The 46,771-nt window shown below is 43.8% G+C and carries 47 protein-coding genes (1 of these 47 cut by a window edge); 3 read left to right on the forward strand and 44 right to left on the reverse strand.

The genetic code is table 11. The features are described 5' to 3' along the window. The 16 genes from H7T97_RS00625 to H7T97_RS00700 all read right to left on the reverse strand — a co-directional run. On the reverse strand, positions 1 to 722 hold the 5' portion of the coding sequence (locus H7T97_RS00625) for a response regulator transcription factor (RefSeq protein WP_049515783.1). It extends 13 nt beyond the left edge of the window; 722 of the gene's 735 nt are visible here — the first part of the coding sequence; the start codon lies at positions 720 to 722; its stop codon lies off the left edge, out of view. Between the two features lie 629 nt (positions 723 to 1,351). After that, positions 1,352 to 2,977 carry a chaperonin GroEL gene (gene groL, locus H7T97_RS00630; RefSeq protein ID WP_003004647.1) on the reverse strand — a complete coding sequence of 542 codons (1,626 nt, stop codon included), beginning with the start codon at positions 2,975 to 2,977 and terminating at the stop codon, positions 1,352 to 1,354. Positions 2,978 to 2,998: 21 nt separating this feature from the next. Beyond that, positions 2,999 to 3,280, reverse strand: a complete 282-nt coding sequence (groES, locus tag H7T97_RS00635; RefSeq protein ID WP_201088965.1) for a co-chaperone GroES — start codon at positions 3,278 to 3,280, stop codon at positions 2,999 to 3,001. 129 nt (positions 3,281 to 3,409) lie between these two features. Then, positions 3,410 to 3,703 carry a hypothetical protein gene (locus H7T97_RS00640; RefSeq protein WP_003004348.1) on the reverse strand — a complete coding sequence of 98 codons (294 nt, stop codon included), beginning with the start codon at positions 3,701 to 3,703 and terminating at the stop codon, positions 3,410 to 3,412. Positions 3,704 to 3,804: 101 nt separating this feature from the next. After that, entirely contained in the window at positions 3,805 to 4,659 is an 855-nt protein-coding gene (locus H7T97_RS00645) for a PTS system mannose/fructose/sorbose family transporter subunit IID (RefSeq protein ID WP_037585172.1), read from the reverse strand. Further along, on the reverse strand, positions 4,643 to 5,485 hold the full coding sequence (locus H7T97_RS00650) for a PTS mannose/fructose/sorbose/N-acetylgalactosamine transporter subunit IIC (protein WP_014712796.1): 843 nt from the start codon (positions 5,483 to 5,485) through the stop codon (positions 4,643 to 4,645). The genes H7T97_RS00645 and H7T97_RS00650 overlap by 17 nt, the downstream gene beginning before the upstream one ends. 56 nt (positions 5,486 to 5,541) lie before the next feature. Further along, entirely contained in the window at positions 5,542 to 6,036 is a 495-nt protein-coding gene (locus H7T97_RS00655) for a PTS sugar transporter subunit IIB (protein WP_000261775.1), read from the reverse strand. Positions 6,037 to 6,050: 14 nt separating this feature from the next. Continuing rightward, positions 6,051 to 6,488 carry a PTS sugar transporter subunit IIA gene (locus H7T97_RS00660; protein WP_031572670.1) on the reverse strand — a complete coding sequence of 146 codons (438 nt, stop codon included), beginning with the start codon at positions 6,486 to 6,488 and terminating at the stop codon, positions 6,051 to 6,053. 140 nt (positions 6,489 to 6,628) lie between these two features. After that, on the reverse strand, positions 6,629 to 7,927 hold the full coding sequence (locus tag H7T97_RS00665) for an ABC transporter substrate-binding protein (protein ID WP_049472856.1): 1,299 nt from the start codon (positions 7,925 to 7,927) through the stop codon (positions 6,629 to 6,631). Then, positions 7,924 to 8,607, reverse strand: a complete 684-nt coding sequence (locus H7T97_RS00670; protein ID WP_037614177.1) for a response regulator transcription factor — start codon at positions 8,605 to 8,607, stop codon at positions 7,924 to 7,926. The genes H7T97_RS00665 and H7T97_RS00670 overlap by 4 nt, the downstream gene beginning before the upstream one ends. A gap of 5 nt (positions 8,608 to 8,612) precedes the next feature. Continuing rightward, positions 8,613 to 9,929, reverse strand: coding sequence for a sensor histidine kinase (locus H7T97_RS00675; RefSeq protein ID WP_201088967.1), 1,317 nt, complete (start codon positions 9,927 to 9,929; stop codon positions 8,613 to 8,615). Continuing rightward, entirely contained in the window at positions 9,929 to 10,912 is a 984-nt protein-coding gene (locus tag H7T97_RS00680; RefSeq protein ID WP_023919635.1) for a substrate-binding domain-containing protein, read from the reverse strand. The genes H7T97_RS00675 and H7T97_RS00680 overlap by 1 nt, the downstream gene beginning before the upstream one ends. Positions 10,913 to 11,102: 190 nt before the next feature. Beyond that, complete coding sequence (locus H7T97_RS00685; protein WP_021154298.1) at positions 11,103 to 11,498, reverse strand: single-stranded DNA-binding protein; 396 nt, start codon at positions 11,496 to 11,498, stop codon at positions 11,103 to 11,105. A gap of 101 nt (positions 11,499 to 11,599) precedes the next feature. Beyond that, on the reverse strand, positions 11,600 to 12,226 hold the full coding sequence (gene ytpR, locus H7T97_RS00690) for a YtpR family tRNA-binding protein (RefSeq protein ID WP_023919637.1): 627 nt from the start codon (positions 12,224 to 12,226) through the stop codon (positions 11,600 to 11,602). Between the two features lie 9 nt (positions 12,227 to 12,235). Next, the gene (locus H7T97_RS00695) at positions 12,236 to 12,553 is read right to left on the reverse strand and encodes a thioredoxin family protein (RefSeq protein WP_021154296.1); all 318 of its coding nucleotides are present in this window, start codon (positions 12,551 to 12,553) and stop codon (positions 12,236 to 12,238) included. Then, positions 12,550 to 12,840, reverse strand: coding sequence for a DUF4651 domain-containing protein (locus tag H7T97_RS00700; protein WP_003004245.1), 291 nt, complete (start codon positions 12,838 to 12,840; stop codon positions 12,550 to 12,552). Before H7T97_RS00700 ends, H7T97_RS00695 begins: the two co-directional genes overlap by 4 nt. A gap of 142 nt (positions 12,841 to 12,982) precedes the next feature. Here H7T97_RS00700 and pepA point away from each other — a divergent pair, with 142 nt between their 5' ends. Together pepA and H7T97_RS00710 are read left to right on the forward strand one after the other, a co-directional pair. Further along, complete coding sequence (gene pepA, locus H7T97_RS00705; RefSeq protein WP_014712788.1) at positions 12,983 to 14,047, forward strand: glutamyl aminopeptidase; 1,065 nt, start codon at positions 12,983 to 12,985, stop codon at positions 14,045 to 14,047. A gap of 244 nt (positions 14,048 to 14,291) precedes the next feature. Then, positions 14,292 to 15,776 carry a DUF1846 domain-containing protein gene (locus tag H7T97_RS00710; protein WP_003009791.1) on the forward strand — a complete coding sequence of 495 codons (1,485 nt, stop codon included), beginning with the start codon at positions 14,292 to 14,294 and terminating at the stop codon, positions 15,774 to 15,776. 64 nt (positions 15,777 to 15,840) lie between these two features. On the opposite strand, the gene folK is transcribed toward H7T97_RS00710, so the two are convergent. From folK to pbp1b, 23 genes are all read right to left on the reverse strand, one after another. Continuing rightward, a complete protein-coding gene (gene folK / locus H7T97_RS00715) occupies positions 15,841 to 16,650 on the reverse strand; it encodes a 2-amino-4-hydroxy-6-hydroxymethyldihydropteridine diphosphokinase (protein ID WP_023919641.1) in 810 nt (269 codons plus the stop codon). 25 nt (positions 16,651 to 16,675) lie between these two features. Next, positions 16,676 to 17,230, reverse strand: a complete 555-nt coding sequence (gene folE / locus H7T97_RS00720) for a GTP cyclohydrolase I FolE (protein ID WP_003019101.1) — start codon at positions 17,228 to 17,230, stop codon at positions 16,676 to 16,678. Between the two features lie 8 nt (positions 17,231 to 17,238). Next, positions 17,239 to 18,549: a bifunctional folylpolyglutamate synthase/dihydrofolate synthase gene (locus tag H7T97_RS00725; RefSeq protein ID WP_201088969.1), complete on the reverse strand. Its 1,311-nt coding sequence runs from the start codon at positions 18,547 to 18,549 to the stop codon at positions 17,239 to 17,241. Further along, a complete protein-coding gene (folP, locus tag H7T97_RS00730; RefSeq protein ID WP_201088970.1) occupies positions 18,550 to 19,500 on the reverse strand; it encodes a dihydropteroate synthase in 951 nt (316 codons plus the stop codon). A gap of 152 nt (positions 19,501 to 19,652) precedes the next feature. Then, complete coding sequence (locus H7T97_RS00735) at positions 19,653 to 20,384, reverse strand: CPBP family intramembrane glutamic endopeptidase (protein ID WP_201088972.1); 732 nt, start codon at positions 20,382 to 20,384, stop codon at positions 19,653 to 19,655. Positions 20,385 to 20,456: 72 nt separating this feature from the next. Further along, complete coding sequence (locus tag H7T97_RS00740) at positions 20,457 to 21,650, reverse strand: acetate kinase (protein WP_201088974.1); 1,194 nt, start codon at positions 21,648 to 21,650, stop codon at positions 20,457 to 20,459. 51 nt (positions 21,651 to 21,701) lie between these two features. Continuing rightward, entirely contained in the window at positions 21,702 to 22,655 is a 954-nt protein-coding gene (locus H7T97_RS00745; protein WP_129299635.1) for a class I SAM-dependent methyltransferase, read from the reverse strand. A 30-nt stretch (positions 22,656 to 22,685) separates the two neighbouring features. After that, entirely contained in the window at positions 22,686 to 23,144 is a 459-nt protein-coding gene (comGG, locus tag H7T97_RS00750) for a competence type IV pilus minor pilin ComGG (protein WP_003004595.1), read from the reverse strand. After that, complete coding sequence (gene comGF, locus H7T97_RS00755; RefSeq protein ID WP_003004681.1) at positions 23,110 to 23,562, reverse strand: competence type IV pilus minor pilin ComGF; 453 nt, start codon at positions 23,560 to 23,562, stop codon at positions 23,110 to 23,112. The genes comGG and comGF overlap by 35 nt, the downstream gene beginning before the upstream one ends. Beyond that, entirely contained in the window at positions 23,552 to 23,839 is a 288-nt protein-coding gene (gene comGE / locus H7T97_RS00760; protein ID WP_201088976.1) for a competence type IV pilus minor pilin ComGE, read from the reverse strand. The genes comGF and comGE overlap by 11 nt, the downstream gene beginning before the upstream one ends. After that, positions 23,805 to 24,209, reverse strand: a complete 405-nt coding sequence (comGD, locus tag H7T97_RS00765) for a competence type IV pilus minor pilin ComGD (protein ID WP_003004513.1) — start codon at positions 24,207 to 24,209, stop codon at positions 23,805 to 23,807. The genes comGE and comGD overlap by 35 nt, the downstream gene beginning before the upstream one ends. Then, positions 24,199 to 24,516: a competence type IV pilus major pilin ComGC gene (gene comGC, locus H7T97_RS00770; RefSeq protein ID WP_003004178.1), complete on the reverse strand. Its 318-nt coding sequence runs from the start codon at positions 24,514 to 24,516 to the stop codon at positions 24,199 to 24,201. Before comGC ends, comGD begins: the two co-directional genes overlap by 11 nt. Continuing rightward, positions 24,513 to 25,544: a competence type IV pilus assembly protein ComGB gene (gene comGB / locus H7T97_RS00775; RefSeq protein WP_176745544.1), complete on the reverse strand. Its 1,032-nt coding sequence runs from the start codon at positions 25,542 to 25,544 to the stop codon at positions 24,513 to 24,515. The genes comGC and comGB overlap by 4 nt, the downstream gene beginning before the upstream one ends. After that, positions 25,477 to 26,418, reverse strand: a complete 942-nt coding sequence (comGA, locus tag H7T97_RS00780; protein WP_201088984.1) for a competence type IV pilus ATPase ComGA — start codon at positions 26,416 to 26,418, stop codon at positions 25,477 to 25,479. Before comGA ends, comGB begins: the two co-directional genes overlap by 68 nt. A gap of 87 nt (positions 26,419 to 26,505) precedes the next feature. Further along, a complete protein-coding gene (locus H7T97_RS00785; RefSeq protein ID WP_031572596.1) occupies positions 26,506 to 26,895 on the reverse strand; it encodes a DUF1033 family protein in 390 nt (129 codons plus the stop codon). A gap of 223 nt (positions 26,896 to 27,118) precedes the next feature. Then, the gene (locus H7T97_RS00790) at positions 27,119 to 28,222 is read right to left on the reverse strand and encodes a glycosyl hydrolase family 8 (RefSeq protein ID WP_201088986.1); all 1,104 of its coding nucleotides are present in this window, start codon (positions 28,220 to 28,222) and stop codon (positions 27,119 to 27,121) included. 8 nt (positions 28,223 to 28,230) lie between these two features. Further along, on the reverse strand, positions 28,231 to 29,541 hold the full coding sequence (locus H7T97_RS00795; RefSeq protein WP_023919655.1) for a glycosyltransferase family 2 protein: 1,311 nt from the start codon (positions 29,539 to 29,541) through the stop codon (positions 28,231 to 28,233). Beyond that, positions 29,534 to 29,674, reverse strand: coding sequence for a hypothetical protein (locus H7T97_RS00800; RefSeq protein ID WP_003004308.1), 141 nt, complete (start codon positions 29,672 to 29,674; stop codon positions 29,534 to 29,536). The genes H7T97_RS00795 and H7T97_RS00800 overlap by 8 nt, the downstream gene beginning before the upstream one ends. 9 nt (positions 29,675 to 29,683) lie before the next feature. Beyond that, the gene (locus H7T97_RS00805; RefSeq protein WP_201088988.1) at positions 29,684 to 30,472 is read right to left on the reverse strand and encodes an MMPL family transporter; all 789 of its coding nucleotides are present in this window, start codon (positions 30,470 to 30,472) and stop codon (positions 29,684 to 29,686) included. Beyond that, the gene (wecB, locus tag H7T97_RS00810) at positions 30,473 to 31,627 is read right to left on the reverse strand and encodes a non-hydrolyzing UDP-N-acetylglucosamine 2-epimerase (RefSeq protein WP_049492133.1); all 1,155 of its coding nucleotides are present in this window, start codon (positions 31,625 to 31,627) and stop codon (positions 30,473 to 30,475) included. A 321-nt stretch (positions 31,628 to 31,948) separates the two neighbouring features. After that, positions 31,949 to 35,602, reverse strand: coding sequence for a DNA-directed RNA polymerase subunit beta' (rpoC, locus tag H7T97_RS00815; protein ID WP_118397201.1), 3,654 nt, complete (start codon positions 35,600 to 35,602; stop codon positions 31,949 to 31,951). Between the two features lie 159 nt (positions 35,603 to 35,761). After that, positions 35,762 to 39,331: a DNA-directed RNA polymerase subunit beta gene (rpoB, locus tag H7T97_RS00820; protein WP_049513841.1), complete on the reverse strand. Its 3,570-nt coding sequence runs from the start codon at positions 39,329 to 39,331 to the stop codon at positions 35,762 to 35,764. 351 nt (positions 39,332 to 39,682) lie between these two features. Continuing rightward, positions 39,683 to 42,139, reverse strand: a complete 2,457-nt coding sequence (gene pbp1b, locus H7T97_RS00825) for a penicillin-binding protein PBP1B (RefSeq protein WP_201088990.1) — start codon at positions 42,137 to 42,139, stop codon at positions 39,683 to 39,685. Between the two features lie 182 nt (positions 42,140 to 42,321). On the opposite strand from pbp1b, the gene tyrS reads away from it, so the two are divergent. Then, entirely contained in the window at positions 42,322 to 43,578 is a 1,257-nt protein-coding gene (gene tyrS, locus H7T97_RS00830) for a tyrosine--tRNA ligase (protein ID WP_003004779.1), read from the forward strand. 62 nt (positions 43,579 to 43,640) lie between these two features. Here tyrS and H7T97_RS00835 read toward each other — a convergent pair whose 3' ends face one another. The 5 genes from H7T97_RS00835 to H7T97_RS00855 all read right to left on the reverse strand — a co-directional run bounded on the left by H7T97_RS00835 (position 43,641) and on the right by H7T97_RS00855 (position 46,688). Next, positions 43,641 to 44,054 carry a DUF3021 domain-containing protein gene (locus tag H7T97_RS00835; protein WP_049472884.1) on the reverse strand — a complete coding sequence of 138 codons (414 nt, stop codon included), beginning with the start codon at positions 44,052 to 44,054 and terminating at the stop codon, positions 43,641 to 43,643. 9 nt (positions 44,055 to 44,063) lie between these two features. Beyond that, on the reverse strand, positions 44,064 to 44,519 hold the full coding sequence (locus tag H7T97_RS00840) for a LytTR family DNA-binding domain-containing protein (protein WP_201088992.1): 456 nt from the start codon (positions 44,517 to 44,519) through the stop codon (positions 44,064 to 44,066). A gap of 18 nt (positions 44,520 to 44,537) precedes the next feature. Continuing rightward, positions 44,538 to 45,380: an ABC transporter permease gene (locus H7T97_RS00845; protein WP_201088994.1), complete on the reverse strand. Its 843-nt coding sequence runs from the start codon at positions 45,378 to 45,380 to the stop codon at positions 44,538 to 44,540. After that, on the reverse strand, positions 45,380 to 46,246 hold the full coding sequence (locus H7T97_RS00850; RefSeq protein WP_201088996.1) for an ABC transporter ATP-binding protein: 867 nt from the start codon (positions 46,244 to 46,246) through the stop codon (positions 45,380 to 45,382). Before H7T97_RS00850 ends, H7T97_RS00845 begins: the two co-directional genes overlap by 1 nt. Before the next feature lie 124 nt (positions 46,247 to 46,370). Then, entirely contained in the window at positions 46,371 to 46,688 is a 318-nt protein-coding gene (locus tag H7T97_RS00855; protein WP_150905136.1) for a winged helix-turn-helix transcriptional regulator, read from the reverse strand. Positions 46,689 to 46,771: the final 83 nt, after the last annotated feature.

Genomic DNA, 46,771 nt, shown 5'->3' on the forward strand with positions numbered 1-46,771 from the left:
GCTTCCAGTAAGCCTCTGTACTTGGTCCGTGAGATCAAGCAATTGTCCCCATTTTCAAAAAAAGCTTTCTTGGCTTCTTTATCAATCTTCGTAATATTTTGCGGATTCACCACAAAGGAGCGGTGGCACCGATACAAGCGGGGATCTGCTTTTTCGATATCGGTAATACTAGCGTAAAATTCCAAGCGCTCTTCCTGGGTGTGTAAAATGACCTTGTGAATGGTTGGAGACGTTTCAACATACAAAATCTTATTAAAAGGAACTTGTACACGCGCCATCGCACTCTCAAACGTAAAGGCATCTTGCGCAATCGTGGTCCCAGCTTGCTCCAAGGTATAATCGATGGCTGAGCTGATTCTCTCTTTGAACTCTTCCTCACCCAGCGTTTTATCGATAAAATCCAAGGCAGCTACTTTGTACTGAAAGGTAATGGGCATGAATTCAGAGTGAGTGGTGACAAAGACAATGGTCGCATGGGGATCTTTCTTACGAATCTCTTTTGCGATCTCCAGTCCTTTTTTCTCCTCACCTTTAATCTCGATATCTAAAAAGAATAGGTGATGGGCGCCTCTCTCTGTGATAGCATCCAGCAACTGACTTGACTTCCCAAACACTTCTGGCGCTTTGCATTGCAAGGATTTTTGACGGATGAGATCCTGCAAGACCGCTTCGATACGCGATTGTTGGATCCATTCATCTTCTAACACAAAAATCTTCAACAAAGTCCTCACTCCTTCCCCTCTACGAATATGTTCTATTTTACCATAAATGATGCCTGCTAAGCCACTCTTTCAAAGGAGACTCAAAGGCCTTCTACTTTTTTTCTTAACAAAAAAACTCTCCCGGAGGAATCCGGAAGAGCTTGCGCAAGGGGAATTTGAAAAATATTTTTTAATATGAAAAAGGTCGATAAAATCTATGCTATGTTCAAACTCTCATTTTACTAGCAGCGATATTACGATCAAGTTTTATTGTCAATAGACATGTATGTGGGAAGTTCTCCCCTTGCAACAATGTAGACCTGTGATCTACTCTTACTAGTATACACTAGAATTATTACAAAATCAGTTAATTTGTATTGCAATTTGTTGGCAAATATCCCTCTGCCTGAAAACACCGCAAATGCTTGATTCCCAAGCATCTACGCAAGTCCTCTTTAATTAGTATTTATCATTTCTGTTACAAAATTTAAAATAAAAATATTATTCCATAACAAATGAAAATCCCAAAGCACGATAAAAAAGGAGGAACGATATTTTCCTCCCTTTGAGCTAGTAAGACACTTCGGTAAGGCACCATGGTGCTTGCCGTAGTCTAATGAGGTGCTTCAGCACCCATTAGACTACGTGTCTTACATCATCCCACCCATCATGCTTGGATCCATTCCTGGTCCTGCTGGGGCTGCTGGTTCTGGTTTGTTGGCTACGACTGCTTCGGTTGTCAAGATCAGACTCGCTACGGAAGCGGCGTTTTGAAGGGCTGAACGGCTCACTTTAACTGGGTCGATGATTCCTGCATCAATCATATTCACCCATTCACCTGTTGCGGCATTGAAACCTGTTCCGACTTCGGCATTTTTCAAGCGATCAATCACAATAGATCCTTCGTAACCGGCATTGTGGGCAATTTGGCGCACCGGTTCTTCCAAAGCACGAAGAACGATATTGCGTCCGGTCGCTTCATCTCCTTCTAATTCAAGGGCTGCGACTGCAGAGATGACATTGACAAGGGCTGTACCACCTCCGGCAACGATCCCTTCTTCAACGGCTGCGCGAGTCGCATTAAGGGCATCTTCGATACGAAGTTTCATTTCTTTCAATTCTGTTTCTGTTGCAGCACCAACCTTGATTACGGCAACGCCACCAGACAATTTAGCCAAACGTTCTTGTAATTTTTCACGGTCAAATTCAGAGGTTGTGGTTTCGATTTGTGACTTGATGACCGCCACACGGTTAGCGATCGCTTCTGGGTTACCAGAACCTTCGACAATGACGGTACTGTCTTTATCAACTGACACTTTAGCTGCTTGACCAAGCGCTTCAATGGTTGCATCTTTCAATTCCAAACCAAGATCGTCTGTAATGACTGTACCACCTGTCAAGATGGCAATGTCTTCTAGCATGGCTTTGCGGCGATCTCCAAATCCTGGTGCCTTGACAGCTACGACATTAAAGGTACCACGGATCTTGTTCAAGACAAGTGTTGGAAGAGCTTCGCCATCGACATCATCTGCGATGATCAAGAGTGGACGGTTGCTTTGAAGAATGCTTTCCAACAATGGCAAGATTTCTTGGATATTTGAAATCTTCTTGTCCGTAATCAAAATGTATGGATTTTCAAGATCGGCTACCATTTTTTCATTGTCCGTCACCATGTATTGTGAAAGGTAACCACGGTCAAACTGCATGCCTTCAACCACTTCAAGCTCGGTTTCCATACCACGAGATTCTTCAATGGTGATGACCCCATCTTTGCCAACTTTTTCCATAGCTTCAGAGATGTACTCACCGACTTTTTCAGAACGCGAAGACACAGCAGCTACTTGAGCAATGGCTTCCTTGCTCGATACTGGAATTGCATTGTTTTTCAAAGCTTCTACTGCTGTTGCAACAGCAGTCTCGATCCCACGGCGGATACCGATTGGGTTCGCTCCTGCTGTAACGTTCTTGATCCCTTCACGGACGATAGCTTGGGTCAAGACAGTCGCAGTCGTTGTCCCGTCACCTGCGATATCATTGGTCTTAGAAGCCACTTCTGAAACCAATTTGGCACCCATATTTTCAAAATGGTCTTCCAATTCGATTTCTTTGGCGATGGTCACACCGTCATTTGTGATCAAAGGCGAACCAAATGATTTTTCAAGAACCACATTGCGTCCTTTAGGGCCCAAAGTAACTTTCACTGTATCTGCTAAGACATCGACACCACGGACCATTGCAGAACGTGCATCTGATGAAAATTTAATATCTTTTGCCATTTCTCTTACCTCTTTCTTCTCTTACTCTACAATTGCAAGAATGTTTGATGTTCCAACGATGGTGTAGGTTTCTTCCCCATCTTTAACTTCAATTCCTGCATGGCTTTCAACCAAAACTTGGTCTCCTGCTTTTACAGCTGGGGCGATGAGTTCACCACTTAGGGTACGCACGCCTGCACCAACAGCCACTACTTCAGCTGTTTTTGTATCGGCCTTGCTCGCACCTGCGAGGACAAAACCTCCAACAGTCTGTTCTTTTTCTTCTACTTTTAAGACCACACGGTCTCCTAATGGTTTTAACATATTCATTCCTCCATACGCGTTTTTAGCACTCTCTTTGTCCAAGTGCTAACTTATGTTTCTATTGTATCACTTGGTCAGAAATAGTCAAGAAAAAAACACCTCAAAAATAGATGAGATGTTTCTAAAATTTCAATTTAAAATTGTCAATTTTTGATTGAAATCATCGATCACTTTTTGAAGATTGATCCGCCCGCGGTAGATACCATATCCAAAAACAATCATGCCTAAAATTCCAACCAAGGCTAGTAAAATCCCTAGGATCAAGAGTGGGAGGAAACTTTTGTGAAAGAGATAGATCAAGACCACACCAATACTGGCAATGATAAAGAGTAAGCTAAACCAACGACCAAGGTTTTCAAGCATGTGACGTTGGTACTTGATTTCTGTTTCATATCCATTGACAAGTTCTTGTTTTGTAACCATGGGATTCCTCCTGATAAAAATTGAGAATGAAGTGTAAGTAAAGGAGGTCCATTCACTTCATTCTCAAAAACTCCTACTAGCAAATTCGTTTTTTCTTTACCTTAGTATTTAAGATGTGGATCAAAGATACCAAGAGCGACACCGATCAAAGCAACTACAACGAGAAGCAACATGACTTTGTTTGGTGAAATTTTTTTCTTAGACATCAACCACCAGCAAAGAGTGATGAAGGCTGCTGTCAAGAGACCTGGATAAACACCATCGATCTTTTCTTGGATGTTCAAGAAGACTTTTCCTTCAGAATTCTTGAATTGAAGGGCTGTTGTAACAGATACCCAAGTAGCTGCTACGGCACCGATAACCATACCACCGACAACGCTGATCGCTTTACGAAGAGCTTGTCCTTTTGGCCCTACAAGGAATTCAACGGCTTTATCCCCTAATTGGTAACCTTTGAAGAAGGCAAAGCGCATACCAAAGTAGACTAAGAGGTTCCATACGACGATGTAGAAGAGAGCACCAGCGACGTTACCACCTTTAGAAAGTCCAAGGGCAATCCCCAAGAGAACTGGAATCAAGGTACCAACGACCAATGAGTCACCAATACCAGCGATTGGTCCCATCAAACCGGCACGCATACCGTTGATGGTTTCGCCATCTACTGCATCTCCGTTTGCACGCGCTTCTTCCAAACCAGCTGTGATCCCTACAACAAGAGATCCAAGTTGTGGTTCAGTGTTGAAGAAGGCCGTATAGGTTTGCATCGCATCTTTTTGTTCTTCTTTGGTGTCATACATTTCTTCTACGATTGGAAGCATAGAAGTCAAGTACCCGAAGGTTTGCATATGTTCTTGAGAGAAACAAGTCAAATGACCATAATACCAATGATGGAATGCTTTTGCTAATGTTTTCTTTGAAATTTTCTTTCTATCAGCCATTTTAAATATCCTCCTCATCATCGTCTAGATCCACCACTCCAGCTGGAGCAGCTTTCATCGATTTGATCACTTCAAGTTCATAGTAGATTACTGCAAAGATTAATGAAACAACGGCACTGGATACCAAGTTCAATCCGAGAGATTTCGCCAAGGTAAATCCAACAAAGAATGGAATGAAGTCAGTTGCTTCTGTAACAATTTGTTTCAACAAGATGGCAATACCGACACATGGGAGAAGAGCACCGACTGTAAAGAGGGCTTTCATCCAGTAACCATCCATAGGAAGGTATTGTTTCATCAAATCAACCATGTTTTCACCGTATTTGGTGATAATCATTGTTGGAAGGAAAGAGAAGAGGAAGTGAGAGATCCAAGGGTAAACCCAGTCAACTGCGTAGAGTTTTTTGAAGTTTCCTTCTTCAACGGCTTTCCAACCAATGTGTTGCCAAACCAAGTTCATAGTAGCGGTACCGTAGAAAAGAACTGTACCGATTGTCCCAACGGCTGCACCGATTGGAGCCGCAGCTGCGGCGATTCCAGCTTCATCTGTGATGTTGTTGGCATGCACAAACAAGATAGCAAGAGGAACACCGATGTAAGAGATGGCACGCACATCGGCAGATACGGTACCACCAGGTGTTACCAAGGCGATATAAACGACTTGAAGGGCAACCCCGACCATAATACCAGTTGTCACATCTCCAAGAATTAAACCTGAAATCAACCCACCGATCAAAGGACGACCGAGTGTATAGTTCCCGATACTGGAACCTCCCATACCAGGCATTGAAGACAAGCTGGCGAAAATACCAAGCAAGATTGCTTGAATCCATGAAATTGTCATAACAAACGCTCCTTTTGTTTGTAAATTTATTTACCTAACAGATAGGACTGTTAGTTTTAAAAACCAAATTTTGATTTGAAATCATCCCAATACCCGATGGAAACATCTGGCAACAATTGGAATTTCACCTTGTAGCCTGCTGCTTGAATGGCTTGGAAGGCTTCTGCTTCTTCCTGAGTGATGGATTGGTTATTTCCCAATTTCACAGCTCCAGGACGATCATTTGCAGGGCCAACAATGATTTCTTTGACATCACCTGGGACAAACCCTTGGTCGACCAAAATTTCCTTCATATCGATTGGATTTTTGGTGATCAAGAAATAACGACTATCTGATTCCGTTACTTTTGCTGATTTTTCCTTAAAGGCTTCCTTTGTCCATACAAAGGTTTTCTTGTCTGATGCGCCTTTGTAAGCTTGGATCAAAACCTTGTTTGATGCTGCTGCATCGTTTACGGCAATCAAACCATCACATGGTTTTTCCTTTGCCCAGCGTGTGACTGTCTGACCGTGAATCATGCGGTCATCAATCCGTACAAATGTTACTACCATAAGGTACCTCCCTATTAAATATCGTCATCATCTTCTTCAGCACCAGTGGCTGAAACTTCAAAAGGCTGTAGTGCAGATCGTGCTTCTGATAAGATGGTGGCTGACAAATCGTCTCCATCCAACACATCCTTCATCACAACTGCTGTCAAGGCCATGGTAAGGTTCATCCCACCAAGGATCAAGGCTCCATCGAGCTTTCCAGCTTCTTCTAGAACCGTGGCTGCAGTGGTTAATGGACTACCACCTACGATATCTGCCAAGACCAAAACAGAATCATCAGCTGTCAACCCTGAAATGCTCTCTCTGAAATCAACTGCGAAGTCATCAACTGATTTTCCTTCTTTGAGTCCAACTGCGATGACCTGATCCATCTTATCACCAGCAAACATGGCTAGTGATGTTTTTAGACCTTCTGCCAGTCCACCATGACTGACCAAAACGAGGTATTTCATTTTTCTACGCCTCCTTTATTTGACTCTATTGTAGATTATTTGAAAGCGCTTTTACATTGTCAAATGTCACATTCCTAATATGACATTTAGCAATAAAAAAATGACATCTGTCACTTGACAAAATGCCATCTTATTTCACTCTAAACTCCTACCTGTAGACTACTTTCAATCTCCCTCTGAATTTGAGGCAAGCGGTTCTCGACATCCTGATCGCGCAAGGCATTGCCGATCAAGTAGTCTAGCTTTTCTAACACCTCTTTTGAGACATTTTTCGGACTACTTTCAACAGCTTGTTCCATGATACGGTTCAAGGTCTGATTGGTCAAGGAATCCGTTCCAAAGTCATCCACCTGCAGAAGGTCTTTACTAGAGCGACTCTTGACGACTTGTGGCATGACAGAGATCCCTTGGGATTGGGCAAAAAGGGTTTGTTGAATGTCTGGATCCTCTGTTAAGAGTTGCATCAATTCCCAGGCCAACTTGGAATGAGAACTTCGAGCCGACATAGCAAAAGAAGTCGTCGTGACCAAGGTTGCCTTGGTCGTTTTTGACTTAGCAGGCATCGGGATACAGGTCCAGGTGAAGTTTGAATATTTAGAAACGTGGTAGGGATAAGGTTTATAGGTCCGATATTGGGCCAAGGTCATGGGATAGAAGGCGACTTTTCCCTGGTCAAAATCTTTAGAGCTCACCTTGTAATTTTTATTTAGATCTTCCAATTTTTGCAGAAAAGTCAAAGACTCTTTGACTTCTGGAGCTGTCAGCTTGAGCATGCCTCCTTGGAAAAGATGACCTCCATTTGCCGCCAAGGCTTCTTTCCAGGTGTATTCTGTACTCCCAAATTGGTCCAGTTGCCCATCCCCATTGGTATCTTTGGTTAGTTTCTTGCAAATCGTATAGAACTCTTCAAGGGTCCAACCTTCTTTAGGAACCGCGATGCCTTCTTTATCCAAGAGATCTTTATTGACACACATCAAAATCGGATTGCTTTCATAAGGCAAGGCATAGGTTTGCCCCTGATAGACACCCGATTCAAAGGCAACGGGATAAAATGTTGCTTGATCTTTTCGATCCATATAGCCGTTTAACTTTTCTAATACGCCTCGCGCTGCTAATAAAGAAAGATCTTGCTCAGAGACCATAAACACATCCGGCGTCTTTCCTGAGACAATCTTTTCAGAGAGCCAGTCTGAATAATCCGACTGCGGAATCCCGTTTTCATACTCTACACGGACATGAGGATGGGATTTTTCAAATTTTTGAATCGCACGATCCAAGGCATGGGAACGTTGACTGGTCGGCACATCCCAGCTAGAACCTGCATAAACGCCGATATGGAGGACGGTCGGTTGCTGTTTCCACCAATAGAAACCCGCGCTCGCACAGAGCACAACAAGGAGACCGATCCCCCAACAAAGATGCTTTCGCTTCAATTTCATTCTGTATTTCCTTTAGAAAAATCACGTCTCGTCACTCCTGTTTGGACTGACCAGATCGCTAATTGCGTTCGATCTCGTAGGTTTAATTTCGCCAAAATCGTTGATAAGTAATTGCGCACGGTTCCTTCTGATAAGAAAAGTTTGGCCGCAATTTCTTTATTGGACTCCCCATAGCCGACCTCTTGAATAATGCGCCATTCCGTCGTGCTCAAATCCTTGACATTGTCCTCATCCACAGCAATAGAGAAGTTGGATTTAGCCATTTGAGAGAAAATTTGAAAGACTTTACTAGCGATATTCGGGTTGATCATGGCTCCTCCTTGATACACCACCTTAATCGCTTCATAGAGTTCCTCTGTCGAGGCACCCTTTAAAAGATAACCTGAAGCACCATACTTGAGTGCACTATAGATAAATTCATCATCGTCAAAGGTCGTTAAAATAATAATTTTGATATCCGGATAGTGTTCTTTTACTTCTTTTGTCGCCAAGACCCCATCCATGCCTGGCATCCGGATATCCATTAAGATCAGGTCAGGATGTGTCTGTGGAATGCTCGACAAGACGTGATTCCCATCTTCCACTGTGGCCACCACTTCGATATCGGGGTGGGCTGACAAAATAATTTTCAGAGATTCTCGAATCAAGGCCTGGTCATCTGCCACCATTACTTTTATCACCATCTCTATCTCCCTTCTTTATATTTCGGTAAACTGATGCGCGTGAAAAATCCATCGCGACTTTCAAATTGAAGCTGTCCTCCTAGGATGGAAATGCGCTCCATCATCTGCTTGAGCCCATAGCCATAGGTCAAGGTTTCAAACCCAACCCCATTGTCCTGCAACTCGATCAGATAATCTTCTTCATCCTCAAAAAAATGAAGGATCATCCGGCTGGCATGACCGTGGCGAACCGCATTGGTCATAGACTCTTGGATCACACGAAAGATCGTATCTTCAATCATGACATCCATATCGACATCGACCCATTCATAGTGTAAATCAACCTGCAACTTGGAAAGCGTCTGGTACTCGCGGATCATCTTTTCTAAAGCATCTTTGAGGGTTCGTCCCTCAAGGGCACCTGGACGGAGGCGGTTGAGAGAGCCTCTCACATCCTGGATTCCTTCACGAACCACTTCTGATACACTTTTCACCTGCTCTTTTGCCCGATTGGGATCGATATCAATCAAGACTCCGACAGCATCTAAACCTGCTGAGATCCCTGTTAGCGCATGCCCCAAGGTATCGTGAATTTCCCGAGCAATCCGCTTACGTTCCCGATCTTCTGCAATCTTCTCAGACAAGGCCATATAGTTGTTCAACTCCGTATTGACCTTCGAAACCATGGCCAACTCTTCTTCTACTTCGTGGTTTTCCGCAAGAACATTCATAATATAGAACAAAAGCGAAATAATGAAGAGCACCATATTCAAAGCATAGAGGGAATTCTTCAAGAAAAAGGCCAGAATCCGAATGGAGGCAGGATAAAAATGAATATAGACATCCAGAGAAGGTATCGGAAAGAAAAGCGAAAAGACGTCTGAATTGGTCACAAGAAGCATCAAGAAACTTACTAGGATAAACGCAAACCAATACTTGCGGTCTCGCTTGGTATTCAACTCTTTGGAACCATAGAAGATATCCGCAAAAACCAAGAGAATGAGCCCGTTATAAGCTACATTTTGGACCCACATCAAGAGCAACATCAGGAGGATCTCCAGAATATTCCACTTATCAAAAATGGACCATCGACTCGTTTGAGACCGATAACGACTCATGGAAATCAAGGCAATCCCAGCAAATAAGAGTGCAGACAACCAAAAAGTTGTAGAGGGCGCAAAAGGAATGCGCTCTAAGCGTTCTACTAATAGAGAAGCTTGCCGTTGGGCAATAATATAGTTGGTTGCTTGAAGATAGATGATACTGTTGAGCATAACAGCGATAAAATTTACGACCATCAGGATGGCCAAACTGTATCTCACACCTCTAAATTTTCTCATTACTGCCACCCATTCACATCAAAGTGATCGATGTTTTCCTTTGTCATCATTTGCACCGGAATGGTTATCTCTTTTTGGTAGCTTTTCCCAGCCGTCATATCTTGGATGACCTCCATCACGCGGTCTCCCATCTTCAACGGAGACTGGGCAACGGTTCCTACAACATCATCTGTCGAGTGCAGCAAGGCTTTCATATCTGGTGAGCCATCGATCCCATAAATCGCAATGGGATGGGTGATTCCTTGCTCCTTGATCGCTGCTAAAGCTCCTATAGCCGAGCGGTCATTTAGGGCAACTAGTGTATCGACATTCCCCCCTGACTGCAAGAACTTACGGACAGCTGGCATGGCGATCTCCGTCTGACCCTTGGTTTCTAGTTCCGAGATAATCTCATATGACCCATGTCCTTTGATGGTATCCTTAAATCCCTGAATCCGCGTATCTGCTGAAACAGTCCCTTTGTGCTCCAAGAGAAGGATCTGAGCATTTGAAGAGCGTTTCATCAGCTCTTTCGCAATCAAGACTCCTGCTTGGTAGTTGTCGGAGACAATGCTGGCATCCGGCTTAAAATGCTTGAGCTGGGTATCAACTGCAATGATCTTAATTCCTTGTTTTCTAGCTTTTTTAAGAGCCCTTAAAATGGGCTGACTATCCCCTTTGACCGGATTAATCACAATCACATTTACTTTTTGGGCGCAAAAATCATCGATCTGCTGGCTCTGCCTTTTTTCATCCAATTCCGGATCTCGAACAGATACAAGAGCACCTCTCTCATCGGCAATTCGACTAATTTCCGAATGAATACTTTTATAGAACTCATTGTTCATGGTCATATAGGTGACACCGATCTTGGTCTGATCCTTGATGCTACTGGTTTGACAAACGGCATAGATCCACAAGAGGATGCAAGCCACTGGAATCACCAGTAAAACCCGTTTTATCAGCCATTTCAACCGTTCTTTTCTTTCTTCTTTCCCCTTCAAACTCCGTTCCTTTTCTGAAAATTTTGAATATATATTACTTTATTTTACTACTTTTTCAAGAAAAGTGCTGGCTTTTATTGTACAGATGCATATTTTTGATTTATTTTTAAAAGACTTGTTCCCGAATGAAATCCCTACCAAGTATCAAAAAAAGCTGGTCTATAAACGAACCAGCTTTCTTTTTTTGTTTCTAAAAAGGAAGATCTTCCTCCTCTAAAATGATGTCGGCTAAATCTCCCGTTCCACCATTTTCACGCATCGCTCGCTGAGCGCGGCTCTCTAATAACTGAAAACTTTGGCAGAGGACCTCTGTCACATACTGCATGATGCCATTTTTCTCGTAGCGGCGCGTCCGAATCTCTCCATCCAAAGAGATCAAACTCCCTTTGCTGGCATAACTAGCCATGGTTTCAGCCAATTTCCCCCAGACAACGACATTGACAAAATCAGTCTCTCGCTCCCCGTTTTGATCCTTGTAGCGACGATTGACCGCAACGGTCACTCGGGCAACGGATTTGTCTGTGCTGGTTTTATGCAATTCTGGGGCCGCCACCAGGCGACCGATTAAAATAACTTTATTATACATCATTTACCTCCTATCTATTTATTCGAAAAAATTTCAAAAAATGGGGGTGACAAACCAAAATCAAAAAAATCTAGGATTCAAAACATCCTAGATTCTTCTCTTTATTCATGCCAGTGACGAGCAGGATCAAAAGGTGTCCCTGCTACTTCTGCGTCATCCAATTCAATAATGCCTCGTTTTTGAGGAGCATTTGGCAAGTGCAATTCACGCGGACTGCACATCATGCCATAGCTTTTTTCTCCACGAAGGGCACCTGGGAAAATCAAGCTACCATCCGGCATCATGGCACCTGGAAGAGCGACAATGGTCTTTAGACCCACCCGCGCATTTGGAGCTCCAGCTACGATCTGAACCGTCTTATCTGGTCCAACTGCTACCTGGCAGATATTCAAGTGGTCACTATCTGGATGGGCCACCATTTCAAGGATTTCTCCCACCACAAATTTTGGTTCCCGATCGTTGACCAAACGTTCTGCGAAGCCTTCTCTTTCCAATTCTTGGTTCAAACGAGCTACTTGCTCATCTGTCAAAAAGACTTGGCCCTTGCCTTCGATGGCGAAGAAAGATGAGGCATCAAAGATATTCCAGGCAACGGTTTCTTGGTTGTCCTCACGGTAAACGCGAGCCACTTTCCCTTTTCTCTCCACCGCGAGCTTTGCTTCCCCACTATTTTTCAAGGTCAGCATCAATACATCGCCGACTTGTTCTTTATTGTATGTTACAATCATGTTTTTCTCCTATTTTAATCCTGCTAAGAATGCTGTAATCTGCGCTTTGGTTTTCCGATCCCGATTGACAAACCGACCGATTTCCTTATCCTTTTCCAGAACCACCAAACTTGGGATCCCATAAACATCCCAGACTTTCGCCAGATCCATATAGGCATCTCTGTCAATCAAGATAAAGGTAAATTCGGGATTTTCAGCTTCAATCTCCGGCAAAAAAGGCTTGAGGTAACGACAATCCCCACACCAGTCGGCTGAAAAGACAAAGACTTTCTTGCCATCTTGCTCTACGTATGAAGCAATTTCTTCTAGAGAATTTGGTGTAATCATAATTTTTCCTCTTCGTAATGCAAGAGACCGTCCTCATAGACAAAGCGGTAATGGCGCTCATCTTCAAAAATGACGCCTCCTACTAAGCGCTCTTCACTAGACTCGTAGAGTTCCACATACAGAGTCGCAATCGTCCCCATGGCTTCCATTTGCTCCCGTACTTCTGCTACCAACTCTTCTTGGGTACGGAGACGCTTTTGATCTTTGGCAATTTTATAAACACCGGCCGCAAGAGCTCCTGCACTTGCTACAGCCAGACTAGACAAAATAATTTTTTTAGCTTTCATAGTGCCTATTGTAACACAAAATAAGCAGAGGGACAACGGTCTAGGCTAGATCTCTCCCTCCGCTTTTTGGGACTGATTTCCATAATAACGCTACCATCCTTGTAGAAAAAGTGATAAAATAGCATCAGAAAGAAGGTAACCTATGACTGATTTATTTTCTAAAATCAAAGAAGTAACTGAAATCCCTGCTATCTCAGGTCATGAAGCTCCTGTACGGGATTATTTGCGCCAACAATTGACCCCTCATGTGGACGAAATCGTGACAGATGGTCTCGGTGGGATCTTTGGGGTCAAACACTCAACGGCAGCCGATGCTCCTCGTATCTTAGTGGCTGCCCACATGGACGAAGTTGGTTTTATGATCAGCGAGATCAAAGCTGACGGAACTTTCCGTGTTGTCCCAATCGGAGGTTGGAACCCGATGGTCGTCAGCAGCCAACGCTTCAAACTCTTTACACGTGACGGACGTGAATACCCTGCTATTTCAGGATCTGTTCCTCCTCATTTGACACGTGGAACAGGTGGACCAACCGTACCTGCCATTAGCGACATCGTCTTTGATGCAGGCTTTAGCTCTAAAGCCGAAGCTGAAAGCTATGGAGTCCGTCCTGGAGATACCTTGGTCCCAGATAGCTCTGCGATTCTTACTGCTAATGGTAAAAACGTCATCTCTAAAGCATGGGATAACCGCTACGGCGTCTTGATGGTCAGCGAATTGGCCAAGAGCCTTTCCGGACAAGCCTTAAACAATGAACTGTATGTAGGGGCCAACGTTCAAGAAGAAGTGGGACTTCGTGGAGCCCACACTTCAACCACTAAATTTGATCCTGAAATCTTCCTTGCTGTAGACTGTTCGCCAGCAGCCGATGTCTTTGGAGACCAAGGAGCGATTGGGGAAGGAACACTGCTTCGCTTCTATGATCCAGGTCACATCATGCTACCAAATATGAAAGATTTCTTGCTCACTACGGCTGAAGAAGCGGGCATCAAATTCCAATACTATTGTGCCAAAGGTGGTACCGATGCAGGTGCAGCACACTTGAAGAACGGCGGAGTCCCATCAACCACTATTGGTGTCTGTGCACGTTACATCCACTCTCACCAAACCCTCTATGCCATGGATGATTTCTTACAAGCGCAAGCCTTCTTACAAGCATTGGTTAAGAAATTGGATCGCTCTACAGTTGATTTGATCAAACACTATTAAACAACATCGATCTGAAGCCCCGTAAGGGGCTTTTTTAGGGGGAAAACAAGGTTCTCTTTGAAACTTTCCAGCGTGAGTCACCATTGAGCCCCTCGGCATCCACACTCCCCTTAGGAAAGTATCTTAGAATATTTTATCTTCCATCTGTTTTCTGATATAATATGAAAGAATGAAATGGTAGGAAACTGAACACTCATCCTTGGATTTGTGTGGTAGACCCTTCCCTTATATACAGGAGTTTTACATGAAAAAACAAGCTTTTAGTTCTGAAAAGTATTTGAACTTGCAACGTGACCACATTATTGAGCGGATCAACCAATTCGATGGCAAGCTCTACCTTGAATTTGGTGGTAAGATGTTAGAAGACTTCCACGCTGCTCGTGTCCTCCCTGGATACGAACCAGACAATAAGATCAAGCTGCTCCAAGAATTGCGCGACCAGGTGGAAATTGTCATTGCCATCAACGCCAATAACATTGAGCACTCAAAAGCCCGTGGGGATCTAGGAATTTCTTATGACCAAGAAGTACTGCGTTTGATCGACAAATTCAATGAATTGGGGATTTTTGTAGGCTCTGTCGTCATCACCCAATATGCTGGACAAGCTGCAGCAGATGCCTTTCGCAAACAACTGGATAAGAGCGGGATCGCCTCTTATCTACACTATCCGATCAAGGGCTATCCGACTGATATGGACCACATCATCTCTCCTGAAGGGATGGGGAAAAATGATTACATCAAAACTAGTCGAAATTTGGTCGTTGTGACGGCTCCTGGACCTGGTTCTGGTAAGCTGGCAACTTGTATGTCCAATATGTACCATGACCAATTAAATGGGATCAAATCAGGTTATGCTAAGTTTGAAACCTTCCCGGTATGGAATCTTCCTTTGCACCACCCAGTCAACTTGGCTTATGAAGCAGCGACTGCAGATCTAGACGATGTCAATATGATCGATCCCTTCCACCTCCAAACCTACGGGGAAACAACAGTCAATTACAACCGCGATATCGAAATCTTCCCTGTCTTGAAGCGCATGTTGGAACGCATCTTAGGAACCTCCCCTTACGCTTCTCCAACAGACATGGGCGTTAACATGGTTGGCTTTGCCATTGTGGACAATGACGCTGCGATTGAAGCTTCCCAACAAGAAATCATCCGTCGCTATTACCAAACCATTTTGGATGTCAAAGCTGAACGCGTCGGTGAAGGAGCTGTCAAGAAGATTGAGCTCTTGATGAATGATTTAGGCATTACTCCAAATGACCGGAAAGTGACCGTGCTTGCCCGCCAAAAAGAAGAAGAAACAGGGGAGCCAGCCTTGGCCCTTGAATTGCCAAACGGCGAGATGGTAACCGGAAAAACCTCTGATCTCTTTGGTCCAACAGCAGCCCTCTTGATCAATGCGATCAAGAAATTGGCGCATATTGATAAAGAAACCAAATTAATCGAGCCAGAATACGTCCAACCTATCCAAGGCTTGAAGATCAATCATTTGGGTAGCCGCAATCCTCGTCTTCACTCGAACGAAATCCTCATTGCCCTAGCCATTACGGCCATGAGTAACGAAGATGCTAAGCTTGCGATGCAAGAATTAGGCAAGTTGAAAGGCAGTGAAGCCCATTCAACCGTGATGCTGACAGACGAAGACAAGAATGTCCTTCGCAAGCTCGGTATCAACGTCACCATGGACCCTGTCTACCAATACGATCGCTTGTATCGTAAATAAATCAAGACAAACAAAAACAATCCCTGCTCGAGGGATTGTTTTTTTATGATGCAAAGAAGAGAGACTATTTGACGGCATCCCATAATTGGCGAATTGGCTTTCTTTGAACAGGGTCCACAAAATGAGGAGCAATTTCATTCAAAGACTCTAGGACAAAGGCACGTTCTGCCACATAAGGATGTGGCAAGATCAAGCTCGGACTGTAACAAATGGTGTCCTCCATATAGAGCAGATCTAGATCGATCACACGTGGCCCCCACTTGACCTCACGGACACGCCCCATTTCCTGCTCAATGGCAAGTAAGGTCTCTAATAAATCCTCTGGGGTCATCCAGGTTTCAACCTCTGCCACCTGATTCAAAAAGGTGTCCTGCTCCACTCCTCCCCAGGGTTCTGTTTCAATCCTTGTGGATGTCTGAAGAAGGCGAATGCCTCGATCCTTGAGTTTTTCTAGCGCCGTCTCTAGTTGCAGTTGTTTATCTCCCATATTGGTGCCAAGCCCAATAAAGGCCCGTTTTTTCTCCCGTTCGATTGTCACCGAACAAGTCTCGAGTGGCAAGGGAACAGGAGCCCAAGGTTTTTTCAACTCCAGACGAACTTTTTCTACGAAGGCATAGCTTTCGAAAATCTTTTGAACCAATTGAAAGGCCACCGTTTCAATCAGATCAATCTTTTCTGCCTGCATCCACTCGGTCAACTGTTCCGCCAAGATCCCGTAATGGATCGAAGCTTCCAAATCACCTGTGCGGGCAGCACGAGTCATCTCATAATCTACCCATAGGTCTAGGACAAAGCGTTGTCCTAATTCTTTTTCTGCTGGGAAAACACCGTGATAGGCGTATACCTCTAAGTCCTTGATCCGTAATTGATCCACTCTGTTCACCTCTTATAGCCAGCCATTAGTGGCCCATGAGTTTATAGGCTTCATTTTTTAAGTCTTTATCTGTCGCAAGCAGTCCACGCGCAGCAGTTGTCACTGTAGCGGTCCCAGGTTTACGGACACCACGCATGTTCATACACATATGCTCTGCTTCTACCCAGACAAGTGCTCCTTGTGCTCCAAGATATTCCATCAAGGCATCTGCGATTTCTACCGTCAAACGTTCCTGAATCTGTGGTTTTTTAGCGTAAACTTCGACCGTACGAGCCAGTTTGGAAAGCCCAGCCACACGGCCATTTGGAATGTAGGCAATGTGCACTTTTCCATAAAATGGTAAAAAGTGATGCTCACACATGGAATGGAAGAAGATATCCTTCTCGACCACCATATTGTTATCAATGATTTCAAATGATTTAGACAGGTGCTCTTCTGCTGTCTGCCCTAATCCTGCAAAGATTTCTTGGTACATCTTGGCAATGCGGGTCGGCGTTTCCTGAAGTCCCTCACGGTTCTCATCTTCACCGACTGCCTCGATGATCATTTTCACTGCTTCTTCAATTTTCTTTGTATCCATATCATCTCCTAGTTGGATTTTTCTGTTTTTAATAAATAAGGTCGTACCTGGCTAAGAAAGTAGAGCGATCCCGTTACAATGAGGAGCTCATCGCCTTCAGCTTGCCAGTTTTGTAGAAACTCTTGCCAGTTGACTTCCTCAAGCTGATGGTTTTTCGCAGCAGCTCTTATCTCTTCTTGAGAATAGGCTCTTGGATCTTCAAAGGTCGTGAGGATCAAGCGACTATTTTCCAGTTCCTGCCACTGAATGAGCATCTCTTCTAAAGCTTTGGTCCGGATGCAGGTAAAAAGAATGGTCTTTTTTTGCCTTGGGAACAGTTCCCGAAGACTTGCGATCAAAGGCGCAACGGCATGGGGATTATGGGCCCCATCTAGCAAGACCATGGGATTTTGCGAGACCACTTCCATCCGGCCAGGCCAGACGACTTGATGCAAGGCTTCATCCACTAACTCTCTTGACAAGAGTTCACGCCCTTCTCTTTCAAAAAGTACATCACAGATACTGATAGCAAGAGCTGCATTTCTGGCCTGGTGATGACCTAAGAGCGCTACTTGATAAGAGGCTTTTTCTCTTTTGGAACTGTGATAAGAAAAGGATTGACCCGATAGACAAGAGGCTTCTAGCTCAACTTGGTAATCCTTATCATAGGCTGTTATCGGTGCCTGCTTCTGAATCGCAATACCTTCAATGACTTGGCTGGCTTCTGCTTCTAATTTCCCTAGAACCAGAGGAATTCCTGGCTTAATGATACCAGCCTTTTCACGGGCGATGGAAGCCAGATCTGGCCCAAGAAGGGCGACATGATCCAAGCCAATCGAAGTGATTGCGGTCAGAACGGGCTGGCAGACATTGGTACTATCTAGTCGTCCCCCCATACCGACTTCCATGATCACATAATCCAGCTCCTCATGAGCAAAATAATCATAGGCAATCGCCGTCATCACTTCAAATTCCGTCAACCCTTGAAAGACGGCCTTTGATTGTTCAGCTTGCAGGAGCTGCTGGTAACTATCCAGGTAGGTTTGCAGGTCTTGATCTGAAATGGCTTCGCCATTAATGGTGATTTGGTCATTGTAATAGATCAGATAAGGAGAGGTAAAGACTCCAACGCGTAAACCTGCCTGCCTCAAGAGTTGGGACAAGGTAGCAATGGTAGATCCTTTGCCATTGGTCCCCGCAACATGAATGACCCGACAGTCTAGGTGAGGATTTCCTCTCAAAGCCAAGAGAGCTTCCATGCGCTCCAAGCCGAAATGTGGATCTTGGGAACGATAGGCTTCTAGCCAACGAAGATCCAACTGATGTTCTTTTGTCTTCATTTACTTGTATTGTTTTAAATTGGTATCTGCTGCCTCTTGGGCTTGGAAAATGGCTTGGCCCAGACTGGCTGCCATCTTGTGAAGAGGAATATCATGCACCCGCACTACTTCGACTCCTTGACTGGCTGCAATACTCGTCAAATGGCTCGAAGCCAGGTCCCGATTCCAAAAACCAGTCTCCGTTGCAGGATCTGTCTCAAATCCAGCTTCCTCAATAATATTGACCACAAAGCGTTTCCGAGAGACTCCAAGAAAGATTGGATAGCCCTTTTGGTGAATCGTCTCTAGCTCTTGCAATAAGAGTAAGTTCTCGCGCTTGGTCAACCCAAATCCGATCCCAGGATCCAACATAATACGATCCATCTGGACACCGGCTGCTTTCGCTACCGCAAGCGAGCGGTCAAAGAAGGTCCACATCAAGTCTTGAATCGGTTCTTGAGCCATCTGTTGAAGTTCTTGCTCTGAAAAGACTGGTTCAAAACCAAAACGTGGAAAGATAGTGGAACTTGGATGATGCGGTCTTGCCATCACTGGATTAAACATGAGAATAGCGCTCGCTTCATGCTCCACAACCACAGCAGCCATCTGAGAATCTCCAAGAAAACCAGTAATATCGTTGACAATATCAGCCCCAGCTTCGAGCGCCGCCGCCGCCACCTGGGACTTCCAGGTATCCACTGAGATCAAGACATCACTTTCTTTCCGAATGGCTTCGATCACTGGAACCACACGGTCAATCTCTTCTTGGATCTCTACATAATGACTACCTGGTCTGGTTGATTCTCCCCCAATATCGAGGATCTGAGCTCCTTCTTGGATCAGTTTTCTCGCCTGCTGCAAGGCTGCATCCACACTCGTATACTTACCGCCATCAGAAAATGAATCCGGAGTGACATTTAAGATCCCACAAAGAAGGGTCCCTTGGCCACTCAGCCATTTTTTATCAATCATTTTCGTTCTCCTTTGATTCCCTTCCTACAGCATGATTGCGAACAAAAGAGGCTAGAACAAGTGTTCTAAACCTCTGAGTCTACTCTCCATACGGATTTCTGACCTTCTGTAGGATGGTTCTGCATCAAAACTCATTGGTACCTACCATTTTATCATAATTTATCATGGAAGAAAACTCTCCATACTGGCAATAAACAAAGGAGTATGACCACCGGATAATAATAAGCCAGCGCGTTCAAGGTCATATGAAGGCAAATACTGTACTCGATCCGCTTGTAGCGATAAGCCACCCAAGTTAAGATCAAGGACATGCCTCCGTAAGCTACCCATTCCCCTAGGGTACTAGGTCCATGCAAGTAAGTAAAAAAGAGAGCACCGGCTAGATAACCGATTGGTTCTGCCCCTCGAAAGATCAAACGAGGGATAATGGCCCGACAGAGCAGCTCTTCTAGAATCGGAGCGACAAGGATCACGACCATACCCATAGCAAGAAAAGGAGCATGAGATTGCAGTTCATTCAGAGCCGCTTGGTTTGCCGTCGTACCACCTGCCTCTTGTTTCAACAAGGGATAGGCGAGCAGGTTATTAGCCATCAATAAGAGAAGAAAAAGAAAATTTCTCCCCAAAGCCGGCCAGGTAATGACCCGAACATCTAAGTTCTCCAGAGGGCTCATCTTGATGACCTTATAAAAAACAAAGAGCACCACCACTGTCACCAAGAGAGTGAGGATAGTGACCCACCTTGCATCCACTCCTTCTTGAAGGGAATAAACCATGGCGATGAGGGGAAATTGGGAGAGAAAGAATAAGGGCACAAAGAGAAGGAGCCAGAGGGCATTCTTACATAATGGGTGCTCTCGAATAAAAGACTGTATATTTTTCAATGGACAACCTCTTTCTTGTATAAAATAAGAAGACTGGGGCTTTCGCCTCCAGCCTTCTCACTTTATTTCAGTTTACTGATTTTTGAAACGTTCAACGTCACGCGCAATCACCAACTCTTCATCCGTTGGAATCACCAATACCTTCACACGGGAATCATCTGTAGAAATATCTCCGACAACTCCAAAGACGTTCTTTTCAGGGTCGACCTTGCAGCCAAACCAGCTGATTCCATTGATAATAGAAGAACGAACATTTACTGCATTTTCACCGATTCCTGCTGTAAAGATGATGGCATCTGCACCATTCAAGACTGCTAAGTATTGACCGATGTATTTTTGCAAACGATCGATAAAGATATCGTAAGCCAATTTAGCTTTTTCATCTCCATTGTGCATCGCTGTATGGATATCCCGCATGTCACTAGAAGATCCAGAAACACCCAGAAGACCTGATTCACGATTGAAGATGCGGCTGATGTCTTCAGGCTTATTGAAATCCTCTGTATGTTCCATCAAGTAAGGAATAATCGCTGGATCGAGATCCCCTGTCCGCGTTCCCATCATGACGCCACCTAGAGGCGTGAAGCCCATCGATGTATCGACAGAAATTCCCTTATCAACCGCTGTAACAGATACCCCATTTCCGACATGGCAAGTGATCAATTTCAATTCTTCTAACGGTTTTCCAAGAAGTTTAGCAGCTTCACCAGCTACATACTGGTGACTGGTTCCATGAGCGCCATACTTCCGGACCTTATTTTCTGTGTAATATTTGGTTGGAAGAGGGTAACGATAAGCTTTTTCTGGCATGGTTGTATGGAAAGAAGTATCAAATACCACAACACTGGTAATATTTGGACAAATCTCTCTAAAGGCACGAATTCCAGCTGCATTTGCAGGATTATGAAGAGGTGCTAACAAAGACAATTCTTCTACTTTTCGAAGGACTTCGTCATCTACCAAGGCAGAATCCTTGAAGTATTCTCCACCAGCAACGACGCGGTGGCCCACACCTGTAATCTCATCGTAGGATTTGATAATATCAAAGCGAATCAAATCATCCAACAAAATTTTTACAGCTTGTGTATGGTCCTGGATATCTAATACTTGTTTTTCAGAGCGTCCATCAAATTTAACAGTTGAAATAGAATCCTTCAAACCGATCCGTTCAATCAACCCTTTTGCAAGAACAGTTTCCTCTGGCATTTGGTACAATTGCCATTTCAAACTAGAGCTTCCTGCATTAATAGAAATTGTTTTCGACATATATTCACCTCATTAAGCGTTTTCACTTCCTCTATTATATCAGATCTTTGATCAAATTTCACTATCCTTTAACCAGTTTTGGAAACTTTCCATAAAGTGAACCACCTGGTCTTGATCCTGGAGATCGGTAAAAGGATAGACAAAGGGCTGAACAGACTCTTCTTCTTGTTTTCGTAGGACGAAAATCGTCTTAGCATAGGCTGGATTTGAAAAAAGAGATTCTGGCAAGGTCAGCATGGCAAGGAGTTGGGCCTTGTCTTTCAACCAAGCCTTTAAAAGATCACTCTGAGGGCTCGTCAAGAGGTTGTTGGGAGCTAAAAAGATGGCTACTCCTTGAGGTTTCAGGTATTTCAGCGCCTGTTCCATCATGAGGTGATGGGCATAGGTATGGCCTTCGGAGCTCGCTACCTGATAGCGCTGTGCAATCGCATCATCTGGATAATAGCCAATCGGTAAGTCGCTAACGATCAAGTCACTTTCTTTCAACACTTGCGGACGCACCGCGTCGCCTTGTGCAAAGACAACACTAGACTCCATTACGTCTGCGATACTAGCAGATAGGTCAATCAAGAGATCATCTACTTCCAATCCTAAGTAATCAATCGTGAGACGGCTATTGTTGACAATAGTCTCAGCGAGATTTCCGGTTCCACTTCCCACTTCTAAGACATCCAGTTGGTCGCTTTTAGCCAACTGATCGATCAAAAATGTAATGATAAAACCAATCGCATCTGGTGTGAACTGGTGATTCGCTTGTAAAGGTTCTGTCTGAGTAGCTTTCATAAAAAGGAATTGGTAGGCTCTGCGCCATTCTTCCTTACTTAAACCTAGTTCTTTTAATTTTTTGCTATTGTTTTTAACAATGTCTAGATCCGTCTTGCCATCCAAATACATGGCATTCTGTTCAATCAAGGCGTCATAAAAGTTGGTCGACAATTCATTTTGAATACTTTGAGTGTTTTCTAATAGATAGGTATAAGCTTGTTCAATTTTTTCGAAATTCATGATTTCCTCCGCACCCTATCATACCAAAAATTAGTCTTTTTCGCTATTTTCTGATGGTTCCTTGATCTCGTTTGGCGTCTCTTCAGAAGGCGTTTCGCTCCCTGCCTTCTCCTTATCTTTCTGTGTCTTCTTCTTTTCTTTTTGGCTCTTCTTACTTTCTTTTTCTTCCCTTACTGGAAGGACAAACTCATAGCTTTCGCCATCCATCTCAGCCTGGGCATGAAGAAAACCAGTATCCTTCTTTAGCTGAACGGTTCCAGATTTTAAATGAATCTCTGATGTCTTCTCATCACTCTTTCTCTTTTCAAGAGCCATTTGCACCAAAGCATAGGCCCGAAGGCGATCTTGACTCGTCTTTAAGATTCGTCTTTCCGCAACCTGACGGTGCAGGTAAAACTGAAGCAAGAGACTAAAAATCGCTGCCATCAAGAGGGCGTAAAGCAAGACACCAGCCTTAACTTTTTTCATTTTGTATCGCTGGTACCACATGGTAGACATACTCCCTTTCTAGACCATCTTCAAAATTCAACCGCAGATGAAGCGACTCTCCCTCCTGCCAAATCTGACTAGAGTGAACCCCTGAAATCATAGGCTGATAGCCCCTGCCCTTATCATCTGTTTTTCGGATATCATCCCCTTTCGATTGACCAATGGCAATTGGTTTTTGATCCTGAACCAAGTAGATATGATTGTCCGCTACTTTTTCAAAATGACTCCGATCCAATTCCACCTGCAATTGTTGCTGAAAAAGTATCCATTCTTCCTGCTTTTGATGTGCCTGGTAGTCCAATTCAGCATGCAGGAGCTTGGTCAAGCCTTGAAAGACCAACACTCCCCCACTGAGCACCAAGAGAGCGACCAAGGCTTCGAGCAGGGTAAAGGCCTTGACCTTTCCGTTATTCCACATGCAGTACCACCTTCCCTTGATGATAGACCGTGAGTTGATCGGCATCTTTTTCGACTTGAACCTGAATGCCATTGGCCTCTAGATGATTTTGCCCTGTCTGAAGCGCCATTTGAGCGACAGATAAGACCTCTACCTCTTTGAAATCCGCTAGTCGCTCCTTGCGCGAACGCCGGATCTCCCCTAACAATAAGGTCGTAATCATGACAAATAAACCCAAGGCTACCAAAGATTCTATGAGAATACTAGCGGGAACGGATGCTTTTTTTAATTTTCCCATTTCCAAGCGAAAGCTGATAGGTCACCACTCCTCTCTGTGTCTGAAAGTGAACATTGGCCAGGGATGAATTGCCACCTGCACGGTCTAAACGAATAGTTTTAGGATCTTGCAAAATGACAGAATCAGGAATCTCCACCGTCTGGTAAGGCGTTTGAATCTTCCTTGCAGTCACTTCAACATCCAATTCCGTTTGCCTTGCCAGCGCTATTTTCTGGCTTTCTTGATAGAGGTGTTCAAACTCTGCAAAAAATACTTTTTCTTCCACCTGCTGAAAGCTCGTCTTGATCGATCCCGATAAGCCCAGATAGATAAAACTGACGATCATCAAGGTCAGAAGAGTCTCCACCAAGGTGAAGGCCTTAATCTGCAACCGCACGAGTTTCTCCACTATTTTTCGCATAATAGGCACGGTAGGACTCTGCTTGTTTGTTGGTAATATTTCCATCAGCAATCAGCTTTGCTAGAGTAGCTTGGTCATTGGTATGATTGAGCTCGTACAATTCAGCCTGGCTTTCGACCACCTTCACAACCGCTGCATTTCCTGTCTCTTTCACGGAGTCTTTTTGCTTGGTCAAATTCGGCACAAAGAGCAATAAGAGCACACTGATGATCAATAAGACCACCAACATTTCAATAAGTGTAAAGGCTTTAACCTTATAGGTTTTTAATGTTTTCATAAATGGACCTCCATATTTTGATAAATCGGCAGCAACATGGCTGCATAGAGTAAGACAATCACAAGAGCCACAAAGACAAACACCAAGGGTTGTATCACATTCATGGCCTTGTGAACCCGACGAAAGAAATCTTCCCATGTTTTTTCAGCGTAGATCTCTAGCTCACTTCCGAGCTTTGATTTGACTTCACCGTATTCAATCATAAGGGACAATTCTTTTTTGAAAAAAGAATACCCCCTGACCGTCTCTGAAAAGGACTGGCCACGATCTAAAGAAAGAGCTAAGTCCCTTCCAATTTCCTGAAAAAGCTGGGATTTTTGCCCCTGCATCATGGAAAAAATCTGAGACAATTCCAATCCTTGTCCAATCAGATTACCCCATTCTCTGGCATAATAGGCTGTCAAATAAGCTTGAATCATGCCTTTCCCGAAAGGCAGATGAGACAAGGTTCTAAAAACCTTGATCTTGCCTGACTTTCGATAATAGAGAAAGCTGAGTAAGAAGAAGATCACCAGTCCCGCTCCTAAGGCCAAAAAGAGTTGGGGGAAGGAACTGATCAATTGCGTCCCAATATTTTGAGCATCCATTTGAGGAAGCAAGTAATTGCGCAAGCCTAGCATAATCAGAACTAAAAATCCAAGCAAGATGAGAGGATAGGTGCTCACCTCAATCAGCTTTTTCTTGACCTTGCGCATGTTTTCTAGGTAAGCACTGATTTTCTCCAAGCTCAATGCAAGATTGCCATGGAGTTCAGCGAGAGACAGCTGTGTCGTGACCGCATCTGAAAAACCGATCCCCGCCATCATCTCTGAAAAACTCCGCCCCCTCGAGAGGTCCTCTCGCATCTGGGAAACCAAACGACTCTCCACTAGGTGAGAGCGATCCAGAAAATCGACAATCTCAGACAGATGAAAACCACTCGAATAAAGATTCAAAAACAATTCGATGATTTGCTTTTGTTTAGCGGTAGATAATTTTTTCGGCTTGCGCCTGAGCCAGCTGGATATATCCCGATTGAGCCAAGAGATCCATTTGTTGGTTCCAGCGGCTGGCTGAGTGCTCTTGGTAGTTTTCCGTCGCAAAATCGACCACACCTCCTCCTGCAATTAATCGTTGGTAGCAAATACCTTGTAAAACAATCTTGAGCTCTTCCTCACTCACTCCAAGTTCTAAGAGCCTCTCATAAACACCTCGAACGCTCTTGGCATGAATAGTAGAGAAGACGGTGACTCCTGTCAAACTAGCTCGTACGACTGCACGAGCTGTTTCCTTATCTCGGATCTCTCCAATGATGAGAAGGTCCGGCCGATGGCGTAAGGAGAGTTTGATCAGGTTGTCATATGTCATGCCGATCTGGTCATTCAGCTGAAGCTGAAGCATATTGTCCTGCTTGATCTCGACAGGATCTTCAATAGACATGACTTGCTGGTCCGCAAAGCGCTCTTGCGCCAAAGCATGCATGAGAGTGGTCTTTCCCGAACCAACAGGACCTGCAAAGAGATAGAGACCACGACCGGCCAATTTCTTCTGCAAGTCTGGCAACTGATCAAACCAAAACCGCAATTCACGTTCCTCATCATGCAAGAGCCGAATGACCAAGCTTTCATAACCACGATAATCCCCCACCGTCGACAAGCGAATCGAAACCATTCCATCCTCTAATGGGTAATCACACGACCCTAGCTGGCTGCGCCTTTTTTCTCCCACATTCATCCCTGCCACGAACTTAAAGTGGCTAATCATAGCCGTCATGTCCTCAAAAGGGAAGGACTGCACAAAGCGCCTCTCGTCTCCCACCCTCATAAAAACCTGGTACTCCTCCTTCCGAGGAATGAAGTAAAGATCCTGAGCCTCTTCCTTCTTTCCCATACGGATCAGTTTTTTTGCAATTTCTTGAACCATAGTTCCTCCTCTCACTTATACTATTCGAAAAAGAAGACAAAAAAAGAAGACTTTCTAGATCGCTCTAAAAAATCTTCCGCATTTCTCTTATGACAGGGTCGTCCCCTTTTTTGAATCGAGTGTATATTGACAAGAACGGTGTTTGCGACTGCCTCTTTCCTTTTCGTAGCCTGGGCGGAGCTTGCTTTTAGGGATCTTATGCTCGTCTTCTAGGAGGACAATCGAATGGAAAAACTGCACATCTTCACTGCAGTCCTCACACCACTCTTGCTCCTTGGTATCCCAAAAGATCGTCATGAGGTCACTCCGACTCTTATAACTTGGAAAGTGCTCATTTAACTCCAACCACTTCTGCTTGTAGTATTTCAAAGCCTGGTAATAGTCTTCAAACTTCCGACTACTCACGATATCTTCTTCCCAACCTTCTAAAAACCACCAGGGTTCACAGTCCCCGTACATTTCAATCACTCGATACATAAACTCTTCCATCCTTTGTATCCTCTATTATATAGAAAATCCTTTGAGAATAAAAGTTTTCTGCTCAGAACATGATTTTTCAGGTAGTTTTCAGGTGATTTTCACAATTATTTTTCAAAAATAGACTGCCTAATTGCTATTGGTTCCTTTTTTCGAGAATCAAAAGAAGAGAGTCCCAACAAAATGGACAGACCATCCTGGGGAACTCTCTCTTCTCAAGTATTTAGAACAATTCAAGTGCAATCATGGTTGTCATGGTTGCATCGTAATAGTTGTTCAGAGGTAGATCTTGTGTAAAGATATACTTGTTCTGTTGCACCAACTTCAAATAGCCTTTTTCATGTTCAGAGGCATAGACAATCGGTGCCAAAAAGCTTGCTGCCTGATGATTGTTCAAGGCCTTCCCTTTCAAGTCATAACCTGCATACAGGTTTCGTTGACTCTTGAAAAAGTTAAGCATCTTTTTCACCAATTGTTGACTGGTTTTGTCCTTACTTTGAACAAGGTTGTATGGAAGGCGACAAGCATTATACGAGTAGGCACCATCATACTTGGATTCAATCGTCTTTGGATCCGCTACGCGCGTTCCTTGCTCATCTACCCAGATGAAATCAGGTAGTAAACCTGTTTTTGTTTGGGAGCTGATCGTTTGGAGTTGTTGCAACATCTTTTCTTTGATGTCCAACCACTTTGAATCTTTTGTCACTTCATAAAAGATCTGGAATTGCGCTGGCAGTGTATCAGACGTCCGCATCAAATGATAAAACTCCGAGTCCTGATTGGCCCAATTCCCCACCGTTAACACACCCGTTTCTTCATTGTAGTTGTGTGCGAGAATATCTTCTAAAATCGCTTTGGCTTGAGCCTGGTAGTCTTTGGCTTGCTTTGGCCATTTCTGAGCGGCTTTTAGAAGAGCATAGGCGATGTAGAGATCTCCATCTGTAGCGTTATGATCCTCATCCTTTGCTTTTCCATTGCTGATGGTTTGTTTCCAAGACATCAATTGGGTACCTTCCAAGCGATGATTTAGATAATATTGATAGAGTCTGTCAAAGTCTGCTTGTTGGGCTTGTCCTTTTTTAGCAGCCGCAACAGTAATGAGCATTCCATAACTTTGCGCTTCGGATAAAACCACCGTTTGATTGCTATCATTGGTGGTTCGAACATAGGATTCTTTCCCTTTTGAAACAACAAAATGCTCATTCCACTGACGGTAAATTCGATTTCGCATGTCCACTTTACTTCTCGTTCTCGCTAAAAACAAGGTCAAACAGAAAATGCAAAGGATGACTAGAAACCATACATATCTCATCTTTTTCGTATTCATAATTTCTCCTATCCTGCGAATCGTTTTGTTTTAACCCATTTAGTTTCTTTCCGGTGCAATAGTTTATCCATCACAATCGAAGAGATGGCATCAATCGATACAATGATAAACAGTTGAGAATAGGTGAAGTAGGCAGCTAAGGCTAACCAAATTTGCTTGGTAGTTGCTTGACCAAATTGTGAGGCAAGAGCCACATTAATCTGAAGTAAGTAGAGCCCAATCATCAAGATCCAATTGAACAACATCAATTGCGCAATATAGATATTTTCTGAATCAAAGGCAAATGGAATTTGCACGCCTGGCACCACTGTATGGAGACACATGGCCAGAATATTGGCAAAAAAGATCAAGTCTGATAAGACGATAGCTGCATTGAACCAGAAGAAGATACAGGAATAGTTGGTCACTTCTAACTTCACGCGCCAATTTCCCTTACCAAATAAATGTTTGAAGTTGGAAAGAACCACTTCATAATTCCCTTTGGCCCAACGTTTCCGTTGCATATAATAACTCTTCAGGGTCTCAGGTTCCTGTTGAAATGCTTCTGAATTATAGGCTAGAGCAATCAACTTCCCACTTTGCATAATCTTAAAGGAAATATCCGTATCCTCTGTTAAGGCACCGTTTTTCCATCCCCCAATACTCTTGACAAATTCAGTTTGAATAATGAAGTTGGTTCCTGGAATCCGTCCAATCTTAAAGAGGTGCCACATGCCCACATGGTGAACCCGTTGGGTGACGACAATTTCTTGGTTGATACAGCGGGTCAAGAAGTTTTGACCGGCATTCCGCGTTTTATTGCGACCAAAAGAAGCCACATGGCGTTCTGGATCTTTGAGCACTTCTTTCACAAGGAAATAAAGAGCATTTTTTTCAGGCATGGCATCTGCATCATAGACGCAGATATAGTCTCCAGTCGCCATCGCCAAAGCGTCATTTAGCACACCGGCTTTCCCACCTGTCCCGCTTCGATTGATAATGGTCAAATCCCGTCCTGCGTACTCTGGCAATGCTTTAACTGCCAAACACTCTTCATAGGTGCGATCGGAACAATTATCCGCAAACAGTAGTAATTCTACACGATCATGTGGGTAGTTCAAATCAAGGATCGCTTTGGCTGTCTGTGCAATAACCACATCCTCATTATGGGCAGGTACGACGATCGTCACTTTTGGATAATAAGGAAGCGGATCCGTATTGACACGAAAATCACTGTGTTTAAACCAAAAATGAACGGCTGAAAAGAGGATTACTAGGCCCCAGGCTAAGGACAGCCAAATCGAAATCAAGGCAATAATCATCACAATTTGACTAATCATGGTCCACCGCCTTAAAGTTTTTATTGACACGGCGGTAAATCACCGTATAAGCTACAAATAATACAATAAAGCACAAGGCAAAAAATACACTGATGCCTACAGCTATATTAAAAAATATATTTGTAAGAGACATGTCTTCCTCCTAATATTCCACAATAATATCTGTTTCAAGTTGACGTTTTAAGTAACGAATCATTTCTTTATAGCGATGGTATTTGGTGCGATTTGATTGATCTACTACAAGAAAGCCGGACTGAAATTGGATGCCCTGAACCCCATCTTCTCCTTGGAAAACCAGTCCTTCCAACTGTGGTTTTAAGACTGTCATATAATCGCCCTTCAGATCCCGCTCGCTATCAGAAGATAAGATCAAGAAATTACCATCTGATACATAATACAAGCTTTCATTTGGCTTTAGATGATGCGTTACCAAATAGTTGATTTGGTTCAAGGTCCGATTGTATTCTCTCGGTTGCAATTGGAAGAACAATTCCTCGTGCGACCAGTGAATGAGTAAGGCCTGAATCGTATCATTGGTTTGTCCGCCATAAGAAGCGATGCGGTTGCGGTAATCTGCGTAAGCTTCTGGCTCTTGATCCTTCACTTTTGCAATCTCTTTAAAGAGGTGATAGCGAATTCGGGTCAAGATTCCAATCAAGATCGGAAAACTAAAGAGCAAGAGCAAGGCTTGATGAAATGGGATATAGACAACACCCGCCACCAAAAAGACAATCCCAAGGGCAAATGACAACAGGATGGTCCATGTCAACAATAAATCCGATAAGACAATAGCAGAAAATAATCCTAAAACAAAGAACAATCCTTCTTCAATCAGAATCTCTCTTGCAAAAAACAAGCAGTAAAGTAAAAGAAGTACTTCGAAAACAATCAAAATCAGCAACCATCTACTTAACTTTTCCGTTTTTTTCATTTATTCTTTCTCTCCCTCATGAAATTCTTCGGCAGCCTCTCCCTGGCCAAAGTAATGTTTAATGGCTTGTACGATTCGCTCAGAAGCTCTTCCATCCCCATAAGGATTTCGGGCATTTGCCATTTGAAGATACAGGCTTTCGTTGGTTAAGAGCTCTGTCATCGTCGTTTTGACGACGGTAGGATCCGTTCCAACTAATTTCAAAGTTCCCGCTTTGACCCCTTCTGGGCGTTCCGTTGTATCGCGCAATACCAATACCGGTTTTCCTAATGATGGTGCCTCCTCTTGCACTCCACCTGAATCCGACATGATAAAGTAACTTCTCGAAGCTAAGTTGTGGAAATCCAGCACATCTAGAGGCTCAATGAGGTGGATCCGATCATGATCTCCTAATAGATCGTTTGCCGCCTCTTGGACCGCTGGACTAAGATGCACTGGGTAAACCACTTCAATCGTCGGTTCTTGATCCACCATTTCTCTCAGAGCTCCAAAGACCGCTCGCATGGGTTGGCCTTGATTTTCTCTTCGATGCATGGTCACCAGGATGACTTTTTTAACTGGATCTAATTGATCTAACACTTCGTGATGATAGTCCTCTTGAACCGTGAGTTTCAGCGCATCAATGGCAGTATTTCCTGTCACCACAATAGAGGATTCCGGATGATTTTCTTTTAAGAGATTGGCCTTACTTTCGCCCGTCGGCGCAAAATACAGATCCGCTAAATCATCCGTCATTTGACGGTTCATCTCTTCTGGATATGGAGAATATTTATCAAAGGTTCTCAAACCAGCTTCGACGTGACCAATGCGGACTTGATTGTAAAAGGCAACCAGACTAGCCGCAAAGGTAGTGGTCGTATCTCCATGGACGAGCACCATATCCGGCTTTTCTTTTTTGATAACTGGATCTAATTGATTCAGAATTTTAGAGGTAATGTCTAATAAGGTCTGGCTTTTCCCCATAATATCCAAATCGTAATCAGGTACGATGTTAAAGGTTTCTAAAACCTGGTCCAGCATTTGACGGTGCTGGGCAGTGACCACCGTAATTGTCTCAATAACCTCCTTTTGTTTTTGCAACTCCAACACCAAAGGGGCCATTTTAATGGCCTCCGGTCGCGTCCCAAACACAACCATTATTTTCAATTTTCCCATAAACTTCCCCCGTCGACATGCATGTAATTCGACATTTTTTTAATTTGTGTACATCTTTTTTCATTCTACCGCCAATGACTTTAAATGTCAAACCGATTTTGGGTTTTATAAAGAAATTACTAATAGTTAGTCATTTTATTATTTTGACGTTTAGAATACATATCCATATAATCACTAATTGTAAGTATTTACAGCACGACTTTTACCGGGCTAATATTTTTGGTAAAAAAATAATTCAATAATTATACAATTATTTTTCAAATAATAAATTTTTATAATTTTTTCAAAAAAAGCCGGAACTTGTAGTTCCGACTAATTTTCTTATTCTTCTACGACTTCAGCTGTTTGAACTTCATCGACTGTTCCATCTGTTAATGGCACTTCTTCGATAATTTCAACTTCATTAATCGCTTGTGGTTCCAAGTTACGGTAACGAGCCATACCTGTACCTGCAGGAATAATCTTACCAATGATAACATTTTCCTTAAGTCCAAGGAGATGGTCTTTCTTACCGCGGATCGCTGCGTCTGTAAGAACACGAGTTGTTTCCTGGAAGGAAGCCGCAGACAAGAAACTGTTGGTTTCAAGTGAGGCTTTGGTAATTCCCATAAGGACTGGACGAGCAGTCGCAGGAACTCCACCAGAGATAAGGACATCCTTATTAGCATCTGTAAAGTCTGTAATGTCCATAAGCGTACCCATGAGAAGGTCTGTATCTCCTGGATCCATGACACGTACTTTACGGATCATTTGACGAACCATTACCTCGATGTGTTTGTCGCCGATTTCTACCCCTTGGCTACGGTATACTTTTTGTACTTCTGCAAGAAGGTAAGTTTCAACCGACAAGACATCACGAACGGCAAGGAGACGTTTTGGTTGGATAGACCCTTCTGTCAGAGCCGCACCACGAGAGACTTGATCTCCTACTTCGACTTTCATGCGGGCAGTGTAAGGGACAACGTATTCACCTTCACCAGTTGCTCCGCTAACAAAGACTTTCTTGGTCCGTGTAGAAGCATCTTCTTCGATCGCTGTGACTTCCCCTTTGACCTCAGTGATGACCGCTTCCCCTTTTGGATTGCGGGCTTCAAAGATTTCTTGGACACGAGGAAGACCTTGAGTGATATCGGTATTTGAGGCAACCCCACCCGTGTGGAAGGTACGCATGGTCAACTGTGTACCAGGTTCCCCGATAGATTGGGCAGCGATGGTTCCGACTGCTTCACCCACTTCAACCGCATCACCAGTCGCCAAGTTGATACCATAACAGTGACGGCAGACACCATGGCGGGTGTTACATGTAAAGACAGAGCGGATAGTGACTTCTTCCACACCAGCATTAACAATTTCACGTGCTAGGTCTTCTGAAATCAAGGTATCTGGACCAACGATGACTTCACCTGTTTCAGGATGTTTAACAGATTTCTTGGTATAACGACCTGTCAAGCGTTCTTCGAGTGGCTCGATCATTTCCTTACCATCAGTAATGGCACGGATCACAAGTCCACGGTCTGTTCCACAGTCATCTTCACGGATAATGACGTCTTGGGCCACGTCAACCAAACGACGAGTCAAGTAACCTGAGTCGGCTGTCTTAAGGGCCGTATCGGTCATCCCTTTACGGGCACCGTGAGTTGAGAAGAACATTTCGAGTACTGACAAACCTTCGCGGAAGTTTGAAAGGATTGGCAATTCCATGATCCGTCCGTTTGGAGCGGCCATCAAACCACGCATACCGGCAAGCTGCGAGAAGTTTGAGATGTTACCACGGGCTCCAGAGTCCATCATCATAACGATTGGGTTCTTCGGATCTTGGTTATCCACCAAGCGTTTTTCCAACTTCTCACGGGCTGCACGCCATTCAGCTGTAACGGCATTGTAGCGTTCATCATCTGTGATCAAACCACGACGGAATTGTTTGGTGATTTGTTCCACACGTTTGTGAGATTCTTCAATGATTTCTGCCTTGTCTTCAACGACCGGAATATCGGCAATCCCCACTGTCAAACCAGCAAGGGTTGAATGATGGTAACCTAAGTCTTTCAAACGGTCCAAGAAAGCAGACGTTTCAGTTGTACGGAAACGTTTGAAGATTTCGGCGATGATATTTCCAAGATTTTTCTTCTTGAATGGAACGTTTAATTCCAATTTCTCAATCGCTGATTTGACATCTTGACCAGGCTCCAAGAAATACTTAGCTGGAACACCTTCTGTCAAGTTGGCATTATTAGGCTCTTGAAGGTATGGAAGCTCTGCAGGCATGATATCGTTAAAGAGAATCTTACCAACAGTTGTCAAGAGAATCTTGTGTTGTTGTGCTTCTGTCCAAGGTTTGTTCAAGCTATCCGTCGCAATTCCGACACGTGTATGCAAGTGAACATAGCCATTGCGAAGGGCCATCACGGCTTCATCACGGTCTTTAAAGACCATTCCTTCACCTTCACGACCAGCTTCTTCCATCGTGAGGTAGTAGTTCCCCAATACCATATCCTGAGATGGCGTAACGACTGGTTTACCATCTTTAGGGTTCAAGATATGCTCAGCAGCCAACATCAAGATACGAGCTTCTGCTTGAGCTTCTTCTGAAAGCGGTACGTGGATGGCCATTTGGTCTCCATCGAAGTCGGCATTGTAGGCTTCACAGACAAGGGGGTGCAAGCGAAGGGCTTTCCCGTCAATCAAGACAGGTTCAAAGGCTTGGATCCCCAAACGGTGAAGGGTCGGTGCGCGGTTCAAGAGAACTGGGTGTTCTTTGATGACTTCTTCCAAGATATCCCAGATACGTTCATCTCCACGTTCGACCAAGCGTTTTGCAGCTTTAACGTTTTGTACGATATCACGTGCAACGATTTCACGCATAACAAATGGTTTGAAGAGCTCGATGGCCATTTCACGTGGCACACCACATTGGTACATCTTCAGAGTTGGACCAACGGCGATAACGGAACGTCCTGAGAAGTCCACCCGTTTACCGAGCAAGTTTTGACGGAAGCGTCCTTGTTTCCCTTTGAGCATGTGGCTCAATGATTTGAGTGGACGACTACCTGGTCCTGTGATTGGACGACCACGACGACCGTTGTCGATCAAAGCGTCAACCGCTTCTTGGAGCATCCGTTTTTCGTTTTGCACGATGATACCAGGGGCATTCAATTCTAACAAACGTGCCAAACGGTTGTTCCGGTTAATTACCCGGCGATAAAGGTCATTCAAGTCAGAGGCGGCAAAACGGCCACCATCCAATTGGACCATCGGACGAAGATCTGGTGGAATAACGGGAAGGATGTTGAGGACCATCCATTCTGGCTTGTTGCCAGATTTGTAGAAGGCGTCCAAGACATCCAAACGACGCACAGCCTTCACACGTTTTTGACCAGTTGCAGTCTTCAATTCTTCTTTCAAGAGAGCAATTTCAGCTTCCAGATCCACTTGTTTCAAGAGGTCTTGGATGGCTTCTGCACCCATCTTAGCTACAAAGGAACCTGGTCCGTATTCACGCAAGCGTTCACGGTATTCACGTTCTGTCATGATGGATTTGTGCTCAAGTGGAGTATCTTTTGGATCGATCACCACATAAGCTGCGAAGTAGATGACTTCTTCAAGGGCACGAGGACTCATATCCAAGGTCAATCCCATACGAGAAGGGATTCCTTTGAAGTACCAGATGTGTGATACAGGTGCTTTCAACTCGATATGCCCCATGCGTTCACGACGAACTTTCGCACGTGTTACTTCAACCCCACAGCGGTCACAAACGATCCCTTTGTAACGGATTCGTTTGTATTTCCCACACGCACATTCCCAGTCTTTTGTAGGTCCAAAGATGACTTCATCAAAGAGACCTTCGCGTTCTGGTTTCAATGTACGGTAGTTGATTGTTTCAGGTTTCTTGACCTCTCCATAAGACCATGAACGGACCTTGCTTGGAGAAGCTAGGGTGATTTGCATACTTTTAAAACGATTTACATCAACCACTATTTCTTACCTTTCCTTGTTTTCATACTTGTTTTATTTGGATACAGCTTAGGTGGAGGAAGAAAGGAAACTTTCTTGCCACCTCCTTGTGTCTGTATCTTGTTATCGAATCATCCTGCTAGAAGCATTGGTTGCTCACAGGACAATCATTTTTACTGATTATTTTTCTGATTCTTCGGCATCAAAGGCTGCTTTTGCTTCCTTTGCTGCTTTTTCACGTGCTTTTTCAAGGTCATCCACATGAATCACATCATCGTCTTCCCCTTCATCAAGGTCACGAAGTTCCACTTCTTGATCATCTTCGTCCAAGACACGCATGTCAAGACCAAGTGATTGCAATTCTTTGACAAGAACGCGGAAGGATTCTGGTACACCTGGTTTTGGAATTGGTTTACCTTTGGTAATCGCTTCATAGGCTTTCAAACGTCCGTTGACATCATCTGACTTGTAAGTCAAGATTTCTTGAAGGACATTTGATGCACCATAAGCCTCAAGGGCCCACACTTCCATTTCCCCGAAACGTTGTCCACCAAACTGAGCTTTCCCTCCGAGTGGTTGTTGGGTAACCATTGAGTATGGTCCAACTGAACGGGCATGGAGTTTATCATCAACCATGTGGTGAAGCTTGATCATGTACATGACACCGACAGAGACACGGTTGTCAAACGGCTCACCAGTACGTCCATCGTAAAGAATGGTCTTGGCATCGCTATCCATACCAGCTTCTTTCACAGTATCCCAGAGATCTTCTGAGCTTGCTCCATCAAAGACTGGTGTCGCGATGTGAATACCCAAGTTACGAGCTGCCATACCAAGGTGAAGTTCCATAACCTGACCGATATTCATACGTGATGGCACCCCAAGAGGGTTCAACATGATATCAACCGGTGTACCGTCTGGAAGGTAAGGCATATCTTCAACTGGAACAATACGAGACACAACCCCTTTGTTTCCGTGACGACCGGCCATCTTATCTCCGACGCGGATCTTGCGTTTTTGTGCAATGTAAACACGAACCAACATGTTGACACCAGATTGTAATTCATCACCGTTTGCACGGGTAAAGATCTTAACATCGCGAACGACTCCATCTCCACCGTGAGGTACACGGAGTGATGTATCACGCACTTCACGAGATTTATCCCCAAAGATAGCGTGAAGGAGACGTTCTTCAGCAGAAAGGTCTTTTTCACCTTTCGGTGTTACCTTACCGACAAGGATATCGCCTTCTTTAACCTCAGCACCAATACGGATAATACCTGTTTCATCCAAGTCACGAAGAGCATCTTCCCCAACGTTTGGAATTTCACGGGTAATTTCTTCAGGGCCTAACTTGGTATCGCGTGTTTCTGATTCGAATTCTTCCAAGTGAACAGATGTGTAGACATCTTCTTTCACCAAGCGTTCGCTCATGATAACGGCATCCTCGAAGTTATACCCTTCCCAAGTCATGTAAGCGACGATTGGGTTTTGACCAAGGGCCATTTCCCCTTTTTCCATTGATGGACCGTCAGCGATAAAGTCACCTTTTTCAACGGTTTCACCAACTTTAACCAGAGTACGTTGGTTGTAGGCTGTACCGGAGTTTGAACGACGGAATTTTTGAACATGGTAGACGTCCAAAGAACCATCTTCCCGACGGACTTCCACCTTATCCGCATCTGCATAGGTAACCTTACCACCATGTTGTGCAATAACTGCAGCACCTGAGTCATGGGCTGCTTGGTATTCCATACCAGTACCCACATAAGGGGCTTTTGGATCAATCAATGGAACAGCCTGACGTTGCATGTTGGCACCCATGAGGGCACGGTTGGAGTCATCGTTTTCCAAGAAAGGAATACATGCTGTCGCAACGGCAACTACTTGTTTTGGAGACACGTCCATGTAGTCGACTTGATCAGATGGGAACTCTTGGTTGTTACCACGGTGACGTCCCATAACGATTGGCTCAGCAAAGCCACCCTTTTCGTTCAACTTAGAGTTGGCCTGAGCGACGATGTACTCATCTTCTTCATCGGCTGTCAACCAAACGATTTCGTTGGTCACTACACCTTTTTCACGGTCCACTTTCCGGTATGGCGTTTGGATGAAACCATATTTGTTCAAGTGTCCGTATGAAGACAAGTTGTTGATCAAACCGATGTTTGGTCCTTCAGGTGTTTCGATTGGACACATACGACCATAGTGGGTATAGTGCACGTCACGCACTTCATATCCGGCACGGTCACGTGTCAAACCACCAGGCCCTAAGGCAGACAAACGACGTTTGTGAGACAACTCAGAAAGTGGGTTATGTTGGTCCATGAACTGTGACAACTGTGAAGAACCAAAGAATTCTTTGATCGCTGCAGTTACTGGACGAATGTTAATAATTTGTTGTGGTGTCAAGATATCGTTATCTTGCACAGACATCCGTTCGCGAACGTTTCGTTCCATCCGTGAAAGTCCAAGACGCACTTGGTTGGCAAGCAATTCACCAACGGCACGAATCCGACGGTTTCCAAGGTGGTCGATATCATCTACACGGCCAATTCCTTCTGCAAGGTTCAAGAAATAGCTCATCTCTGCCAAGATATCTGCTGGAGTTACGATGCGTACTTTGTCAGATGGATTAGCATTTCCGATGATGGTGACAACACGGTCTGGATCTGTTGGAGCGACAACTTTGAATTTTTGCAATTCAACTGGTTCTGTCAAAACAGCAGCATCATTTGGAATGTAAGTGATTTTGTTCAAACCGTTATCCAATTGTCCTGAGATGCTGTCGATGACATCGCGCGTCATCACGGTACCAGCTTCTACAAGGATTTCTCCTGTTTCAGCATCCACCAACGGTTCTGCAATCGTTTGGTTCAACAAGCGGTTCTTGATATTGAGTTTCTTGTTGATCTTATAGCGACCAACTGGTGCCAAGTCATAACGACGTGGATCAAAGAAACGGGCCACCAACAAGCTACGTGAGCTTTCCGCTGTCTTTGGTTCACCTGGACGAAGACGCTCATAGATTTCTTTGAGGGCTTCATCTGTCCGTGAATCCATTGGATTTTTGTGGATATCTTTTTCGATGGTATTGCGAACCAATTCGCTATCCCCAAAGATATCGATGATTTCATCATCTCCTGAGAATCCAAGAGCACGCACAAGCGTTGTAAATGGAATTTTACGTGTGCGGTCGATGCGTGTGTAGGCGATGTCTTTTGAGTCAGTTTCAAGCTCTAACCAAGCTCCACGGTTAGGGATAACAGTAGATCCATAACCAATCTTACCATTCTTGTCCACCTTATCATTGAAGTAGACACCTGGTGAGCGGACCAACTGAGATACGATAATCCGTTCTCCACCATTGATGATGAAGGTTCCCATTTCAGTCATGATTGGGAAATCACCAAAGAAAACTTCTTGGGTCTTGATTTCACCTGTTTCTTTGTTGACCAAACGGAAGGTCACAAAGATTGGTGCTGAGTAGCTGGCATCGTGAATGCGCGCTTCTTCAAGCGAATACTTGGGTTCGCGGATTTCATAACCCACAAATTCCAATTCCATTGTATCCGTGAAGTTTGAGATTGGAAGCACATCTTCAAATACTTCCTTCAAGCCATGATCCAAGAAATCTTTGAATGAGTCTGTCTGGATTTCAATCAAGTTTGGTAAATCAAGAACCTCTTTGATTCTTGAAAAACTACGACGGGTCCGATGTTTCCCGTATTGAACGTCATGTCCTGCCAAAGTTTTTAGCTCCTTTTTCTATACTAGGATAGCTTGGTAACATCACTCCTACCACCTATCCGGTTTTAACTACAATTTTGTGATTTGCATCACGTGAAGAGCTGTCTCTTCACCTTATTCGTCGCTTTTTGTAATTTTTAGAAAAATTAAATTTGTGTAACAAACTAGGGTTTTCCTGAAAAATAGGCACAAAAAGAGCAGCTAAATCGACTTATTCAAGTAAGATTTAACTGCTGTAAGCTCTTATTTGGACAATATTTCAAATAAAGCACACGACAAATTAGTTATCACTATTATATCGTTTTTTGCTCCAAAAATCAAGGCTTTCTCTAGGTTTTCTACTGGATCAGACTAGCGTCGATTGCCGCGATTGGAACTATTTCGATTTGAACTATTGCTTGATGAACTATTGGTTGTCGAATTGTTCTTATTATTCGACTGATTGCCACTGGTATTGCCGAGAATTGCTGCCCAAGCACTTTGATAATCGCTATCCGATCCCCCGATGGCAAAGCGGTATTGAGTGGTTGGCGCTCCGTTTTTAGCCCAAAGACTGGTTACCGTTTGACCGCTCACATCGATATCCCGGCCATTGACATTGACGCGGCCCGGTCTTTCACCAGTCGATTTGAGCACTTCAGAGCGGATCACACTCTTATCGAGAGTGAATTTATCCTGAATCCCAAAGAGACTTGGATCTGCTTGGTAGATTGCATTCGCCAACTGCGCCATGTATTGGGCATTGTTGTTGTATCCAGTCAAGGTCTGCATGGAAGCATTGTTGTCATGACCGATCCAACCTCCTAAAGAAACATTAGGGGTGGACAGCATCAACCACATATCTCCATTTGAGTTAGTGGTACCGGTTTTTCCAATCCAGTCTGCACCTGCCAGCGTTGGGTTGACTTGGCTAATCCGTGACTTAAAGGTCGTTGTTGCACCAGACGTAATAACCCCGCGCAAGAGATCCTGCATAATCGTTGCCGTTGCTGGAGAGTAAACACGAACAGGATCTGCCTCGTGCTTGTATACCACATCTCCATCTCGATCAATGATTTGCTCTACCATGTAGCGTTTGAGGTAGTTCCCATTGTTAGCAATGGTTTGGAAACCATTGGTATGTTGGGCAACAGTGACCTCAATTCCTCCCCCCATCGGCAGACTCTCAATGCCATATTCAGGGATATCATAGCCCATTTTCTTCATGTAGGATGGGACATCCACACCTTTTTCACGAAGAGTCCGGTAAGTCCAGTAAGCTGGAATATTCCATGAGGTATTGAGGGCCTCACGGAGATCCATCATGGCTGTCCCTCGGCTATCCACGTGCATGATCGGCTCCCCACTTGAGAAATTAGTCGGGTAGTTAGAAAGGATGCTATTGCTTCCCATCAAGCCTTGGTCGATGGCAATCCCATAGGCCAACAGTGGTTTGATTGTAGACCCTGGGGAACGCTCTGTATCAAAGGCATGGTTGTTTTGGTTGCCGTCAAAATTCCGTCCACCGATAAATCCTAAAACGGCACCCGTTCGGTTGTCCATAAGGACATTCCCAACTTCTACAAGACCCGTCCCATCATCCAAGACGCTTCCAAAATTCGCTACCGCGGCCTGCATCGCATTGTGAACCGGTTTGTTGATCGTGGTTTGGATGGTGTAGCCACCTTCGCGCAATTCGCTCTCAGCTAATTCTTGGTAAGCCTTGACGGTTTCATTATTTTTCAAGTCTTGCTTGGTGACATTGTCTCGCTTGATCAAGTAATCATACATGGCTTCTTTGGCTTCTGCCATGGCTTGGAAGTAGAGGTAGTCATGCGGTGTTTTCTCGATGCCATCTGGAGCGATGAAGTCTTTGGTCAAGTCGTACTGAGCATAGGTCTCGTAGTCTTTTTTCGACAAGGTTCCCGTCCGGTACATATTGAACAAAACGTCTTTGGCACGCGCCAGACCTAACTCGAGGTTCTCCTTGCTCTTTAGGCTACCGTCTGCAGCATAAGGAGAGTAGACAATCGGACTTTGTGGCAAGCCAGCGATAAAGGCCGCTTGTGGAACAGACAAGTCTTTTGCAGAGACGCCAAAGATCCCTTGAGCTGCAGCTTCCACACCTGCAATATTTTGTCCTCGATTATTTCGTCCAAAAGGCGAAACATTTAAGTAGGTGGTTAGGATTTCATTTTTATCCATTCCCCGCTCTAAAGCTAGGGCATCAACAATCTCTGTCGCCTTACGAGTAAAGGTTGGAGCGTCTCCCACGACTTGCTGTTTGATCAACTGCTGGGTCAGAGTTGATCCCCCACTAGAGGAACCCACACCGGCTACGGATCCAAGTGTTGCCCGAAGAACGGCTTTAGGTACAACCCCCTTGTGGCTTTCAAAATTCTCATCCTCAGTAGCGATCACAGCCTTCTTGACATTATCTGAAATGGCGTCTCCTGCGACTGGCGTGCGGATCAAATCACTGTCCACTTCTGCAATCAAGCTCTTATCGGAATAAGTCAGTTTTGAAACACTGCTAACGTTGCGGACCTGCTGGACCAATTCTTCTGTCTTTGGAACCTTGACATTGCTAAAGAGGCTCGCCGCATAACCAATCCCGATCCCTGCGCCAAATAAAAAGAGGCACACGAACAGGGCGATCATCACATCCCACAAGAGTTTGAGGGTTCGCAAAAAGGTCGCAAAAATATCGCCGACAGACCAGCTACTTTCCTCATTTTTTTCCTTATTCGGAGTTTCTGTATACATCTTTGCAAAGAATTTTTGAACCTTCTTCCAAAACTCTTGCAGCTTCTCTTTTAATTGATTCACTGATTCTTTCTCCTTGTTCCCTATATTATAGCAGATTAGACCCCTTGTTTTCAATCACAAGAGCGTAGAAATCGTCACTCATTCTGCCTGGGTAAGGACAAGAAAATGATGGAAAGCATTGCCATTTCCGTGGTTTATGGTAGAATAGAGAAATGAATAAACTTATAAAGGAGAAAAGACACATGCACATTTTTGATGAGCTAAAAGAGCGTGGTTTGGTATTTCAAACGACGGATGAAGAAGCCTTACGCAAAGCACTGGAAGAAGGTCAGGTTTCTTATTATACTGGTTATGATCCAACTGCTGACAGCCTTCACCTTGGTCACTTGGTTGCCATCTTGACGAGCCGTCGTCTTCAACTAGCAGGCCACAAACCTTATGCGCTCGTTGGCGGTGCGACTGGTCTCATTGGTGATCCGTCCTTCAAAGATGCTGAACGTAGTCTCCAAACAAAAGAAACTGTACAAGAATGGGTTCGCTCTATTCAAGGGCAATTGTCTCGTTTCCTCGATTTTGAAAATGGGGACAATAAAGCCGAAATGGTCAATAACTACGATTGGTTTGGAAGCATTAGCTTTATTGACTTCCTTCGTGATGTCGGAAAATACTTTACGGTCAATGCTATGATGAGTAAAGAATCTGTTAAAAAACGGATTGAAACAGGGATTTCTTACACAGAGTTTGCCTACCAAATCATGCAAGGCTATGACTTCTACGTCCTCAACCAAGAACACAATGTAACCCTTCAAATCGGTGGATCTGACCAATGGGGAAACATGACAGCCGGTACTGAGTTGATGCGTCGTAAAGCAGATAAAACTGGTCATGTTATGACTGTGCCTTTGATCACAGATGCAACTGGTAAGAAATTCGGTAAATCAGAAGGTAATGCGGTCTGGCTCAATGCAGACAAAACATCTCCATACGAAATGTACCAATTCTGGATGAATGTGATGGATGCGGATGCTGTGCGTTTCTTGAAGATCTTCACTTTCTTGTCACTTGATGAGATTGAAGAGATCCGCAAACAGTTTGAGGCCGCTCCTCATGAACGCTTGGCTCAAAAGATCTTGGCGCGTGAAGTGGTTACCCTCGTCCACGGCGAAGAAGCCTACAAGGAAGCCCTCAACATCACCGAACAACTCTTTGCAGGAAACATCAAAAACCTTTCTGTAAAAGAACTCAAACAAGGCCTTCGTGGTGTGCCAAACTACCAGGTCCAAGCAGAAGACAACCTCAACATTGTTGAACTCTTGGTCACAGCTGGTGTGGTAAATTCTAAACGCCAAGCCCGCGAAGATGTTCAAAACGGAGCTATCTACGTCAACGGCGAACGCATTCAAGACCTTGACTATGTCTTGAGCGATAGCGATAAATTAGAAAATGAATTGACCGTTATCCGCCGCGGTAAGAAAAAATACTTTGTTTTGACTTATTAAGAAAGTAAAACCACGAAGTTAATACGAAACTTCGTGGTTTTCTTATACACTTTTTTCTGGGACTATTTCCCTTTTCTGCGATACAACAATGCTTGGTTGATTCGTTGAGTTTTTTTATGGAGTTGCCAAATCTGGTAAAGCCAGATCAGGCCGTAAATGGCTAGAAAGATCAACCAAGGAATCGGGCTCCGTAAGGCTGCCCCCCAGCCAAAAAATAAGTAGGTCAATGCTAAGATGGTAGCTGTCACAACTAAATGCAGGACCACACGCAAACTATAGGTCAAAAACTCTTCTTCCTCAAGAATGAACGTCAAAACTCCCATTGTTCCACTCATTAAAAAGATCGCTAGGATGTTGCGTACATTCACAGCGGGATAGACGATGTTGGGATAGATATGGGATAATAACACCAAACACAAATAAAAGAAGGATCCTGTCCTCATACCAGATACAAAATAAGCTATAACTCGTTTCATCACTTTCTCCTATACCCCTAAATAATCCATCAAGGATTTGACATATTTCCGACTGACACTTGATTTCACTCCGCGTGTCAGTTTAGCCATCATATTGCCTGAAAAACTATCCGATAGCGATTCTAAATGGTCGATATTCATCACCGCGTGGCGTGATATCTGTAAAAAATTACGACGATTAATCCGATGTTGAAAATTTGTCAAAGTATCTCTGACGGTGAACGTTTTGTCTGTCGTATAAATGGTTAGCTGATTCTTATCAATCTCGGCTAGAATAATGTCATCAATTTTCACCATAATCAAATGATCATCTGTTTTGATAGGAATCACTACTTGATTCACTGTCGAAAATTGTTCGAGATAGTCCATCACCTCTCGTGCTTGATCAGATAATTGCTTGGCTTGAACGACCACACAGGGGTCGTTTTCTGGGATATCCTGTTTTTCCTCAAAACGAATCTTCATTCCTACTCCAATTCTCACTTACTTTCTTTTATTCGATCTTTTTGCTAAGGAAACCCAAATCCCCAAAGCTAGAAGAATACCTCCTAACACTATAAGGTATGTTTGTTCCTTTGTCAATAAAGCTTGCCATTTGAGCTGAACGCCCATTTTTTCTTGAAAATCTCGAAGAAGATCATCTCGCCCCTTAAAGGTTTCGCTCACTGCTTCTTTCATGAGTACTTGTCGATAAAGTGCAGCAATATAAGTTGCTGGAGTACATTTCATTAGTAGTTGTGCAAAATCAGGTAGAACACCTAAAGGTACATAAGTCCCTACCAAAAAACCGGAAGCTGTACCCACTATGGTCGCAAACTTTCCAAGACTGTCTACGGATTGGAAAAAATAAACAAAAATGGCATTCACTAAACTAGAAAGCAGGCTACTAAACAGCATGATGAGGAGTACTTCAGGTAATAAAGATAGTGCTGGAGCTTCTCTAAAATAGCCACACATCAGCACATACATAAGGACTTGCATGAAAAAAGAGATGATGATTGCGCTCGTTAGATACGAAAATGGTAACCGCCACTTTCCTTGATCCGATAAATAAAGATCCTGATCTACTTGATGTTCACGGTCCTTTACTAACTGAGTCAGGGCAGCCAGACTTGTCGTAATCCCTGTCACAGCCAGCGTCCCACTCATTAACCAATTATTTAACACAGGACCACTATTTGGGAGCTGAGCCCAAGCATCTGTCAGATTTTTTTGAAGAAAAATAATATAGAGAACAAAGGAAATCAAGGCTCCCAACAGGGAGAAGAAAACTCCTGAACGATTCCTAAAATACAATAAAAAATTTCGCTTTAGTACGGCTAGCATTAGCGGACCTCCCTTCCTGTAAGTGCAATAAAGGCATCATCCATGGTCCCTGGACGAAACTCAAAATGGGCTAGATTATCTCTAACTTGCGCCAGATAATCAATGGCTTCCCTTTCACTCTTGGGTTGAAAAATATACTCCAATTGACTTTGTTGCTCTACTGACATTCCCGAAGATTTGAGACTTTCTATCTGCTGCATCTCCTTGAAACGAATCTTCAAGATATTTTTTGCATACTGGCTCTTAATATCTAGTGCCGATCCTTGAGCAATCACTTCCCCATGGTCTACAATATAAATTTGATCAGCTTCATCTGCTTCGTCAAGATAATGCGTGGTCAATACAACGGTCATTCCCTCTTCTCTCTGCAATTGATAGAGCAAATCCCAAATGGACTTCCGGGTTTGAATGTCTAAACCTGTCGTTGGCTCATCTAAGAACAAAAGGTCTGGACTGTGTAGTAGAGCACGCGCAATGTCAACCCGACGCTTTTGACCACCTGAAAGCGTCCCGTATTTCTGCTTTTGGAAAGCTGATAGGCCTAGCCGATCAATAAGATCAGACACACGATCAGGTTTTAAGCCTTTATACTGTTTCGCACGAATGGTCAGATTTTCCCTAACCGTTAGCATCTCATCTAAGACACTAGTCTGGAAGACCACACCAATTTTCGTACCTGGTTCATAGATGATTTCACCTTGCGTTGGTTGTTTCAAACCAATCAACATGGAAATCGTTGTTGATTTCCCCGCCCCATTTGGTCCTAGAATCGCATTAAAGGTTCCCTTTTCAAACTGTAAATGAATATTGTTTACGGCTAAATGATTTCCATATCGTTTACTGATGTTTTTAGCTTGTAATATCATGTTCTCTCTCCTTTTGATAGAACCAGTCTAGCAAAAAAGCCGTTTAAAAAACGGCTTTTGGGGATAAGTGGTTAAAATGAAGAGATGAGTGGCGAGATAGAAGAGATTAAAATGAGGGAAAAATTCATTGCAACCATTCTTTTCCCCATTGATTCAAGTCCTTTAAAATCGGCATCAGTGATTTGCCTTTTTCTGTCAGCTCATATTCTGTATGGAGTGGCATCGTTTCAAAATCATATTTCTCAACCAATTGGTTCTCTATTAAAACGTCTAAGCCACGTGTCAAACTGATAGTTGTTATCCCTTCAACTTCTCTTCTCAATTGATTGAAACGAACTCTCTTATGCTTGTTTATAACCCATAATATATTCATCCTCCATTTCCCACCAACCACATCTAAGACTCGAGACATACTACAGTTCCAATTTTTATTTGTTAACATTTTTTCTCCTTACAAAAATGTGCCTACTATTCAGGTAGTTTGTAAAGTATTATAATCTATTTATCATTTATTTTAAAGGAGTC

Source organism: Streptococcus parasanguinis (assembly GCF_016648925.1).
Classification (GTDB): domain Bacteria; phylum Bacillota; class Bacilli; order Lactobacillales; family Streptococcaceae; genus Streptococcus.

Coding starts and splice junctions, on each gene's coding strand:
- groL (WP_003004647.1), bottom strand. CDS start 2,977: ATGGCAAAAGATATTAAATTTTCATCAGATGCACGTTCTGCAATGGTC.
- groES (WP_201088965.1), bottom strand. CDS start 3,280: ATGTTAAAACCATTAGGAGACCGTGTGGTCTTAAAAGTAGAAGAAAAA.
- H7T97_RS00640 (WP_003004348.1), bottom strand. CDS start 3,703: ATGGTTACAAAACAAGAACTTGTCAATGGATATGAAACAGAAATCAAG.
- H7T97_RS00645 (WP_037585172.1), bottom strand. CDS start 4,659: ATGAGGAGGATATTTAAAATGGCTGATAGAAAGAAAATTTCAAAGAAA.
- H7T97_RS00650 (WP_014712796.1), bottom strand. CDS start 5,485: ATGACAATTTCATGGATTCAAGCAATCTTGCTTGGTATTTTCGCCAGC.
- H7T97_RS00655 (WP_000261775.1), bottom strand. CDS start 6,036: ATGGTAGTAACATTTGTACGGATTGATGACCGCATGATTCACGGTCAG.
- H7T97_RS00660 (WP_031572670.1), bottom strand. CDS start 6,488: ATGAAATACCTCGTTTTGGTCAGTCATGGTGGACTGGCAGAAGGTCTA.
- H7T97_RS00665 (WP_049472856.1), bottom strand. CDS start 7,927: ATGAAATTGAAGCGAAAGCATCTTTGTTGGGGGATCGGTCTCCTTGTT.
- H7T97_RS00675 (WP_201088967.1), bottom strand. CDS start 9,929: ATGAGAAAATTTAGAGGTGTGAGATACAGTTTGGCCATCCTGATGGTC.
- H7T97_RS00685 (WP_021154298.1), bottom strand. CDS start 11,498: ATGTATAATAAAGTTATTTTAATCGGTCGCCTGGTGGCGGCCCCAGAA.
- ytpR (WP_023919637.1), bottom strand. CDS start 12,226: ATGATTGTAACATACAATAAAGAACAAGTCGGCGATGTATTGATGCTG.
- H7T97_RS00695 (WP_021154296.1), bottom strand. CDS start 12,553: ATGATTACACCAAATTCTCTAGAAGAAATTGCTTCATACGTAGAGCAA.
- H7T97_RS00700 (WP_003004245.1), bottom strand. CDS start 12,840: ATGAAAGCTAAAAAAATTATTTTGTCTAGTCTGGCTGTAGCAAGTGCA.
- pepA (WP_014712788.1), top strand. CDS start 12,983: ATGACTGATTTATTTTCTAAAATCAAAGAAGTAACTGAAATCCCTGCT.
- H7T97_RS00710 (WP_003009791.1), top strand. CDS start 14,292: ATGAAAAAACAAGCTTTTAGTTCTGAAAAGTATTTGAACTTGCAACGT.
- folE (WP_003019101.1), bottom strand. CDS start 17,230: ATGGATACAAAGAAAATTGAAGAAGCAGTGAAAATGATCATCGAGGCA.
- H7T97_RS00725 (WP_201088969.1), bottom strand. CDS start 18,549: ATGAAGACAAAAGAACATCAGTTGGATCTTCGTTGGCTAGAAGCCTAT.
- folP (WP_201088970.1), bottom strand. CDS start 19,500: ATGATTGATAAAAAATGGCTGAGTGGCCAAGGGACCCTTCTTTGTGGG.
- H7T97_RS00740 (WP_201088974.1), bottom strand. CDS start 21,650: ATGTCGAAAACAATTTCTATTAATGCAGGAAGCTCTAGTTTGAAATGG.
- H7T97_RS00745 (WP_129299635.1), bottom strand. CDS start 22,655: ATGAATTTCGAAAAAATTGAACAAGCTTATACCTATCTATTAGAAAAC.
- comGG (WP_003004595.1), bottom strand. CDS start 23,144: ATGTGGTACCAGCGATACAAAATGAAAAAAGTTAAGGCTGGTGTCTTG.
- comGF (WP_003004681.1), bottom strand. CDS start 23,562: ATGTGGAATAACGGAAAGGTCAAGGCCTTTACCCTGCTCGAAGCCTTG.
- comGE (WP_201088976.1), bottom strand. CDS start 23,839: ATGGGAAAATTAAAAAAAGCATCCGTTCCCGCTAGTATTCTCATAGAA.
- comGC (WP_003004178.1), bottom strand. CDS start 24,516: ATGAAAACATTAAAAACCTATAAGGTTAAAGCCTTTACACTTATTGAA.
- comGA (WP_201088984.1), bottom strand. CDS start 26,418: ATGGTTCAAGAAATTGCAAAAAAACTGATCCGTATGGGAAAGAAGGAA.
- H7T97_RS00785 (WP_031572596.1), bottom strand. CDS start 26,895: ATGTATCGAGTGATTGAAATGTACGGGGACTGTGAACCCTGGTGGTTT.
- H7T97_RS00790 (WP_201088986.1), bottom strand. CDS start 28,222: ATGAATACGAAAAAGATGAGATATGTATGGTTTCTAGTCATCCTTTGC.
- H7T97_RS00795 (WP_023919655.1), bottom strand. CDS start 29,541: ATGATTAGTCAAATTGTGATGATTATTGCCTTGATTTCGATTTGGCTG.
- H7T97_RS00800 (WP_003004308.1), bottom strand. CDS start 29,674: ATGTCTCTTACAAATATATTTTTTAATATAGCTGTAGGCATCAGTGTA.
- H7T97_RS00805 (WP_201088988.1), bottom strand. CDS start 30,472: ATGAAAAAAACGGAAAAGTTAAGTAGATGGTTGCTGATTTTGATTGTT.
- wecB (WP_049492133.1), bottom strand. CDS start 31,627: ATGGGAAAATTGAAAATAATGGTTGTGTTTGGGACGCGACCGGAGGCC.
- tyrS (WP_003004779.1), top strand. CDS start 42,322: ATGCACATTTTTGATGAGCTAAAAGAGCGTGGTTTGGTATTTCAAACG.
- H7T97_RS00835 (WP_049472884.1), bottom strand. CDS start 44,054: ATGAAACGAGTTATAGCTTATTTTGTATCTGGTATGAGGACAGGATCC.
- H7T97_RS00840 (WP_201088992.1), bottom strand. CDS start 44,519: ATGAAGATTCGTTTTGAGGAAAAACAGGATATCCCAGAAAACGACCCC.
- H7T97_RS00845 (WP_201088994.1), bottom strand. CDS start 45,380: ATGCTAGCCGTACTAAAGCGAAATTTTTTATTGTATTTTAGGAATCGT.
- H7T97_RS00850 (WP_201088996.1), bottom strand. CDS start 46,246: ATGATATTACAAGCTAAAAACATCAGTAAACGATATGGAAATCATTTA.
- H7T97_RS00855 (WP_150905136.1), bottom strand. CDS start 46,688: ATGTTAACAAATAAAAATTGGAACTGTAGTATGTCTCGAGTCTTAGAT.